The organism is Bradyrhizobium erythrophlei (assembly GCF_900142985.1).
In the GTDB taxonomy this organism is placed as follows: domain Bacteria; phylum Pseudomonadota; class Alphaproteobacteria; order Rhizobiales; family Xanthobacteraceae; genus Bradyrhizobium; species Bradyrhizobium erythrophlei_B.
The window spans coordinates 3,977,326-4,033,830 of record NZ_LT670849.1; the positions used below are offsets into that span (position 1 = coordinate 3,977,326).

Annotated in this window: 52 protein-coding genes and 1 tRNA gene (2 of these 53 cut by a window edge); 31 read left to right on the forward strand and 22 right to left on the reverse strand. The window is 62.5% G+C overall.

All coding sequences use genetic code 11. The features are described from left to right. The 3 genes in view from BUA38_RS18580 to BUA38_RS18590 are tightly spaced (at most 1 nt apart) and all read left to right on the forward strand, a layout consistent with a single transcriptional unit that may run on beyond the window. On the forward strand, positions 1 to 1,960 hold the 3' portion of the coding sequence (locus BUA38_RS18580) for a M3 family metallopeptidase (protein WP_072819991.1). The gene continues 128 nt to the left of window position 1, outside the view; the window shows 1,960 of its 2,088 coding nt (coding positions 129-2,088); its start codon lies beyond the left edge, outside the window; its stop codon occupies positions 1,958 to 1,960. Between the two features lies 1 nt (position 1,961). Continuing rightward, positions 1,962 to 2,603, forward strand: a complete 642-nt coding sequence (locus BUA38_RS18585; RefSeq protein WP_072819992.1) for a DUF1007 family protein — start codon at positions 1,962 to 1,964, stop codon at positions 2,601 to 2,603. Further along, positions 2,594 to 3,727 (forward strand): nickel/cobalt transporter, encoded by a 1,134-nt coding sequence (locus BUA38_RS18590; RefSeq protein WP_072819993.1) that lies wholly within the window; start codon positions 2,594 to 2,596, stop codon positions 3,725 to 3,727. The genes BUA38_RS18585 and BUA38_RS18590 overlap by 10 nt, the downstream gene beginning before the upstream one ends. On the opposite strand, the gene BUA38_RS18595 is transcribed toward BUA38_RS18590, so the two are convergent. Next, positions 3,722 to 4,120: an MAPEG family protein gene (locus BUA38_RS18595; RefSeq protein ID WP_072819994.1), complete on the reverse strand. Its 399-nt coding sequence runs from the start codon at positions 4,118 to 4,120 to the stop codon at positions 3,722 to 3,724. The two genes, BUA38_RS18590 and BUA38_RS18595, sit on opposite strands and share 6 nt — an antisense overlap. 277 nt (positions 4,121 to 4,397) lie before the next feature. Between BUA38_RS18595 and hemH the strand changes: the two genes are divergently transcribed. From hemH to BUA38_RS18610, 3 genes are all read left to right on the forward strand, one after another. Then, the gene (hemH, locus tag BUA38_RS18600; RefSeq protein WP_072826224.1) at positions 4,398 to 5,432 is read left to right on the forward strand and encodes a ferrochelatase; all 1,035 of its coding nucleotides are present in this window, start codon (positions 4,398 to 4,400) and stop codon (positions 5,430 to 5,432) included. Positions 5,433 to 5,737: 305 nt separating this feature from the next. Next, positions 5,738 to 6,733, forward strand: a complete 996-nt coding sequence (locus BUA38_RS18605) for an SPFH domain-containing protein (RefSeq protein ID WP_072819996.1) — start codon at positions 5,738 to 5,740, stop codon at positions 6,731 to 6,733. 15 nt (positions 6,734 to 6,748) lie between these two features. After that, positions 6,749 to 7,195, forward strand: a complete 447-nt coding sequence (locus tag BUA38_RS18610) for an NfeD family protein (protein WP_072819998.1) — start codon at positions 6,749 to 6,751, stop codon at positions 7,193 to 7,195. Between the two features lies 1 nt (position 7,196). On the opposite strand, the gene BUA38_RS18615 is transcribed toward BUA38_RS18610, so the two are convergent. Then, entirely contained in the window at positions 7,197 to 7,550 is a 354-nt protein-coding gene (locus tag BUA38_RS18615) for a winged helix-turn-helix transcriptional regulator (RefSeq protein ID WP_072820000.1), read from the reverse strand. Between the two features lie 79 nt (positions 7,551 to 7,629). Here BUA38_RS18615 and BUA38_RS18620 point away from each other — a divergent pair, with 79 nt between their 5' ends. After that, a complete protein-coding gene (locus tag BUA38_RS18620) occupies positions 7,630 to 8,169 on the forward strand; it encodes a carboxymuconolactone decarboxylase family protein (protein WP_072820002.1) in 540 nt (179 codons plus the stop codon). 9 nt (positions 8,170 to 8,178) lie between these two features. On the opposite strand, the gene BUA38_RS18625 is transcribed toward BUA38_RS18620, so the two are convergent. Then, positions 8,179 to 9,192, reverse strand: coding sequence for a KpsF/GutQ family sugar-phosphate isomerase (locus BUA38_RS18625; protein WP_072820004.1), 1,014 nt, complete (start codon positions 9,190 to 9,192; stop codon positions 8,179 to 8,181). Positions 9,193 to 9,381: 189 nt separating this feature from the next. On the opposite strand from BUA38_RS18625, the gene BUA38_RS18630 reads away from it, so the two are divergent. Continuing rightward, positions 9,382 to 11,121, forward strand: a complete 1,740-nt coding sequence (locus tag BUA38_RS18630; RefSeq protein WP_072820006.1) for an outer membrane beta-barrel protein — start codon at positions 9,382 to 9,384, stop codon at positions 11,119 to 11,121. A gap of 140 nt (positions 11,122 to 11,261) precedes the next feature. Here BUA38_RS18630 and BUA38_RS18635 read toward each other — a convergent pair whose 3' ends face one another. Continuing rightward, positions 11,262 to 12,710, reverse strand: coding sequence for a glutamate synthase subunit beta (locus tag BUA38_RS18635; protein ID WP_072820008.1), 1,449 nt, complete (start codon positions 12,708 to 12,710; stop codon positions 11,262 to 11,264). 147 nt (positions 12,711 to 12,857) lie between these two features. Continuing rightward, positions 12,858 to 17,597, reverse strand: coding sequence for a glutamate synthase large subunit (gltB, locus tag BUA38_RS18640; RefSeq protein WP_072820010.1), 4,740 nt, complete (start codon positions 17,595 to 17,597; stop codon positions 12,858 to 12,860). 396 nt (positions 17,598 to 17,993) lie between these two features. Here gltB and BUA38_RS18645 point away from each other — a divergent pair, with 396 nt between their 5' ends. Next, on the forward strand, positions 17,994 to 18,845 hold the full coding sequence (locus BUA38_RS18645) for a hypothetical protein (protein WP_072820021.1): 852 nt from the start codon (positions 17,994 to 17,996) through the stop codon (positions 18,843 to 18,845). 132 nt (positions 18,846 to 18,977) lie between these two features. Here BUA38_RS18645 and BUA38_RS18650 read toward each other — a convergent pair whose 3' ends face one another. After that, positions 18,978 to 19,454, reverse strand: coding sequence for an Hsp20 family protein (locus tag BUA38_RS18650; RefSeq protein WP_072820023.1), 477 nt, complete (start codon positions 19,452 to 19,454; stop codon positions 18,978 to 18,980). 213 nt (positions 19,455 to 19,667) lie between these two features. On the opposite strand from BUA38_RS18650, the gene BUA38_RS18655 reads away from it, so the two are divergent. Then, entirely contained in the window at positions 19,668 to 20,615 is a 948-nt protein-coding gene (locus BUA38_RS18655) for an alpha/beta fold hydrolase (protein ID WP_072820025.1), read from the forward strand. 7 nt (positions 20,616 to 20,622) lie between these two features. Here BUA38_RS18655 and BUA38_RS18660 read toward each other — a convergent pair whose 3' ends face one another. Continuing rightward, positions 20,623 to 21,378, reverse strand: coding sequence for a sulfite exporter TauE/SafE family protein (locus BUA38_RS18660; protein ID WP_072820027.1), 756 nt, complete (start codon positions 21,376 to 21,378; stop codon positions 20,623 to 20,625). Between the two features lie 95 nt (positions 21,379 to 21,473). Between BUA38_RS18660 and BUA38_RS18665 the strand changes: the two genes are divergently transcribed. Then, complete coding sequence (locus BUA38_RS18665; RefSeq protein ID WP_072826225.1) at positions 21,474 to 22,364, forward strand: LysR substrate-binding domain-containing protein; 891 nt, start codon at positions 21,474 to 21,476, stop codon at positions 22,362 to 22,364. Positions 22,365 to 22,465: 101 nt separating this feature from the next. On the opposite strand, the gene BUA38_RS18670 is transcribed toward BUA38_RS18665, so the two are convergent. The 3 genes from BUA38_RS18670 to BUA38_RS18680 all read right to left on the reverse strand — a co-directional run bounded on the left by BUA38_RS18670 (position 22,466) and on the right by BUA38_RS18680 (position 25,603). Then, positions 22,466 to 23,434: a Bug family tripartite tricarboxylate transporter substrate binding protein gene (locus tag BUA38_RS18670; protein ID WP_072820029.1), complete on the reverse strand. Its 969-nt coding sequence runs from the start codon at positions 23,432 to 23,434 to the stop codon at positions 22,466 to 22,468. A gap of 10 nt (positions 23,435 to 23,444) precedes the next feature. Then, positions 23,445 to 24,224 (reverse strand): histidinol-phosphatase, encoded by a 780-nt coding sequence (gene hisN, locus BUA38_RS18675; RefSeq protein WP_072820031.1) that lies wholly within the window; start codon positions 24,222 to 24,224, stop codon positions 23,445 to 23,447. Between the two features lie 491 nt (positions 24,225 to 24,715). Next, positions 24,716 to 25,603, reverse strand: coding sequence for an N-formylglutamate amidohydrolase (locus BUA38_RS18680; protein ID WP_072820033.1), 888 nt, complete (start codon positions 25,601 to 25,603; stop codon positions 24,716 to 24,718). A gap of 299 nt (positions 25,604 to 25,902) precedes the next feature. Between BUA38_RS18680 and cpdR the strand changes: the two genes are divergently transcribed. Next, positions 25,903 to 26,262: a cell cycle two-component system response regulator CpdR gene (gene cpdR, locus BUA38_RS18685; RefSeq protein ID WP_072826226.1), complete on the forward strand. Its 360-nt coding sequence runs from the start codon at positions 25,903 to 25,905 to the stop codon at positions 26,260 to 26,262. 92 nt (positions 26,263 to 26,354) lie between these two features. Then, positions 26,355 to 26,429 (forward strand) — tRNA-Val (locus tag BUA38_RS18690). Positions 26,430 to 26,449: 20 nt separating this feature from the next. Here BUA38_RS18690 and BUA38_RS18695 read toward each other — a convergent pair. The 4 genes from BUA38_RS18695 to BUA38_RS18710 are packed head-to-tail and all read right to left on the reverse strand — an operon-like array spanning position 26,450 to position 30,043. Further along, positions 26,450 to 27,205 carry a GntR family transcriptional regulator gene (locus BUA38_RS18695; protein ID WP_083587641.1) on the reverse strand — a complete coding sequence of 252 codons (756 nt, stop codon included), beginning with the start codon at positions 27,203 to 27,205 and terminating at the stop codon, positions 26,450 to 26,452. Beyond that, on the reverse strand, positions 27,195 to 28,169 hold the full coding sequence (locus BUA38_RS18700; RefSeq protein WP_072820035.1) for a Gfo/Idh/MocA family protein: 975 nt from the start codon (positions 28,167 to 28,169) through the stop codon (positions 27,195 to 27,197). The genes BUA38_RS18695 and BUA38_RS18700 overlap by 11 nt, the downstream gene beginning before the upstream one ends. Continuing rightward, positions 28,166 to 29,059, reverse strand: coding sequence for an NAD(P)-dependent oxidoreductase (locus tag BUA38_RS18705; protein WP_072820036.1), 894 nt, complete (start codon positions 29,057 to 29,059; stop codon positions 28,166 to 28,168). Before BUA38_RS18705 ends, BUA38_RS18700 begins: the two co-directional genes overlap by 4 nt. Positions 29,060 to 29,077: 18 nt before the next feature. Next, positions 29,078 to 30,043, reverse strand: coding sequence for a Bug family tripartite tricarboxylate transporter substrate binding protein (locus tag BUA38_RS18710; protein ID WP_244552988.1), 966 nt, complete (start codon positions 30,041 to 30,043; stop codon positions 29,078 to 29,080). A 142-nt stretch (positions 30,044 to 30,185) separates the two neighbouring features. On the opposite strand from BUA38_RS18710, the gene BUA38_RS18715 reads away from it, so the two are divergent. Continuing rightward, positions 30,186 to 30,569 carry a carboxymuconolactone decarboxylase family protein gene (locus tag BUA38_RS18715; protein WP_072820038.1) on the forward strand — a complete coding sequence of 128 codons (384 nt, stop codon included), beginning with the start codon at positions 30,186 to 30,188 and terminating at the stop codon, positions 30,567 to 30,569. Positions 30,570 to 30,579: 10 nt separating this feature from the next. Here the strand turns inward: BUA38_RS18715 and hydA are convergent, their stop codons facing one another. Beyond that, positions 30,580 to 32,034 (reverse strand): dihydropyrimidinase, encoded by a 1,455-nt coding sequence (gene hydA, locus BUA38_RS18720; RefSeq protein WP_072820039.1) that lies wholly within the window; start codon positions 32,032 to 32,034, stop codon positions 30,580 to 30,582. A gap of 231 nt (positions 32,035 to 32,265) precedes the next feature. Here hydA and BUA38_RS18725 point away from each other — a divergent pair, with 231 nt between their 5' ends. From BUA38_RS18725 to BUA38_RS18740, 4 genes are all read left to right on the forward strand, one after another. Further along, a complete protein-coding gene (locus BUA38_RS18725) occupies positions 32,266 to 33,327 on the forward strand; it encodes an amidohydrolase family protein (protein ID WP_072826230.1) in 1,062 nt (353 codons plus the stop codon). Positions 33,328 to 33,348: 21 nt separating this feature from the next. After that, positions 33,349 to 34,461 (forward strand): amidohydrolase family protein, encoded by a 1,113-nt coding sequence (locus BUA38_RS18730; RefSeq protein ID WP_083587643.1) that lies wholly within the window; start codon positions 33,349 to 33,351, stop codon positions 34,459 to 34,461. A gap of 22 nt (positions 34,462 to 34,483) precedes the next feature. Continuing rightward, positions 34,484 to 34,897, forward strand: a complete 414-nt coding sequence (locus BUA38_RS18735) for a Rieske (2Fe-2S) protein (protein WP_072820041.1) — start codon at positions 34,484 to 34,486, stop codon at positions 34,895 to 34,897. Positions 34,898 to 35,131: 234 nt separating this feature from the next. Beyond that, positions 35,132 to 35,338 carry a hypothetical protein gene (locus BUA38_RS18740; RefSeq protein ID WP_072820043.1) on the forward strand — a complete coding sequence of 69 codons (207 nt, stop codon included), beginning with the start codon at positions 35,132 to 35,134 and terminating at the stop codon, positions 35,336 to 35,338. A gap of 90 nt (positions 35,339 to 35,428) precedes the next feature. On the opposite strand, the gene BUA38_RS18745 is transcribed toward BUA38_RS18740, so the two are convergent. Continuing rightward, positions 35,429 to 36,280: an SDR family NAD(P)-dependent oxidoreductase gene (locus BUA38_RS18745; protein WP_072820045.1), complete on the reverse strand. Its 852-nt coding sequence runs from the start codon at positions 36,278 to 36,280 to the stop codon at positions 35,429 to 35,431. 162 nt (positions 36,281 to 36,442) lie between these two features. Between BUA38_RS18745 and BUA38_RS18750 the strand changes: the two genes are divergently transcribed. Next, entirely contained in the window at positions 36,443 to 37,573 is a 1,131-nt protein-coding gene (locus BUA38_RS18750; RefSeq protein ID WP_072820047.1) for an alkene reductase, read from the forward strand. Next, complete coding sequence (locus BUA38_RS18755) at positions 37,573 to 38,055, forward strand: GFA family protein (protein ID WP_072820049.1); 483 nt, start codon at positions 37,573 to 37,575, stop codon at positions 38,053 to 38,055. Before BUA38_RS18750 ends, BUA38_RS18755 begins: the two co-directional genes overlap by 1 nt. Here the strand turns inward: BUA38_RS18755 and BUA38_RS18760 are convergent, their stop codons facing one another. Together BUA38_RS18760 and BUA38_RS18765 are read right to left on the reverse strand one after the other, a co-directional pair. After that, positions 38,056 to 38,931, reverse strand: a complete 876-nt coding sequence (locus BUA38_RS18760; protein WP_072820051.1) for a c-type cytochrome — start codon at positions 38,929 to 38,931, stop codon at positions 38,056 to 38,058. A 14-nt stretch (positions 38,932 to 38,945) separates the two neighbouring features. Further along, positions 38,946 to 40,778 (reverse strand): pyrroloquinoline quinone-dependent dehydrogenase, encoded by a 1,833-nt coding sequence (locus tag BUA38_RS18765; protein ID WP_072820053.1) that lies wholly within the window; start codon positions 40,776 to 40,778, stop codon positions 38,946 to 38,948. Between the two features lie 208 nt (positions 40,779 to 40,986). Here BUA38_RS18765 and BUA38_RS18770 point away from each other — a divergent pair, with 208 nt between their 5' ends. After that, entirely contained in the window at positions 40,987 to 42,648 is a 1,662-nt protein-coding gene (locus BUA38_RS18770; protein ID WP_072820055.1) for a thiamine pyrophosphate-binding protein, read from the forward strand. 116 nt (positions 42,649 to 42,764) lie between these two features. Here the strand turns inward: BUA38_RS18770 and BUA38_RS18775 are convergent, their stop codons facing one another. Next, positions 42,765 to 44,132: an LLM class flavin-dependent oxidoreductase gene (locus BUA38_RS18775; RefSeq protein ID WP_072820057.1), complete on the reverse strand. Its 1,368-nt coding sequence runs from the start codon at positions 44,130 to 44,132 to the stop codon at positions 42,765 to 42,767. Positions 44,133 to 44,152: 20 nt separating this feature from the next. Next, complete coding sequence (locus BUA38_RS18780; RefSeq protein ID WP_083587644.1) at positions 44,153 to 44,779, reverse strand: carboxymuconolactone decarboxylase family protein; 627 nt, start codon at positions 44,777 to 44,779, stop codon at positions 44,153 to 44,155. A gap of 150 nt (positions 44,780 to 44,929) precedes the next feature. Between BUA38_RS18780 and BUA38_RS18785 the strand changes: the two genes are divergently transcribed. The 9 genes from BUA38_RS18785 to BUA38_RS18825 all read left to right on the forward strand — a co-directional run bounded on the left by BUA38_RS18785 (position 44,930) and on the right by BUA38_RS18825 (position 53,923). Continuing rightward, positions 44,930 to 46,312 carry a M20 family metallopeptidase gene (locus BUA38_RS18785; protein WP_072820059.1) on the forward strand — a complete coding sequence of 461 codons (1,383 nt, stop codon included), beginning with the start codon at positions 44,930 to 44,932 and terminating at the stop codon, positions 46,310 to 46,312. Between the two features lie 17 nt (positions 46,313 to 46,329). Then, entirely contained in the window at positions 46,330 to 47,631 is a 1,302-nt protein-coding gene (locus tag BUA38_RS18790; RefSeq protein WP_072820061.1) for an MFS transporter, read from the forward strand. Positions 47,632 to 47,752: 121 nt separating this feature from the next. Next, the gene (locus BUA38_RS18795; RefSeq protein ID WP_072820063.1) at positions 47,753 to 48,670 is read left to right on the forward strand and encodes an amino acid ABC transporter substrate-binding protein; all 918 of its coding nucleotides are present in this window, start codon (positions 47,753 to 47,755) and stop codon (positions 48,668 to 48,670) included. Positions 48,671 to 48,748: 78 nt separating this feature from the next. After that, positions 48,749 to 49,687, forward strand: a complete 939-nt coding sequence (locus BUA38_RS18800; protein ID WP_072820065.1) for an amino acid ABC transporter substrate-binding protein — start codon at positions 48,749 to 48,751, stop codon at positions 49,685 to 49,687. A 106-nt stretch (positions 49,688 to 49,793) separates the two neighbouring features. Next, positions 49,794 to 50,717: an amino acid ABC transporter substrate-binding protein gene (locus tag BUA38_RS18805; protein ID WP_072820067.1), complete on the forward strand. Its 924-nt coding sequence runs from the start codon at positions 49,794 to 49,796 to the stop codon at positions 50,715 to 50,717. Positions 50,718 to 50,727: 10 nt separating this feature from the next. Further along, positions 50,728 to 51,459 carry an amino acid ABC transporter permease gene (locus tag BUA38_RS18810; RefSeq protein WP_072820069.1) on the forward strand — a complete coding sequence of 244 codons (732 nt, stop codon included), beginning with the start codon at positions 50,728 to 50,730 and terminating at the stop codon, positions 51,457 to 51,459. A 3-nt stretch (positions 51,460 to 51,462) separates the two neighbouring features. Continuing rightward, complete coding sequence (locus BUA38_RS18815; RefSeq protein WP_072820071.1) at positions 51,463 to 52,155, forward strand: amino acid ABC transporter permease; 693 nt, start codon at positions 51,463 to 51,465, stop codon at positions 52,153 to 52,155. A 12-nt stretch (positions 52,156 to 52,167) separates the two neighbouring features. Continuing rightward, complete coding sequence (locus BUA38_RS18820; RefSeq protein ID WP_072820073.1) at positions 52,168 to 52,899, forward strand: amino acid ABC transporter ATP-binding protein; 732 nt, start codon at positions 52,168 to 52,170, stop codon at positions 52,897 to 52,899. A gap of 166 nt (positions 52,900 to 53,065) precedes the next feature. Next, entirely contained in the window at positions 53,066 to 53,923 is an 858-nt protein-coding gene (locus BUA38_RS18825; RefSeq protein WP_072820075.1) for a D-amino-acid transaminase, read from the forward strand. A 27-nt stretch (positions 53,924 to 53,950) separates the two neighbouring features. Here the strand turns inward: BUA38_RS18825 and BUA38_RS18830 are convergent, their stop codons facing one another. Together BUA38_RS18830 and BUA38_RS18835 are read right to left on the reverse strand one after the other, a co-directional pair. Next, positions 53,951 to 54,355, reverse strand: coding sequence for a cupin domain-containing protein (locus tag BUA38_RS18830; protein WP_083587645.1), 405 nt, complete (start codon positions 54,353 to 54,355; stop codon positions 53,951 to 53,953). Between the two features lie 30 nt (positions 54,356 to 54,385). Beyond that, positions 54,386 to 55,456, reverse strand: a complete 1,071-nt coding sequence (locus tag BUA38_RS18835) for a peptidyl-alpha-hydroxyglycine alpha-amidating lyase family protein (protein ID WP_072820077.1) — start codon at positions 55,454 to 55,456, stop codon at positions 54,386 to 54,388. Positions 55,457 to 55,637: 181 nt separating this feature from the next. Between BUA38_RS18835 and BUA38_RS18840 the strand changes: the two genes are divergently transcribed. Then, positions 55,638 to 56,505, forward strand: the 5' portion of a protein-coding gene (locus BUA38_RS18840) for a tripartite tricarboxylate transporter substrate binding protein (RefSeq protein WP_072820078.1). 125 nt of this gene lie beyond the right edge of the window; only the first 868 of its 993 coding nucleotides appear in the window; it begins with the start codon at positions 55,638 to 55,640; its stop codon lies beyond the right edge, outside the window.

Here is a 56,505-nt window from a genome sequence, read left to right on the forward strand (position 1 = left end):
GCAGGCCTTCGCCGACCACGCCGCCGAGGTCGCCGCGATCACCCACGATCCCGCGCAGGCCGACTTCGACAACACCATCACGGCGCTGGAGCGCTCGGGCAAGCTGCTCACCAGGGTCTCGTCGGTCTTCTACGCGCTGGTGTCGGCGCATTCCAATCCGGCGCTGCTCGAGGCCGACAAGGAAGTGTCGCTCCGGATGGCGCGGCACTGGAATCCGATCATGATGAACGCCGTGCTGTTCGGCCGGATCGCCCAGCTGCACGAGAAGCGGGCGACGCTTGGCCTCACGGCTGAACAGCTGCGGCTGCTCGAGCGCACCTATACGCGCTTCCACCGCGCCGGCGCCGGGCTCGACGAGGCGGCAAAAGTACGGATGGCCGAGATCAACGAGCGACTGGCCCATCTCGGGACGACCTTCAGCCATCACCTGCTTGCCGACGAGCAGGAATGGTTCATGGAGCTTGGCGAGGCCGACCGCGAGGGGCTTTCGGACAGCTTCGTCGCGGCCGCCCGGGCCGCCGCCGAGGAGCGGGGGCTCCCCGGCAAGGCGATCGTGACGCTGTCGCGCTCCTTCGTGGAGCCGTTCCTGAAGACCTCGCCGCGCCGCGACCTGCGCGAGAAGCTCTACAAGGCCTTCATCGCCCGCGGCGACAACGGCAACGCCAACGACAACACCGCCACCATTGTCGAGATTCTCGCGCTCCGCGAGGAGAGCGCTAGGTTGCTGGGCTACCCGACCTTCGCCGCCTACCGGCTGGAGGATTCCATGGCCAAGACGCCGCAGGCCGTACGTGGCCTGCTGGAGCGGGTCTGGAAGCCGGCGCGGGAGCGGACGCTGAGGGATCGCGACGGACTTCAGGAGATGATCGTGGCCGAGGGCGGCAATTTCGCCCTCGCCGCCTGGGACTGGCGCTACTATGCCGAGAAGCTGCGGCAGATGAAAGCCAATTTCGACGATGCCGCGATCAAGCCCTATCTCTCGCTCGACCACATGATCGAGGCCGCCTTCGACTGCGCCGCCCGCCTGTTCGGCCTCTCCTTCGAAGAGCGCAAGGACGTGCCGGTCTGGCATCCCGACGTGCGCGTCTGGGAGGTCAGGGATCGCGACGGCAAGCACACGGCGCTGTTCTATGGCGACTACTTCGCCCGGCCCTCCAAACGCTCCGGCGCCTGGATGACCTCGCTCCGCGACCAGCAGAAGCTCGATGGCGAAGTCGCGCCCGTGATCCTCAACGTCTGCAACTTCTCCAAGGGCGCCGATGGTGAGCCGTCCCTCCTGTCGCCGGACGATGCCCGCACGCTGTTCCACGAGTTCGGCCACGGCCTGCACGGCATGCTGTCGGACGTCGTCTACCCCTCGCTGTCCGGCACCAGTGTCTTTACGGACTTCGTCGAACTGCCCTCGCAGCTTTACGAACATTGGCAGGAGCAGCCGCAGGTGTTGCGGCAGTTCGCCCGGCACTACCAGACCGGCGAGCCGCTGCCGGACGACCTGCTCCGGCGTTTCATCGCCGCACGGAAATTCAACCAGGGCTTTGCCACGGTCGAGTTCGTGGCCTCAGCGCTGCTCGACCTCGAATTCCACACCCAGCCGGCATCGGCGAGTGCTGACGTGCATGCCTTTGAGAGCCGGGAACTGGAAAAGATCGGCATGCCGGCGGAAATCGCGATGCGCCACCGGCCGCAGCAATTCGGCCACATCTTCTCCGGCGATCACTATGCCTCCGGCTATTACAGCTATATGTGGTCGGAGGTGATGGACGCCGACGCCTTCGGCGCGTTCGAGGAGGCCGGCAATATTTTTGACCCTGCCGTCGCCAAACGGCTGCACGACGACATCTATTCCTCCGGCGGCTCGCGCGATCCGGAAGAGGCCTATGTGGCCTTCCGCGGCCGGGAGCCCGAGCCCGACGCGCTGTTGCGCCGCCGTGGCCTCCTGGAAACCTCAGAGGCTGCCTGAGATGAAGCCGTGGCGTCTCGTCGGCCTGCTATTCTTCGTCAGCTTCGGTCTGCTTGGCGCAACGGCAGCGCAGGCCCATCCGCATGTCTGGATCACCTCGATCAGCGAGTTGATGTACGCACCCGACGGCTCGGTCACGGGGGTGCGTCACGCCTGGACGTTTGACGACATGTTCTCGACCTATGCCTTGCAGGGGATCGAGACTAAGAAAAAGGGCGTCTACACCCACGAAGAACTGGCCCCGCTCGCCCAGACCAATGTCGAGTCGCTAAAGGAGTTCGGCTACTTCACCTTTGCCAAGGCCGACGGCAAGAAGGCGAAATTCGAGGAGCCGGTCGACTACTTCCTCGAATACAAGGGCGGCCTTCTGGTGCTGCATTTCACCTTGCCGCTGAAGACGCCGGTCAAGCCAAAGGTGCTTGCAGTCGAGGTGTTCGATCCGACTTTCTTTGTCGACTTCAAGCTCGCCGACAAGGATCCGGTGAAACTGGTCGGCGCGCCCGCGGCGTGCGGGTTCGACTTGCAGCGGCCGAATGACGGTGCGGCGAGCGCGCAGGCGCTTGGCGAGCAGAATTTTACCGACGGCGGCAATGCCAATTTCGGCGCGATGTTCGCCAACAAGATCACGGTAACGTGCCCGTGAAGCCGGGCGAGGGCACCTTGCGCCTCAGCCGCGCGCTCGCGGTTGGCGCGCTTGCGGTGGCCGCGGTGCTGGCGGCTGACGGCGTGGCTCACATCGTTGCGGCGCAGACGCCATTTGGCGGGGTGCGTCCGCCGGCGACCGAACAGTCCGGTGGCCTGATCGGATGGCTGCTGGCCAAACAATCCGAATTCTATCGCGAGATGTCCTCCACCATTCGCGCCGCCAAGTCCGACGGCAGCGCGGTTTGGGGGCTGCTGGCGATCTCGTTCGCCTACGGGATCTTTCACGCCGCGGGTCCCGGCCACGGCAAAGCGGTGATTTCGTCCTATCTCGTCGCCAACCAGGAAACCGCAAAGCGCGGCATCGTGCTCTCATTCGTCTCGGCGATGTTGCAGTCGCTGGTCGCGGTGCTGATTGTCGCCATCGGTGCCTGGCTGCTCAACATCACCGCAAAAACCATGTGCGGGGCGGAGAGGGTGATTGCGATCGCGAGCTATGGTCTGATCGCGGCATTTGGCGCGCGTCTGGTCTGGACCAAGGGCGCGGGCTTCATTCGGGCGTTGCAGGCTCACTCGCCAGGTCCTGAACTGGCGCTGGCCTCGGCCTCTCATGGTCACGTCCACCATCATGACCATGACCATTCGCACGATGGTCCGCATGATCACGCCCATCGCGATCATGCACACCACGATCATGGCCATGACCACGTGCACGTCCACGACGAGCATTGCGGCCATTCCCATGGCCCAATGCCGGGCGAATTGGCCGGGCCCGGCGGATGGTCGCGCGGCTTAAGCGCGATCTTTGCGGTGGGCCTGCGGCCGTGTTCCGGCGCCATCCTGGTCTTGGTGTTCGCGCTGGCACAGGGCCTGTTCTGGGCCGGCATTGCCGCCACGTTCGTGATGGGGCTCGGCACCGCCATTACAGTCGCGGCGATCGCGGTGCTGGCGGTAACGGCAAAAGGCATAGCACACCGCATCAGTGGCGCGAGCGACGGCCGCGGCGCGCTCGTCATGCGGGGCATCGAATTTGCCGCCGCGGGGCTCGTGCTGCTGTTCGGGATTGGTCTTCTGACCGGCTATCTCTTTGCCGAGCCGCTGACGTGTCTCCAGCCGATTTTATAGCGGCAGGAACTTGCGCAGCGCCGGCAGGAAGAAGATCGCGATATTGATCGCAAAGCCGATCGACCACAGGATCGAGCGCAACGTCGGCCGGTTGCCGATATAGGTGAAGACATAGGCGATCCGCACGATCACGAACAGCACGGCGAGTTCATTGATCAGGTTTTGCGGGCAGGCGCGAAATTCGGCGAGCAGCACCGCAACGGCAAAGAATGGGAACGACTCGATCCCGTTCTGGTGCGCGCCCAGTGCCCGTGCAGCAATCGGATCTTCGTAGAAGGTCGGGTCGCGCGGCTTGGAATTGTCGAAACGGCCAACCCTGAGCCATTTTACCGGGGCTATGCTCAGGAGGTAGAGCATCAGGCTCAAGAATACGCACCACTCGGCGATTGTCATACTTCCTCCCACGCAGTGTGGCGAAGCTGACGTTCCTTTCAGTTTCGCGGTGATAACTTCAAAGGAACGTCAGCGTCAAAGCCACACTAGAATCATATATTTGCTAGTGTCCTTTTGATTTTGACATTCGTAAAAGTGCTCGTTGCGACAGGATACGAATGTCAAAACCGGCACACTAGCGCCCGGCGATACCGAAATCGCCTCGCGACGTGACATTCAGAGTATCGAACCCGGTGCAATCTTGACAAGGATGGTCGGGCGCGCGAAGCCAGCTCCCATGAGCATGGCCCCGCCAACCGATCCTTCAAAGTCAGTTGCCGGCATCGGGCCGGAGCGCGTCGGCGTGCTGCTGGTCAATCTCGGCACGCCCGATACCGCCGACACGCGCGGCGTTCGCGTCTACCTCAAGGAATTTCTCTCCGACCCGCGCGTGATCGAGAATCAGGGCCTGGTGTGGAAGCTTGTCCTCAACGGCATCATTCTGCGCACGCGTCCCAGCCGCAAGGCCCGCGACTACCGCAAGATCTGGAACACCGAGAAAAATGAATCGCCACTCGCCACCATCACGCGGGCGCAGTCCGAAAAACTCGCCGCCGATATCGCGGGCGACCGCGTCGTGGTCGACTGGGCGATGCGCTACGGCAACCCCTCGATCTCTTCGCGGGTCAACGCACTGACCGCGCAGGGCTGCGATCGCCTGCTGGTCATGCCGCTCTATCCGCAATATTCGGCAGCGACCTCGGCAACGGTGTGTGACGAGGTCTTTCGCGTGCTCGCGTCCATGCGCGCGCAGCCGACCTTGCGGGTAACGCCGCCCTATTACGACGACGCTGCCTATGTCGAAGCGCTCGCCGTCTCGATCGAGGCGCACCTGAAAGGTCTCTCGTTTCAGCCTGACGTCATCGTCGCGTCATTTCACGGCATGCCGAAAAAATATGTCGAGAAGGGCGATCCCTATGAACGCCAGTGCATGGCGACGGTGGAAGCGCTGCGCAAACGCCTGAACCTCGAGCCAGCGAAACTGCTGCTCACCTTTCAGTCGCGTTTCGGCTTCGATGAATGGCTTCAGCCCTATACCGACAAGACCATGGAACGGCTGGCCAAGGATGGCGTGCGCCGTGTTGCCGTCGTCACGCCCGGCTTTGCCGCCGACTGCCTGGAAACGCTGGAAGAAATCGCGCAGGAAAATGCCGAGATTTTCCAGCATCATGGCGGCGAGCAATTTTCCTTCATTCCCTGCCTGAACGACAGCGAAGTCGGCATGGACATGATCCGCCAGCTGGTTTTGCGCGAGCTCCAGGGCTGGATCTAACCACTCGCTTTTCTATTTACCGAACCCTACATCTTGTAATGGCGACCAAGTAAAAGGGTTTGCCGTTGCTTGCGAACGATTGGCGTTTGCGAGACGCGGCGTTTTCGCGCTTTCAGCGCTATTTGCCGCTAGTGTCCCGGTTCTGACATTCGTATTTTTTTCGCAGCAGGCACTTTTACGAATGTCAGAACCAAAGGGACACTAGTAACGATATAATTCTAGTGTGGCTTTGACTCTGACCTTCCTTCGAGGAGTTCGGGGCCGCACTGAAAGGAACGTCAGTGTCGCCACACTAGGAGATTTGTATGACCGGTTTCGACATCTTCGCTATTGCGCTTGTCCTGTTGGTGATCTTCACCCTGTTCGCCGGCGTCAAGACCGTGGGGCAAGGCTATAACTGGACCGTCGAACGCTTCGGCAAATACACCCGCACGCTGTCGCCGGGGTTGAACATCATCGTTCCCTACTTCGACCGCGTCGGCCGCAAGATGAACATGATGGAGCAGGTGATCAACATTCCCGAGCAGGAAGTAATCACCAAGGACAATGCCACGGTGACGGCCGACGGCGTCGCGTTCTTCCAGGTGTTCGACGCCGCAAAGGCGAGCTACGAAGTCTCCAACCTCGAACAGGCGATCATCGTGCTGACCATGACCAACATCCGCTCGGTGATGGGCGCGATGGACCTCGACCAGGTGCTCTCGCACCGTGACGAGATCAACGAGCGCCTGCTGCGTGTGGTCGACGCCGCGGTGTCGCCCTGGGGCTTGAAGGTCAACCGGATCGAGATCAAGGACATCGTGCCGCCGGCCGACCTCGTCGAAGCGATGGGCCGGCAGATGAAGGCCGAGCGCGTCAAGCGCGCCGACATCCTGCAGGCCGAGGGTCAGCGCCAGTCGGAAATCCTGCGCGCGGAGGGCGCCAAGCAGGGCCAGATATTGCAGGCCGAGGGCCGGAAGGAGGCCGCGTTCCGTGACGCCGAGGCGCGCGAGCGCTCCGCCGAGGCCGAGGCCAAGGCGACGCAGATGGTGTCGGAAGCGATCGCCAAGGGCGACGTCGCCGCGCTGAACTATTTTATCGCCGACAAATACATCAAGGCGTTCGGCCAACTGGCGGATTCGCCGAACCAGAAGGTCATCATGCTGCCGATCGAGGCGGCGAGCCTGCTGGGCTCGCTCGCCGGTATCGGCGAGATCGCGAAAGCGACCTTCGGCGAGAGCGCGCTATCGGCGCAGGCCGCCGCGCGCCGCGCCTCGGTGCCGACATCAGGTAATCCTCCGCCGGTGCCGCCAGCGGTGTAAGACGAGGGCATATCCATGAACGGGATCTTCGTTACCCTGGGTACCTGGAACTGGCTGATCTTCGGCGTCATCATGATGGCGCTGGAATTGTTCGCGCCCGGCGTTTTCCTGTTCTGGCTCGGACTCGCAGCGCTGCTGACCGGGCTGATCTCATTCGCCTATGCGCCATCGTGGCAGGTCCAGATCCTGATGTTTGCGGTCTTCGCTGTTCTTGCCGTGCCGGTGTGGCGGCGCCTGGCGCGCAGCAACACGGCGGTCAGCGTCAGCAATCCCTTCCTCAACAAGCGCACGGACGCGCTGGTCGGGCGCGTCTTCACGCTGGAAAAGCCCATTGTCGACGGCGCCGGCACGGTGCGGATCGACGACACCGTTTGGCGGGTTTCCGGTCCCGACGCGCCGGCGGGCAGCCGGGTGCGGATCGTGCAGGCTGACGGCGCCAGCCTGACGGTCGCTGCGGCCTGATCTAGCCGCACTGCTCTTTCCTCCAGCGCTCGGCGAAGCGATGGAGCGGCAGGAGTGTCCCGAGCAATTCCCGGCCCATTTGCGTTAGGCCATAACCGGCATCCGGGACAAGCGCGATAAAGCCCGCCTCGCGTAATTCTTTCAACCGCTCGTTCAGCACCGTCGGCGACGCCTCGTCGCAAGCGGCGCGCAAGCTCCGCGAGGTCATCGGCGCCTCGCGCAGCTCCCACAGAATCCGCAAACACCAGCGCCGCCCGAACAGGTCGAGCAGCACCATGATCGGCCGTCCGCTCCGGGACCCGCGCACCCGGCCTTTGCCGACGGGTTTGCGGGAAGGTGGGGGCGGTTTCGGCATGGTCTCTCCATTTTCGTCTTGCGGCGCGCTACAAATAATGTAGCATTTCGCTACTGTTATTGTAGCACGGAGTCCAGCCATGTCGCGAATTGCCCCGCTTGAACCGCCCTATGCACCGGAAATTCAGGGCCAGTTCGACCGCATCATGCGCGGCGCGCCGCCGTTGATGCTGTTTCGGGTCATCGCCTCGAACCCGCGCGCCTGGGAAAAGTTTCGCAGCGGCAGCCTGCTGGATCGGGGTCCGCTGAGCCTGCGCGAACGCGAGATCGTCATCGACCGTACCTGTGCGCTCAATGGTTGCGAGTACGAATGGGGCGTTCACGTCGCGACGTTTGTGGAAGCCGCCCGGCTAAGCGAAGCCGAGATCCGTGCCACCGTGCGAGAAGGCGCCGATGCCGCCTGCTGGACGGATGCCGAGCGCGCATTGCTGGCCGCGGTCGACGCCCTGCATGCGCGCTCGACGCTCAGCGACGATGAATTTTCGAAGCTCGCCTCGCACTATAGCGGCGCAAAAATCCTCGAGATATTTCTGCTCTGCGGCTTTTATCGCACCGTCTCATATCTGGCGAACGGACTGCGCCTGCCGCTGGAAGAAAAGGCGGCCAGGTTTCCGGGATGATGGCGTGAGCTACGCCACGCCCGCCCGCAGCAGATCGTGCATGTGGATGATGCCGACCGGCTTGCTGGCTTCGGTCACGATCAGCGCCGTGATCTTCGAGGCGTTGAGAACTTCCAGCGCTTCGCCCGCCAGCAAGGTGCTGCGGATCGTCTTGGGATTTTTCGTCATGACGTCGTCGACCACGGCCGTCATCAGGCCGGGCCCCATGTGACGGCGCAGGTCGCCGTCGGTGACGATGCCGACCACGGCGCCGCGCGCATCGACAATGCCGACGCAGCCAAAGCCCTTCGACGTCATTTCGACGAGGGCGTCCGACATGCTTGTGCCGAGCGGCTTTAGCGGCACTGCCGCGCCGGTATGCATGATGTCACCGATATGTTTCAGCATGGCGCCGAGCTTGCCGCCGGGATGCAGCACGCTGAAATCGACCGACGTGAAGCCGCGGCCCTCCAGCAGCGCGATCGCCAGCGCATCGCCGAGCGCCAGCATCATCAGCGAGGAGGTGGTGGGCGCCAGGTTATGCGGGCAGGCCTCGCGCGCCCTCGGCAGCGCCAGCGCCACGTCGGCCGCCTGGCTCAGCGTCGAGTCGCGTTCCGCGGTCATCGCGATCAGCGGGATGCGGAACCGCTTGGCGTAGCTGATCAGCGCCTTCATCTCCGGCTGCTCGCCGGACCACGACAGCGCCAGGATGACGTCGTCGGTCGTGATCATGCCGAGATCGCCATGGCTTGCTTCCGCCGCATGCACGAAGAAGGCAGGCGTGCCGGTGGAGGCAAAGGTCGCGGCGATCTTGCGGCTGATATGGCCGGACTTGCCAAGGCCGGTGACGATCAACCGTCCCTTGGCGCCGCGAATGAGGTCGGTGGCGCGGGCGAACGGTTCGCCGAGATCGGAGCGCAGCGCGGCTTCGATGGCGGCGATGCCGCTGCCTTCGGCTTCCAGGGTGCGTAAGGCCGACTGGACGGCGGCGGTGGCGGAATCGGTGCCGGTTGAATTGGCCATCAGCGGTTTCGAAGGACGCATGCGTGGTTCCGAAGGGGGCTCTCAGAGTGGATCGTCTTCCTATCACGCGCGCCCCTGGAAGGCGACGCGAGCGGCCGTTCTCAACGGCTCATTAACCATAATTGTTTTAACTCCGTTAACGACGTTTCCGAGCCGGCCGCTGTGGTCGTTTAGGCAAGCGTTTGAAATTGCTGGGGTATTTCAATCGTGATGCCGAGGCCATTCAGCGGCCACAGCAAGCGCGTGACCTTGTTGCGCGCCGTGCTGCCGTGTCTTGCGGTGATCGCGGTGGCCTCGCCCGTCAAAGCCCAGACCCTGACGTCCGATCTCCTGCGTCCGATCCGCGACGGCTACCTGACGCCGCAGGATTCGTTTCTGCGCAAAACCAGCGACAAGACCGGCGACACCACCGCCGATACGACGGGCGATCCCGTGGCCGACGCGCAGCGCCGAAAGAAGACGCCGCCGGCGCCGTCGCGGATCGGCGAGATCCCCAAATATGGCCTGCCGGCCGCCAATGGCGCGGCGGAAGCCGGTTTCGATTCGCTCAATCGCAAGCGCAAGCAGCCGAAGTTTTATCCCGGACAGGCCAAGCCGAAATCGTCGCCGGGACCGGGCACCCCGGCGCCGGCCGAGACCAGGGGTTCGACCAATCCGAATGCGCGTGTGCGCATTTCGCCGCCGCCTTCGCTGAGCTCCAGCAAGCCGCCGATGCCGGCAGCGATGGCGGGCACCGCCGTGGGCCAGCCCGCGCGCAAGCCGTTGCCGGTCGATGTCGATCCCTTTGGGCCGGTCGGCGATTACGTCGGCAGCTTCCTAATCAAGTCCGCGGTCGAATTGCGCGGCGGGTACGACACCAACCCCGGCCGCCTAGTCGAACCGCATGGCGTGCCGTTCTGGGTGGTAGCGCCGGAATTTGTGGCGGTGTCCGACTGGGAGCGGCATGCGCTGGTCGCCGATCTGCGCGGCTCCTACACCGGTTACGGCAACAGCCTGCCGCCGATCGTCGACGGCGCGATTTCGTCGGCGCCGACCGACATCAACCGGCCGGATTTCATCGGCCATGTCGACGGCCGGCTCGACGTGACAGACTTCACCCACCTCACCTCCGAAGTGCGCCTGCGCGTCGGCACCGACAATCCCGGCAGCCCCAACGTCGCGGCGGGGCTAGCCAAATATCCGGTGTTTGCGACCTTCGGCTCCACGGTCGGGATCGACCAGCAATTCAACCGGCTGGATGTCGCGGCGGGCGCCACGTTCGATCGCACGGTCTATCAGAACTCCCTGCTCACCGACGGCTCGATCGCGAGCAACGCCGATCGCGCCTTCAACCAGTATGGCGGCGTCGGACGCGTCAGTTACGATCTCCTGCCGGGCGTGAGGCCGTTCGTCGAGGCCGAAGGCGACAGCCGCGTCCACGACCAGTATCTCGACAATTCTGGCTTTGCGCGCGATTCAACCGGCGGCTACGCCAAGGCCGGCACCTCGTTCGAATTCACCCGGCTGCTCACCGGCGAACTCGCGGTCGGCTGGGCCGAGCGCAGCTACGCCGATCCGCGCCTCAGCCGGCTCGACGGCCTGTTGACGTCATCGTCGCTGACTTGGACCGCGACGCCGCTGACCACGGCGAAGTTCAATTCCACCACCTCGATCGATGAGATCATCGTGCCCGGCGTCTCCGGCGTGTTGAGCCACACCTATACGTTCGAGGTCGATCACGATTTCCGCCGCTGGCTGACCGCGGTCGGCAAATTCACCTACGGCACCTACGACTATCAGGGCGACGGCCGCTTCGACAAAACCTACTCCTACGAAGGCGACATCATCTACAAGATGACCCGCAACCTCTGGATCAAGGGCACGCTGCGGCGGGATATCCTCAATTCCAACGTCCCGCTGGCGAGTTCAGCCTCGACGGTCGTGATGCTTGGCGTCCGGGTGCAGAACTGACGTATTGAGCGAGGCTCGTTCCCCGGACGCTGCGCAGCGCGCTAGCGGTGCGCTGCTGATCCGGGGTCCATCAAGATTGGTCCCGGCTCTGCGGAGCAGCGTGAGAGACACTGCTACCTCGTCCGGGATACGAGTTCGGATCACCGCGGCAAATTCGTCGAGCCCATCAGGAAGGTGTCGATGGACCGGGCGCAGAGCCGCCCCTCGCGGATCGCCCACACGACCAGCGATTGACCGCGGCGCATGTCGCCGGCGGAAAACACCTTCGACAGCGAAGTCTGATAGTCCGCGGTGTTGGCGCGCACATTGCCGCGCGGGTCGAGTTCGACGCCGAGCGACTTCAACAGCCCCTCGTGAACCGGATGCACAAAACCCATCGCGAGCAGCACGAGCTCTGCGTCGAGGTCGAATTCGGTGCCGGCGACCGGCTTGAACTTGTCGTCGACCTGCACGCAATGCAGTTTCGCGACCTTGCCGTCACCGCCGGTGAATTTCTGCGTCAACACAGCGTATTCGCGCTTGGCGCCCTCGGCCTGGCTCGAGGAAGTGCGCATCTTCAGCGGCCAGTTCGGCCAGGTCAGGCCCTTGTTCTCATGCTCGGGCGGCGCCGGCATGATCTCGAGCTGCGTCACCGACAGCGCGCCTTGCCGGAACGAAGTGCCGATGCAGTCCGATCCGGTGTCGCCGCCGCCGATCACGACGACATGTTTGCCGCCGGCGAGAATCTCGCGCACGCCATCGAGCGATTCATTGCCGACGCGGCGATTTTGCTGCGGCAGGAAGTCCATCGCAAAGTGAATGCCATCGAGCTCTCGGCCGGGAATCAGCAGGTCGCGCGGGGCTTCCGCGCCGCCCGTCAGCGCCACCGCGTCGTATTCCTCGACCAGCTTGTGCGGATCGGTGCCGCCGTTGCCGACGTGGCTGCCGTAGTGAAAGGTCACGCCTTCGGCTTCCATCTGCGTCACGCGGCGATCGATGACGCCCTTCTCCATCTTGAAGTCCGGAATGCCGTAGCGCAGAAGGCCGCCGGCCTTGGCGAACTTCTCGAACACATGCACGTCGTGGCCGGCGCGCGCGAGCTGCTGCGCACACGCGAGCCCGGCAGGCCCGGAGCCGACCACCGCGACCTTCTTGCCGGTCTTCTCTGTCGCGACTTCCGGTGTAATCCAGCCGTTTTCCCAGGCGCGGTCGACGATTGCACATTCGATGGTTTTGATCGTGACCGGATTGTCGTCGATGTTGAGCGTGCAGGACGCTTCACACGGCGCAGGGCAGATGCGCCCGGTGAATTCGGGGAAATTGTTGGTCGAGTGCAGGTTGCGCGAAGCTTCCTGCCAGTTGTTCTGATAGACGAGATCGTTGAAGTCGGGGATCTGGTTGTTGACGGGACAGCCGGGCGTGCCGGGCGCCACCGAGCCGGTGCCGTGGCAATATGGAATGCCGCAATTCATGCAGCGCGCGGCCTGGTCGCGCGTTTCTTTCTCCGTCAGGGGGATGACGAATTCCTGAAAATTCTTCAACCGATCGGCCACCGGCGCATACTTGCGGTCGTGCCGTTCGAATTCGAGAAAACCGGTTACCTTGCCCATCTAAAACCCGAAGCCCCTGCGTCTCTCTAGTTCAGACCCTCATCCTGAGGAGCGACGCTCGCGTCGCGTCTCGAAGGATGAAGGCCACTGTCTCGGCCTCATGGTTCGAGACGGCGCTTGGCGCCTCCTCACCATGAGGATCTTGGTTTACGCCCCGATCGCGATCTTCGGCTCGGCGTCGGCGTTGGCCTTCATTTCCTTCAGCGCGCGGCGGTATTCGACCGGCATCACCTTGCGGAATTTCGGCAGCCACGTTTTCCAGTCAGCCAGAATTTCAGCCGCACGCTTGCTGCCCGTCAGCTTGCCGTGACGGGTGATCAGGACGTGCAGCCGCTCGACGTCGGAGTCGAGCAGGTTCTGGAACACGTCGACGCGGCCGTGCGCCTCGAGATCGCCGGATGCGTGATAGGCGTCCTCGTTGATCATCTCTTCCGACAGCACAGGTTCGAGTTCGACCATCGCCATGTTGCACAGCTTGTCGAAGTCACCGGCTTCATCCAGCACATAGGCGATGCCGCCCGACATGCCGGCCGCGAAGTTGCGTCCGGTCTTGCCGAGCACCACGACGATGCCGCCGGTCATGTATTCGCAGCAGTGGTCGCCCGCACCCTCGACCACGGCGACCGCGCCGGAGTTGCGCACGGCGAAGCGTTCGCCGGCGATGCCGCGGAAATAGCATTCGCCCTCGATCGCGCCATACATCACGGTGTTGCCGACGATGATGGACTCTTCCGGCACGATGCCGGAATTGCGCGGCGGCTTGACGATGATCCGTCCACCGGAGAGCCCCTTGCCGACATAGTCGTTGGCGACGCCTTCGAGGTCGAAGGTGACGCCGGCAGCGAGCCAGGCGCCGAACGCCTGGCCAGCCGTGCCCTTGAGGTTCACCGAGATGGTGTCGAGCGGCAGGCCGGCATGGCCGTAGATCTTGGCGACCGCGCCCGACAGCATCGCGCCCGCCGAGCGGTCGGTGTTGTTGATCTCCGTCTCGATCTTGACCGGCGCACCGCGGTCGAGCGCGGCTTGCGCCTTCTCGATCAGCCTGCGGTCGAGCACGGCTTCCAGATGATGGTTCTGCGCTTCCGCGCGATAGATCTTCTGGCCCTTTTCTTCCTTCTGCCGCACGAACAGCTTGGAGAAGTCGAGGCCCTTGGCCTTCCAGTGCGCCACCAGCCTGGTCTGGTCGAGCATCTGGGTCTGGCCGATCATTTCGTTGAAGCTGCGATAGCCGAGGCTGGCCATGATCTCGCGAACTTCTTCGGCGACGAAGAAGAAGTAGTTGATCACGTGCTCGGGCTGGCCAGTGAAGCGCTTGCGCAGCACCGGGTCTTGCGTGGCGACACCCACCGGACACGTGTTGAGATGGCACTTGCGCATCATGATGCAGCCTGCCGCAATCAGCGGCGCGGTGGCAAAGCCGAATTCGTCGGCGCCCAGCAGCGCGCCGATCACGACGTCGCGTCCGGTACGGAAACCGCCGTCGACCTGCACGACGATCCGGCTGCGCAGCCGTTCGCGCACCAGCGTCTGGTGGGTTTCGGCGAGGCCGATTTCCCAGGGACTGCCGGCGTGCTTGATCGAGGTGAGGGGCGAGGCGCCCGTACCGCCCTCGAAGCCCGCGATGGTGACATGGTCGGCCCGCGCCTTCGCCACGCCCGCGGCCACGGTGCCGACGCCGATTTCGGAAACGAGCTTCACCGAGACCTGACCGTCCGGATTGACGTTCTTCAGGTCGTAGATGAGCTGCGCGAGGTCTTCGATCGAATAGATGTCGTGATGCGGCGGCGGCGAGATCAGGCCGACGCCGGGCGTCGAATGCCGCACCTTGGCGATAGTCGCATCGACCTTGTGGCCGGGCAACTGTCCGCCTTCGCCGGGCTTGGCGCCCTGCGCCATCTTGATCTGCATCATGTCGGAATTGACGAGATATTCCGTCGTGACGCCGAAGCGGCCCGAGGCCACCTGCTTGATCGCCGAGCGCATGGAATCGCCGTTCGGCAGCGGCTTGAAGCGGTCGGCTTCCTCGCCGCCCTCGCCGGTGTTCGACTTGCCGCCGATCCGGTTCATCGCGATTGCAAGCGTCGTATGCGCCTCGCGCGAGATCGAGCCGAACGACATCGCACCGGTGGCAAAGCGCTTGACGATCTCCTTGGCCGGCTCGACCTGGTCGAGCGGAATAGGTTTGCGCTTCTCGTCCTCGGCCGGCTTGATCTTGAACAGGCCGCGCAGCGTCAACAGCCGCTCGGATTGCTCGTTGAGGATTTTCGCGAAGGCCCGATAACGCTCCAGCGAATTGCCGCGCGCGGCGTGCTGCAGGATCGAGACCGATTCGGCCGTCCACGCATGGTCCTCGCCGCGGGTGCGGTAGGCGTATTCGCCGCCGACATCGAGCGCGGTCTTGTAGACGAGCGCATCGCCGAAAGCGTCCGTGTGCCGGCGCGCGGTCTCTTCCGCGATCTCGGCCAGCCCCACGCCCTCGATGCGGGTGTGGGTGCCGGCGAAATACTTGGCGACGAAATCGGCCTTCAGGCCCACGGCATCGAAGATCTGCGCGCCGCAATAGGACTGGTAGGTCGAGATGCCCATCTTGGACATCACCTTCAACAGGCCCTTGCCGATCGACTTGATGTAGCGCTTGACGATCTCGTAGTCGTCGAGCGCGCCGGGCAGGCGGTCCTTCATCGCGATGATGGTCTCGAACGCCAGATACGGGTTGATCGCTTCGGCGCCGTAGCCGGCCAGGCACGCAAAGTGATGCACCTCGCGCGGCTCGCCGGATTCGACGACGAGACCGACCGAGGTCCGCAAGCCGGTGCGGATCAGGTGGTGATGCACGGCGGCGCAGGCGAGCAGCGAGGGAATCGGAATCCGGTCCGTGCCCGCCATGCGGTCGGACAGGATGACGATGTTGATGCCCTCGCGGACCGCGGCTTCGGCGCGCGCGCAGAGTTCGTCGAGCACCTGCTCGAGGCCGGCCGCGCCGAGACCGGCGTGGAACGTGGTGTCGAGCGTGCGTGACTTGAAATGCGTATCCGCAATCTCGGAGATCGAGCGGATCTTCTCGAGGTCCGCATCGGTCAGGATCGGCTGGCGCACTTCGAGGCGCTTGCTGGCGGCGACGCCCTCGAGGTCGAACAGGTTCGGCCGCGGCCCGATGATCGAGACAAGGCTCATCACCAGCTCCTCACGGATCGGATCGATCGGCGGGTTCGTCACCTGCGCGAAGTTCTGCTTGAAGTAGGTGAACAGGGGCTTCGCCTTGTCCGACAGCGCCGAGATCGGCGTGTCGTTGCCCATCGAGCCGGCCGCCTCTTCGCCGGTGGAGGCCATCGGCGCCATCAGGATGGTGATGTCTTCCTGGCTGTAGCCGAACGCCTGCTGCCGATCCAAGAGCGGCAGGTTCGAGCGCATGCCCTTGGTGGGCGCTTCCGGCAATTCTTCAAGCACGATCTGCGAGCCGTTGAGCCACTCCTGATAGGGATGGCTCTTGGCAAGCGCCGCCTTGATTTCGTCGTCGGGGATCAAGCGGCCCTGTTCGAGGTCGACCAGCAGCATCTTGCCGGGCTGCAGACGCCACTTGGTGACGATCTCGTCCTCGGGGATCTTGAGCACGCCCATCTCGGAGGCCATGACAATGCGATCGTCAGAGGTCACGAGATAGCGCGCCGGCCGCAGGCCGTTGCGGTCGAGGGTGGCGCCGATTTGCTTTCCGTCGGTGAACGCGATCGCGGCGGGACCGTCCCAAGGCTCCATCATCGCGGCGTGATATTCATAGAAGGCGCGGCGCTTCTCATCCATCAGCGGATTGCCGGCCCACGCTTCCGGAATCATCATCATCACGGCGTGCGGCAGCGAGTAGCCGCCTTGCACCAGGAATTCGAGCGCGTTGTCGAAGCAGGCGGTGTCGGACTGGCCTTCATAGGAGATCGGCCACAGCCGGCTGATGTCCTTGCCGTAGAGTTCCGAATGCACGGAAGCCTGCCGCGCCGCCATCCAGTTGGTGTTGCCGCGCAGCGTGTTGATTTCACCGTTATGCGCGATCATCCGGTAAGGATGCGCCAGCGACCAGGTCGGGAAGGTATTGGTCGAGAAGCGCTGATGCACCAGCGCCAGTGCGCTCTCGAAATCCGCCTCGTGCAAATCGGGATAGTACTTGCCGAGCTGGTCGGCCAGGAACATGCCCTTGTAGATCACGGTACGGCACGACAGCGAGCACGGATAATAGCCGGCCATGCCGCGGTCGCGGCGCTGGTAGATCGCCTGCGAAATCGACTTGCGCAGGATGTAGAGGCGGCGTTCGAACTCGGTCTCGTCCTTGATCTGGACGCCGCGGCCGACGAACACCTGCATGTTGGCGGGCTCGGTCGGCTTGACGGTTTCGCCGAGCGAAGAATTGTCGGTCGGCACGTCGCGCCAGCCGAGCAGCGTCAGCCCCTCGGCCTTGATCTGGTCAGCGATGATGCTCTGGATCACCTTCCGCCAGGCCTTTTCCTTGGGCATGAACAGCGCGCCGACGGCGTAAGTGCCGGGTTCGGGCAGCGTGAAACCGAGTTCCTTGGCCTTGCGGCCAAAGAAGGCGTGCGGGATCTGCACCAGGATGCCGGCGCCGTCGCCGGCGCGCGGGTCGGCGCCGACCGCGCCACGGTGTTCGAGGTTGCAGAGGATCTGAAGCGCGTCAGAGACGATCTGATGCGACTTCTTGCCCTTGATGTTGGCGATGAAGCCGACGCCGCAGGAATCCTTTTCCAGCGAGGGGTCGTACAGGCCTTCGGCCGCGGGCCGGAACGTGTGTTTTTCGATGCTGTGCGTGGAATCGGCCGGTTTCGACGCCGCGACCGACAGCCCAGGGGCGTTGAGGTTTTCGCGTTCGAATTCGGACCGGCTCATGCTTTGCGTCCTCTCAATCAATAAGGCCTTCGGCCTCACCGTCGGCGGCGCAGCTTTGGCGTCGTGGCACCCACCGGGCCACTGGCCGTCCTCCGCGAGCCGCTATTTCTTAAATTTAGCCTGGGCGCTGCAAACCCTGTGCCGGGAGTGCGGCCTAAAATTGAGACAGTATTACTGTCCTAACTTCGACCATGCCAAATTTTTCTCTATCACACAAGCAGCTGAAAGTCGCTCGCGGTGTGCAAATGGCGAGGGCCGAAGCCATGCAGTCCTGCCGCGGTTTTGCGGCAAGCCCGCCGCGATTGAGCCTAAGGGCTGCCCGATTCCAAGAATGAAATCGGGCCTCGGGGTTGCAAAACAGAGACCCTTGGCAGGGTCATCACAGGAGCTCCAAAGATGAAGGCGTTCAGAGGGTGGGCCGTTACGGCCGGGCTCGTTTTCGCGGCGACGGCGGCGAATGCGCAAAGCACGCCCCAGCAGGCAGGTCCCGCCCGCTACCAGGCGGCATCCGATATCGAGGGGCCCTATGCCGATGTGCCGCCGCCACCTCCGGTCATAACTGCACCAGCCTACGGTCCGCGCGCCTATGGCCCGCCGCCGGCTTATGGCGCCGGTCCTGCGGACGGTCCTGGCTATGGCGCGCCGCTACTGCCGCCGACGGAGGTCTATGCGGTCCTGCGCGAGAACGGGTTCTCTCCGCTCGGCGTGCCACGGCTGCGCGGCCTGTTCTATTCGGTCTCGGCGATCGATCGCCGGGGCGACGATGGCCGTCTGGTGATCGATGCGCGTGACGGGCGGATCGTTCGCTTCGTGCCGGCCGAGCACTTTGGCGGCTATGGTGGCGGCTACGGAGATGGCTATTACGGCGGCGCACCCCGGCCCTCGTACGGGTACGGGCCGGTTGAGCCGATGACGCGCCTCGACAACGCGCCGAGGCCGCCGGCTTCCGTGCCCAAGATCGCAAGCCGGATGCCGCAGCAGGTTCCGATGCCGAAGGCTGCGCCGGCCAAATTGGCCGACCGGCTCGACGCCAAACCCTCGGGCGTGAAACCCTCGGACGTGAAGCCCTTGGCCGACAAGTTGACGACGACGCCCGCGCCGGCGCCCATGCAGCAATCGGCCGCCGTTCAGGCCAAGCCCGCCGACACGCCGCCGGCCGCGCCTCCTGCCGCAGTGGTGGAAGCCAAGCCGGCTGCGCCGGCCATCCAGCCGACCCAGCCGATGCCGAAGGTCCAGGGGCTGGAGTGACGTCAACACACCGCAATAAAAAACGCCCCGGTTTCCCGGGGCGTTTTCGTCTTCAGCCAATATCTGCTGAAGGGGTGACTTTAGAGCATGATCTTATTCGGAAAACCGCTACACACTTTTCCGGATCATGCTTCAGGCCGCGGCCTTCTCGGCCGAGCCTTCGATGACAGGCGCAGAGGGCGTCGCCGTGCCGATCGGAATGCTGCGGGGCTTCTTGGCCTCGGGGATCTCGCGGACGAGATCGACGTGCAGGAGACCGTTCTCCAGCGAGGCGTTCTTCACGACGACAAAGTCGGCAAGCTGGAACGCACGCTCGAAGGCCCGCGCGGCGATGCCGCGGTAAAGCACCTCGGATTTTTCTTTGCTATTCTCGTTGGCGACTTTCTCGCCCTTGATCGTCAAGGTGTTCTCCTTGGCGACGATCGAAAGCTCGCTCTGCGCGAAGCCGGAGACCGCAACGCTGATGCGATAGGCGTTCTCGCCGGTACGTTCGATGTTGTAGGGCGGATAGCCGGGGCTGCCGTCAGCAGTGGCCTGGTCGAGCAGGCTAAAGAAGCGGTCGAAGCCGACGGTCGAGCGATAAAACGGGGTAAGGTCGTAGCTACGCATAGGTAGTCCTCCATTGAGCGACTGTTTGAGTGAACCCGCCCGCCATGGGGCCGGGCTTATGTTGTGCAGCCTCCAGCACTCCCGGGTTCTTCGGAAATACTGGCCGTGGCCTGCACGAAGGTGATATGGGAGGGAATCGAATGCGTTCAAGGCGCTCTTTGATGCGCCAGCACCCTTGATTTTCAGCGCTTTTCGCCTAGCCCGGCAGCTTCCATGACGCTCGTCTCAATCCCCGCCAATCCCGTGCCCGACGACGTCGTTTCCGGGACCATCAAGACACCAGACGGTGCCGAACTGCGCTTTGCGCGCTGGGCTCCGCCGGCCAATCGCAAGGGCACGGTCTGCGTCTTCACCGGCCGCAGCGAGCACATCGAGAAATACTTCGAGACGGTGCGGGATTTGCGCGACCGCGGCTTTGCGGTGGCGATGATCGACTGGCGTGGCCAGGGACACTCCTCGCGACGGCTGCGCGATCCGCGCAAAGGCTATGTGCGCGACTTTTCCGACTACGAGATCGACGTCGAGGCCTTCGTGCAGCAGGTGGTGATGCCGGATTGTCCGCCGCCGTTCTTTGCGCTCGCCCATTCGATGGGCGGCGCGGTGATGCTGCGGATCGCGCATGCGGGAAAACGCTGGTTCGATCGCATGGTTTTGTCGGCGCCGATGATTGATCTGCCAGGCCATCTGACGGCGCTGCCGGCCCGCGTGTTGTTGCGAACCCTGCGGTTTGCCGGTCTCGGCGGTCGCTACGTTCCCGGTGGCGGGGATACGCTGACCGGCACCGAGTCCTTCGTGAACAATCCGCTGACCAGCGATCCCGTCCGTTACGCGCGCAATGCCGCGATCCTGGCCGAAGACCCGACGCTGGGCCTTGGCTCGCCAACGGTCGCCTGGGCCGATACGGCCTTCCGCGCGATGCACGGCTTTCGCGCCATGACCTACCCTTCCGAGATTCGCCAGCCAATCCTGATGCTGGCGGCGAGCAACGACACGGTCGTTTCCACGTCGGCGATCGAGGAGTTCGCCTATCACTTAAAGGCCGGTTCGCATCTCGTCATCGCCGGCGCCAGGCACGAAATCCTGCAAGAGCAGGATCGCTACCGCGCGCAGTTCTGGGCGGCGTTCGACGCCTTCGTGCCGGGTACGCCGCTGTTCGGGTGAAGAGCGATTAGGCGAAATAGATTTCGTAGGTCGCGGCGCAAGCGAGATAGATTCCGAGCAGCATCATCGAGATCAGGAACCAGCGGCGGAACGCTTCCGGCTCGAGCCGCGAGCGCACGCTTTGGCCGAGCGCCATGCCGGTGAAGGCGCAGGCGAGCGCGATCACGCCGGGCAATGCGGTCGACTCATCCAGCACACCTGCGGCTGAGAGATTGAAGGCCTGCGCCACGGTCGCGACCGTGAAGAATACGCCGAGCGCCTGGATCAGTTCGTCTTTCTTCATGCCGAGCGCCTGGAAGAACGGCATCGACGGAATCACCTGCACACCGGTGGCGCCCGAGATGAGCCCGGTGGTAAGGCCGATGACGCCGCCGATCGATTTCTCGCGAGCCGGAGGGACGGTGAGTGCAAATTTCCGCAGGCTGATGATCGCGTAGATCACCAGCAGGATGCCGATCAGGACGGTGCCATGCCGCGCATAGGGGCCGGTCATCATGTCGCGATTGAGCCAGATGCCGACCGCAAGGCTCAGCAACAGCGGCCAGAGCCGCTTCACGATGCCGGCGAAGTAGGGGCCGGCAAAGGTCTGCCAGATGTTGGTCAGGATGCCCGGCACGATGACGATCGCAAGCGCATGCGCCGGCGGCATCGCGACCGCGAGCAACCCCATCGACACGGTCGGCAGGCCAAGCCCGATCACACCCTTGACCACCCCGGCCAGGAAGAACACCACCGCGATGAAGGTCAGAAGGAGAATGCTCATGTCATCACATTGACCGATCGGCCGGACTGGCACAATCTGTGACTTATTGAATAAGCCTTCGGATTTGACGAAGGCACATGACCTGCGAGCATGCCATGCGGTTTGATCTGGTCGATCTTCAGCTTTTCGTCGCGATAGCCGACTCCGGCAGCATCACCCACGGTGCGGCGCGCGCGAATCTCGCGCTTGCCTCGGCAAGCGCCCGGATCAAGGGGCTAGAGGCCGATCTCGGCGTGGCGCTGGTCCGCCGCCGGCGCCGCGGCGTTGAGCTTACGGCCGCCGGCGAAAGCCTGCGCGATCACGCGCGGACGATCATGCATCAGGTCGTGATGATGCAGGGCGACATTTCGGCTTTCTCCAGCGGCGTCAAGGCGAGCGTGCACCTGCTCGCCAACACGTCCGGCCTGTCGGAGCATTTGCCGAAAGCGCTCGGCGTTTTCTTGCGCGAATATCCCGAGATCAGCCTCGATGTCGAGGAACGCGAGAGCGCCGATATCGTCGGCGCCATTGCCGGCGGCGCGGCCGATCTCGGTTTTGCCGCCGAACATGCAGTCCCTGCGCATTTCGAGCGGTTTTCCTTTAGCGAAGATCGCTTGATGCTGGTGGTGCCGAAGCGCAGCGAATTCTCGAACCGCCGGCATATCGATTTTGTCGAGGTCGGGAATCGCGATTTCGTCGGGCTGACGAATACGACCGCGCTCGCCATTCACATCGGCAGGCATGCCGCACGGCTCGGGGTACGGTTGCAGGTTCGGGCGCGGTTGCGGGATTTCGACGCGATCTGCCGCATGGTGGCCGCGGGCGTCGGCGTTGCCGTGGTGCCGGAAGCCGCCGCCAGGCGCTGTGCGCAATCGATGCCGATTGCGCCGCTTGCGATCCGCGACGATTGGGCCAACCGCAGGCTCGTGATCTGCGCCCGCAGCTTCAAGGACCTGCCGAAGCCGGCCAAGCTTCTCGTCGATCACCTGCGCAAGGCGGCTCGCTAAAGGTCTGTCATTGCGAGGAGCGTAGCGACGAAGCAATCCAGCGTCTTGCAGTTCTGGATTGCTTCGCTGGCGCTCGCAACGACGGAGGAGAAGCGGGCGGCTTACTTCTCCGTCGCGACGCCGGCGTCCTTGATCACCTTCGCCCACCGCGTGATTTCGCTATCGAGGAAGGCGTGGAAATGTTCCGGGCTGTCGCCGACGACCGTGGCGCCTTGAATGGCAAGCTTTTCCTTCACGGTCGGATCCTGCAACGCCTCGGTCGTGATCCGGTTCAGCACTGCTACGATCGCCGCCGGCGTGCCGGCTGGCGCGACCATGCCATGCCAGTTTTCAGCCAGAAGATCGGGCATGCCGACCTCGGCGGTGGTCGGCACGTCCGGCAAGGTCGACGCACGTTCCGGCGCGCCGATCGCGATCGCACGCAAGCCGCCGGCCTTGATCTGCGGCAGCAGGACGGGCTGATCAAGAAATGCCATCTGCACCTGTTGCCCGAGCAGATCGTTCACCGCCGGCGCCGCGCCGCGATAGGGCACATGCACGATGTCGACCTTGGCGATGAGCTTGAGCAATTCGCCGGCGAGATGCGGCATGCTGCCCGGACCTGTCGAAGCAAAGTTGAGTTTTCCGGGCTTGGCCTTTGCGAGCGCGACCAACTCCGCCATGTTCTTCGCCGGAACGTCGGGTGTCACGACGAGCATCTCCGGCGCTTTGGCCACCAGCGTGATGGTTTGAAGGTCTTTCAACGGATCGTAGGTAACCCGTTCCATCGTCGGACTGATGGCGAGCGCACCGGCGCTGGAAAGCGCAATCGTGTAGCCATCGGGCGTTGCCTTGGCGAGCACCTCGGTGCCGAGCACGCCGCCCTGGCCGCCGCGGTTGTCGATGATCACCGGCTGCTTGGTGATCTCCGACATGCGCTGTCCGAGCACGCGCGCGATGATGTCGCTGGGGCCGCCGGCCGGGAACGGAACGATCAGGCGGATCTGGTGCGATGGAAAGTCCTGAGCCCCCGCTGGCGCGGCCGACAACAGCAGCACCAATGCTGCAAACAGCCCGTACGATGGTTTCATGAACGTCCTCTCAACCGTTGAGCAGCTTGAGCGCCGCTTCGTGGACGCGCGGATCGCCGGCCGCGACAATGCGGCCGCCGCCTTGCGCGGGCTTGCCTTCCCAGGTCGTCACCACGCCGCCGGCGCCGGTGATGATCGGGATCAACGCCGCAATGTCGTAAGGTTTCAGTTCGGTCTCGATGACGAGATCGAGATGGCCGGCCGCCAGCATGCAGTAAGAGTAGCAATCGCCGCCATAGCGCGTCAGCCGCACGACATCGGCGAAGCGGCTGAAGGTGGCGCGATCGGCCTCGTTCATCAGCAGCGGACTGGTGGTAAACAGCGTCGCGTCCTTGAGCGAGGCGCAGCGGCGCACGGCCAGACGTCGTTGGCCGGCCGATCCGGAATAATTCGCCGAGCCGTTGTCGCCGTAAAATCGTTCGCCGATATAGGGCTGATGCATCATGCCGAATACCGGCATTTTCTTGTGCATCAGCGCGATCAACGTGCCCCAGGTGGGAAAGCCCGAAATAAACGACTTGGTGCCGTCGATCGGGTCGAGCACCCAGACATAGTCGGCATCCTCGCGTTCGTTGCCGAACTCTTCGCCGACAATGCCATGTTGGGGAAAGTTGGCCTGGATCAGCCGGCGCATCACCGCCTCGGCCGCCCTGTCCGCTTCCGTCACCGGATCGAAATCGTGCGAACCCTTGTTGTCGACGCCGAGCGAGGTCCTGAAGAACGGCAGGATGGTTTCGCCGGAGGCGGTCGCCAGACGGCCAATGAACGCGGTGAAATCGATGACCGTCACGGTGTCTCCAGGGCTGCCGCAGAACAGAATCGAACCACTAGCGCAATCCGGCGAATTCCGCACCGTCGGTGCGGGCCGTCCGCCGGGGCCCAGGCTTGATTTCGCTCAGTGATTCGAGGTCCCAAAAAGGGTAAATTTCCAACGAGCACCTCCGATCACGAATTCGAGAGCAAATTGGACGGTCGAAACACAGTGGTGTAGAAGGCCACCTGTGTCATATTTAAGTATATGATTTTAAAAGTAAAATATGAAGACTTGTCGCGCTAGCCCCGGCCGGTCTTCAACAGGCTATGCACCAGAAATATTTCGAAAGGTCTTGCACTTTGTGCAGCGCGGTCGCATATTGTTGCGGTGCGGTAGCGCCTCGCGCTATCGCTGCCCTCCTTGGGCGTTTCCTCCCTAGACTTGGGCCGCTTGTTCATTCAGGCGGCCCTTTTTTCTTGGGAGCGGCCCTTTTCTTGGAATTGTCATCGGGTCGACGATGACCGCGATCATTCCGCGGCGGAGGCGAAGGGCTCAAGACCATCCAGCGGGAGTGCGGCGAGCACGTCGGCCAGCACTGCGAAGTCGCGCGCGACCTGCGCGAACCGTTCACCGCGGGCGCGGCTCCGCTCATCCATATAGACGGCGCGGTTGAGTTCGAGCTGCACGGTGTGCAGCCCGGAAGCCGGGTTGCCGTAATGCTCGGTGATGAAGCCGCCCGCATAGGGCTTGTTGCGGCCGACCGTGTAACCGAGCCGGCTCATGGTTTCCTCGACCGTGTCGGCCAGGACCGGGGCGCAACTGGTGCCATAGCGGTCGCCGATCACGACGTCCGGCCGCCGCGGCTCCTCACGCGATACGCCGACCGACGGCATCGAATGACAGTCGACGACGATCACGGTGCCGAAGGCGCGGTGGGCCTTGTTGATCAGACGCCGCAACGCGCGGTGATAGGGCTTGTAGAGCTGTTCGATCCGGGTGAGTGCGTCATCGACCGCGATGCGCTCGCCGTAGATTTCCTGGCCGTCGCCGACCACGCGCGGGATGGTGCCGAGGCCGCCGGCGACCCGCATCGAGCGCGTATTGGCAAAGCTCGGCAGCCGGCCCGAAAACATCCGTGGATCGAGTTCATAGGGTTCGCGGTTGACGTCGACATAGGAGCGCGGAAAGTTGACGCTCACGGTCGGAAAACCGCGGCCGCTCAGGTCCGCGATCAACTCGTCCATGAACGAGTCTTCCGAGCGGCGCAGGCCGGCGAGATCGATCCGCGAAGCTTTCAGGAATTCGTCCGGATAGACCGAGCCGGAATGCGGCGAATTGAAGATGATGGGCGCGCGCCAGGCTGCCGGTTCGACGATTTCGAACGGCGGCGGCTGTTCTTCGGCAGAATGAGTCATCGTCGGGCGCCGTTCCTCGAATCCACCCTTCTGACCAAGCTTGTTTTCGCCAGAAGAGGCGGCTTTTCAGGCGCCATTGTCGATAATCGCGGCGGCTCTGCCAAGCGGAAAAACTCTAAAATGATCGAAACGAATGGCTTGCGGCGGGAATTGATCGCTCTCGATTGATTCGTGCCCTAATCGGGTCCAGAAATGCTGTCATCAGATCTCCGACGCGCTGCTGCTTTCACCCGAAATTTACTCTCTGTCGGGCTTAGTAGGGCGGGGTGATCTTCAAACCGGATTCAACGATTCCAGCCATGCACAAGATCCTGCTTGCCGAAGACGACAACGACATGCGCCGCTTTCTGGTCAAGGCGCTGGAAAACGCCGGTTTTCAGGTCTCGCCGCATGATAACGGCATGTCGGCCTATCAGCGGCTGCGCGAGGAGCCGTTCGAGATGCTGCTCACCGACATCGTGATGCCGGAAATGGACGGCATTGAGCTGGCGCGCCGCGCCTCGGAACTCGATCCCGACATCAAGATCATGTTCATCACCGGCTTTGCGGCGGTGGCGCTGAATGCGGACTCGGAAGCGCCCAAAAACGCCAAGGTATTGTCGAAGCCGGTCCACCTTCGCGAGCTTGTCAGCGAAGTGAACAAGATGCTGGCGGCCTGATCGACCCTCGGAATGGCCGAAAACGTAGGCTTGTAACCTTGCCTGCCCGCGTCGGAGCCGATATAGGGACCGTCACCCGATCTAGGACTTTAGGGCACGTAGCTCAGCGGGAGAGCACTACCTTGACATGGTAGGGGTCACAGGTTCGATCCCTGTCGTGCCCACCATCCGCTTCCCGGATCTTGCTTTAGACGCGTGGGCGGAGCGAGCGCTGCATGTCCATCGAATAGGTATAGCGGCCTTCGGGATGTGTGGTGACGGTCACCTCGAACAGCTCTTCCTTGACGCCATAATACCGGCGCACGACGGTTAGGGCAGGGGAACCAGGTTTGACCTGCAACGCCTTCGCCAGCGCGGCCGGCATCTCGCGTGCGAAGATTTCCATTTGGGCATATTCGGTGATCTGGCCGAACATCCTGGCGATCTGTTCATGTACGGGCGTGCGGCCGTGATCGCTGCGCTTCACGACGCCTGCGAATTTCCGCAACACGTAGATCTCGGTCCAACCAAGGGGGGCGGCGAATTGGTCGGCGCGGCGGACTGACTCGATCAGAAACCAGTGTTTGCCGGGCTCGCATTTCAGCAATGCGGCCAGATTTCGATCTGCGACGATCTCGCGGCTCCTGACGACCTCACGATAGGTCTCATTGGAATATCTGAGCCACTCGCCGAGCGATTTGACACTGTGGGTGAACAGCACCGGAGGCTCGGTTGCGATGATCACCGAGCCGAGCCCGGCGCGCCGCACGATCAGGCCCTGGTCCATCAGGATCCGAAGCGCCTCGCGAACGGTCTGGCGGCTCGCCGAATATTGCGCCATCAATTCGGTTTCGGTCGGCAATAGATCGCCGATCGGGTATTTGCCGAGCCGGATGTTCTTTTGCAGCCTGGCGGCGATGTCGCGATAGCGTGAGGGCTTTTGTCCCGCAGATCTATCCGCCATCGCAGACCACCGGATGCCCCGATTCCATCGATTCCAGCGCAGCCTCGAAGGCCGATAGCGTGGCGAGCACTTCTGTTTCCCGCGCAGGAAAAGGAAGCTTGCGCTCGACCGTATCCGCAAAGGCGTTCAATTCGGCGGACAGCACGTCGATGCGCGGATAGTTGATCGTCTTCGCCGCGCAGCCGGACTTTCGCAGTACCAATGTAGCCTCATCGAGCACTTCCGCCGACCCTTTGGTGGCGAACACGTGAACCCGCCAATAGAAAGGGGTCGCCCTCACCGTTGCCAGCGTGCCGGTAACACCGTTGACAAAATCGAGCGCGAGCACGGAAGAATCCCGCGGTGGCGGACCGCCGTCGCGCGAGTTGAAGCGCGCGTAGACCTGGCGGACCGGACCCAGCAGGCTGACAAAGGCATCGAGCACATGCAGCCCGGCGCCGGTTAATCCGCCGCCGGGGGATTCCGCAGGCGACAGCCGCCATCCCGCGGTGATTTTTTCGGAGTTTTCGTTGCTGTTGTGGCCCTCGATGTGAAGGATCGTGCCGAGTTCGCCGCTGGCGGTTATCTCTCGCAGCGCCTGCATCGACGGCCAGAACCGGCGGTTATGTCCGACCGCGAGAACCACGCCCGCATCACGACAGGCGCCGAACATGCGCTCGGCATGGTCGCGACGCAACGCGAGCGGCTTTTCGCAGAATATCTGCTTGCCGGCCGCGGCGGAGACGATCACCTGATTCAGGTGCTGGGAATGCGGCGTCGCCAGCAGGACTGCGTCGATTGCGCGATCGCCAAGGACGTTGTTGAGATTGTCGGTCAGCTCGAGTTGATGTTCGGCACAAAACGCTTGGGCGTTGTCGATGTCGGTCTCGACGGCCCGGGTTATCTTCAGGTGAGCCTGGCCGCGCGCAGCCTCAGCGAGATGACGGCCCCAGCGGCCCAGCCCGACGATTGCGCAATTGATCATGTGGGATCCTCGATCAGGGCTTTTGGCTGTCGAACGGCTTCGATGACGGCGGCGCTGTCGCTATCCGGCCCTTCCAGCGCAATCGCGGTGCGGAGTAACGCCGCCTGGGTTGATGTCAGGGGAAGCGAAAAATTTCGGCGCTGGGCCTCTGCGAGAATGAGCTCGGCGTCCTTCAGGGTCTGCGAAATATGCGATTGGGGCGTGAAATCGCGCGTCAGCATCTTGTCTCCCTTGGTGTCCATGACCCGGGAGTAGGCGGCGGACTTGCGGGCAGTAGCAAGAAAGACCGCCGGGTCCAGCCCCAGGCCTTCCGCGAAGACAATCCCCTCCGCCAACGCCGCCCTGTTGTTTTGCAGAATCAGATTGATCGCCAGTTTGGTCCGGCTGGCGTCGCCGATCTTGCCGACGTTCACCCTTTGCGGACAGAGAATATCAAGGGTGGCGGAGGCGGTCTTGATGCTCTCTTGCGGGCCGGCCACCAGCGCCAGGCCTGAGCCGTTCCGCACCTCCGCGCTGGTACCGGATATCGGCGCCTCGATGAAGCCGAGACCGGCGTCATCGGCCTGTCTTGCGATTCGCGTGATCTCGTCCGGCGTACATGTGGTGGTGCAGATGATCATGCTCCGCGCCGGCTCTTCGCTTGGCGCCAGTTCGGCGAGCAGGGATTCAACCTGATCGGCGTTATAGACAGCGACAATGATCGTCCGGCAATGGCCTGCGAGTTCTCCAACGGAGGCGGCCACCTCGCCGCCTTTGGCCTTTAGTTCCTTGCATCGTTCGGGGTCGATATCGAATCCGATCACGGCACACCCGGCATCGATCAGTCGCGCCGAAAGTGCTGCTCCCATGAGGCCGAGCCCGATCATTCCAATGGATGCATGAACTGACATGGGCTTAAGCATTCCGCGCTATTGAGGCTCGATGCCGGCAGCCTTGGCATCGGCGCTCCAACGGACGATCTCGCTTTGAATGAACGTACCGAATTCCTTCGGTGGCATCGTCGAAACGACGACGCCGACACTGGCAAGCTTTTCCCGTGTTGCCGGCGCCGACAGGAATTTTTCACTCGCCGTGTACAACCTGTCGACGATCGCAGCGGGGGTGTTCGCGGGCGCGAGCAGTCCGTACCAGATTGTCGCCTCAAAGCCGGGCATGGCCTCGGCTAATGCGGGCAGGTCCGGGGTCAGTTCGTTTCGCTTCGGCGAAGTCACGCCGATGCCACGAAGCGTGCCGCCCCGCATCTGCGGCAGAGATACCGACAGATCCGCAAATGTGAGATTGGTTGCACCGGTCATCACGTCGGTGACCGCCTGCGGCACGCCGCGGTAGGACGCCGCGATCACCGACAGGCCGCCGCGCGATTGCAATTGCGCGATCGATATCTGCGCCGCGCCCGAGCCGTAGCCGGCAGTCAGATTCGGATGGGTCTTCGTATAATTGAGGAACCCGGCGAGGTCCTTGGCAGGGAAGTCCGGCTTGACCAGCAACACCATCGCGGTGGTGATGGTCCTGATCACAGGAACGAAATCCTTCACTGGATCATAGGGAAGGTTCTTGAGCATCGCGACGTTGCCCGCATGGGTCGTGTTCGTGCCCATCAGCAGCGTGTAGCCGTCGGGGGCGCTGCGCGCGACCTCTGCCGCCCCGATGCTGCCGAGCGCTCCTGCCCGGTTCTCGATCAGCACGGTCTGGCCAAAGGCCTCCTGGAGATGTTGACCCAGCATGCGCGCGACGTGATCCGGGCCGGCGCCGGCGGGAAACGGCACCACGATCCTGATCTGCCGGGAGGGGTAGTCGGCACCTGCCGCACCGCTTTGCGGAATCGAGCAGCCGAACAGCAGCAGGCCAGCGAGAATGCGCAATTTCAGCGACACTTCCATCCCCCGGATGCGTTTTTAGTTTATACGGACAAATACGGAAGAAATGCAAGATACGGCTAAAAATGCCGATATCCTGTGATTGAGCCGCGGTCTATTTATCCGTATAAATCGACCATCTCAGTGGAACGAGGCGCCCATGGCGGATACCAGTGATTTATACGCGCGCGGTCTGCGGCGGCGCAAAAAAATGTTTGGCGAAGCCGACGTCGAGAAGCGGATGGCTGCGTCCGGCGAATTCGGGGCGCCGCTTCAAAACATCATCAACGCGTATGTTTACGGTGATGTCTGGGAGAGAACGGGACTTTCCGACAGTGTTCGCAGTCTCGTCATGCTCGGGATAACGGCGGCCAGCGGCAAACCCGCCGAATTCGCGGTGCATGCCAAGGGCGCCCTGGCCAACGGATGCACGAGGGCGCAGGTGCAGGACGTCCTGCTGTTGGTTGCGATGTATTGCGGCATTCCGGCCGCCATCGAGACCAACCGGATTGCTGCGGAGGTTTTCGGTCCGAAAGCGCCGTGACCCTCTCAACTCACGGCGTGATACCTGCGCGCGACACGGCCTTCGGCGCGGTTGCCTGTTTCCAGGTCGAATTGGCGACGTGAATCGGCGAGAAGGGCGGCCGCTCGACATATTTGCCGTCGCCTTGTTCGGCGCGAAGCTCGCCTTTCGCAAAAGCAATTCTGCCGCCCGACAAGGTGACGACGGGTGCGCCGACGCAGGCAAAGCCCTCGAATACGTTGTAATCGATCCGGCTGATCTGGTTTTTCGCATGGATCGTCTTATTCGCAGACGGATCCCACACCACGATGTCGGCGTCTGAGCCGATCGCAAGCCGGCCCTTGCGCGGATAGATATTGAGGATGCGCGCGATATTGGCCGACGTCACCGCGACAAACTCTTCTTTCGTCAGCCGGCCGCTGTTGACGCCAGCGGTCCAGAGTAGCGGCATGCGGTCTTCGAGCCCGCCGGTGCCGTTCGGGATTTTGCGAAAGTCTTCCAGCCCTAAGCGCTTCTGTTCCGTTGTAAAGGCGCAGTGATCGGTCGCGACCACCTGCAACGAACCTGATTGCAGCCCGGCCCATAAGCTCTCCTGGTGACGCTTGTCGCGGAACGGCGGCGACATCACGCGCCGCGCCGCATGGTCCCAGCTCTTGTTCTGATATTCATCGGCATCGAGCAAGAGATGCTGGATCAACGGCTCGCCGAACACGCGCTGTCCGTTGGCGCGCGCCCGCGCAATCGCCTCGTGGGCCTCGCGGCAGCTCGTGTGAACGATATAGACCGGCGAGCCCGTCATATCCGCGATCATGATGGCGCGGTTGGTCGCCTCGCCCTCGACCAGCGGCGGCCTTGAATGCGCGTGGCCTTCGGGTCCGGTCATCCCGCTTTCCAACAGGGACTCTTGCATCCGCGCGACCACGTCGCCGTTTTCGGCGTGTACCAGCGGCAAGGCGCCGAGATGGGCGCAGCGCGCGAACGAGTTGTAGAGCTCGTCGTCGTTGACCATCAGCGCGCCCTTGTAGGCCATGAAGTGCTTGAAGGTATTGATGCCGTAGGTTTTGACGACGATCTCCATCTCGTCGAACACCTGTTTCGACCATGACGTCACCGCCATGTGGAAGCCGTAGTCGCACGCCGCCTTCTCGGATTTGCGACGCCAGTCCTGATAGGCGGCGAGCATGGATTGGCCGGGATCGGGAATGCAGAAGTCGACGACCATGGTGGTGCCGCCGGCGAGCGCGCCCTTGGTGCCCCATTCGAAATCGTCGGCGGAGACGCTGCCCATGAAGGCGAGTTCGAGATGGGTGTGCGGATCGATGCCGCCGGGCATCACATAGCAGCCGCCTGCGTCGATCACTTCAGTGCCAGCGGGCGCATCGAGGGCAGGCCCGAATGCGACGGTCTTGCCGCCATCCACCAGCACGTCCGCACGCCAGGAATGATCGTGGTTTACCACCGTGCCGCCGCGGATCAGGATCATGATGAGGTCTCCGAAAGAGCGATGCGCCGACCAGCCGAGTGTTTCTCACGCAAACATGGCGTGCAACGGGCGTGCCAGCGCCAAAATTATAAGTCTACAGTGCGTCCGCCATGCCTTTGACGCCGGTCTAGCTTCTCAGGCAGCGCTTGCCTTCGCAACCGGACGGCGTCAGATTTGATCGCAAAAGAGCTGGTCCACAAAGCGGCCCGGAATAACGAGATCAAGGGACGGAACATGGCGGCGACGCGGATCGACTGCGACATCCATCCGGCCATTGGCGGGACGCGCACCACGCTGTTGCCCTATCTCGATGACCACTGGAAGGAGCAGGTCGTAAGCCGGGCGATCGACGGCCTCGACCTCAACAGCTATCCGCCGCACATGCCGCTCTCGGGCCGCAGCGACTGGCGGCCCAAAAACGGCAAGCCTGGCAGCGATCTTTCGATGGTCCAGCGCGGCGCGTTCGATCAGCTCGGCGCAAGTCACGCGATCTGCAACGTGCTCTACGGCGCGCAGGCCGTCTACGATCCCTACATGGCGGCGGCGTTCTGCAAGGCGATCAACGACTGGATCGTGGCGGAATGGCTGGATCGCGATTCGCGCTTGCGTGCCTCGATCGTACTGCCGTTGCAGGCGCCTGATTTGGCGATCGAGGAGATCGAACGCCGCGCCGGCGACAACCGCTTCGTTTCCGTTCTGGTGCTGGCGCAAGGCGAGAGCCTGCTCGGGCGTCGGCACTACTGGCCGGTCTGGCAGGCAGCCGAGAAACACGGATTGCCGATCGCCATTCACGCCGGCAGCGCCTACCGGCAGGCGCCGAGTTCGGTCGGCTGGCCGTCCTATCGCTATGAATATTATCTCGCCGAGGCGCAGGCGTTCCAGTCCCAGGTGCTGAGCCTGATCTATGAAGGCGTTTTCTTGAAATTTCCGAAGCTCAAGGTGGTGCTGATGGAATCCGGCGTGACCTGGCTGCCGGCCTTCATGTGGCGCGCCAACAAGACCTGGCGCGGCGTCCGCGTCGAGGTGCCGTGGGTTGAGCGTGAGCCGGCCGCCATCATCCGCGACCATGTTCGCGTGACCATGCAGCCCTTCGATGCACCGCCGGATGCGGGCAGCGTCGCCGACATCATCGAGATGATCGGTTCGGACAAGATGTTCCTGTTTGCGTCAGATTATCCGCACTGGCAGTTCGACGGCGACGACGCGGTGCCGCCGAACCTGCCGCCGTCCATTGTTTCGCGCATGTGCGCCGACAATCCGCTTGAAACCTTTCCGCGGCTGTCGCTTGCCGCTTGAATTCCTTCCGAGGAGGATCGCATGAGTGAAGTCATCGACCGCCCGCTGCTCGATCAGGAAAAGTCCGCCAAGGCGCGTTTCCGGATCATCGATTGCGACGTTCATCCGAGCCTGCATGCGAAAAGCGACCTTAATCCGTTTTTGCCGAAGCGCTGGCAGGAGCATTTAAGGACCTACGGCGATCACCTGCGCACGCCCTACATGGGGACCACGCCGTATCCGCGTTCCTCGCCGCTGATTTCGCGCCGCGACGCCTGGCCGCCGACCGGCGGCCCGCCCGGCTCGGACCTCGATTTCATGCGCAAGCAATATCTCGATCCGCTCGACGTCGAGTTCGGCGTGTTGCAGGTGCTCGACATGTTCATCTTCTCGCAACAGGACCTCGAATGCGGCGCCGCGATCCAGCGCGCTGTCAACGAATGGCAGCTCTCACACTGGACCAGTCGTGACCCGCGGTTGAAACCTTCCATTCTGGTCGGGCAAGACGGCACCGATCTGGCGGTCAGCGAGATCGAGCGTTGCGCCAAGGTCGGCCAATACGTGCAGATCAATATCTCACCCCGCGCCAACGAGCCGATCGGCCGCCGCCGCTATTGGCCGATCTATGCGCGTGCGGAAGAACTGGGCTTGCCGATTGGCATTCACACCGGTGGCTACGGCGGTCATCCGCCGACCGCGGGAGGCTGGCCCTCCTACTATGCGGAGGAGCACCAGTCGAACGCGCACACCATGGCGGCGGCGCTGACGAGCCTCGTGCTCGAAGGCGTGTTTGAGCGCTTCCCGCGCCTGAAGATCGTGTTCATCGAGGGCGGGTTCGGCTGGATCTCGTCGACCATGTGGCGGATGGATCAGCATTTCGAGCGCTTCCGCAGCGAGGTGCCGCATCTCAAGCGCAAGCCGTCCGAATATGTGCGCGAGCATTTCTGGTTCACGACACAACCGGTCGATGAGCCGGATGAAGCCAGGCATCTCCGCTCCCTGATCGAATGGGTCGGCATCGATCGCCTGTTGTTTTCATCGGATTATCCACACTGGGATTTCGACGATCCGCGCTACGCGTTCAAGGCGCCGCTGTCGGAGACCGAACGCGTCAAGCTGTTCCAGACCAACGCGCGTGCGGTCTACAAGCTCTGATTGCGAAACCTGATTAGTCACCATGCCCCGTCATATCGTCGCTCGAACCACTGACATCCCGCCCGGCGGTAACAAGGTGGTTACGCTCGAGGGCCGCGACGTGGTGGTGTTCCACGCCAATGGCGAGTTCTTCGCGCTCCTTAATCGCTGTCCGCATGCCGGCGCACCGCTCGACCAGGCGGCTTGTGTGGCGCGGCTGACTTCGCCGGAGCCGGGCGTGTATCAGCGCTCGCGCGTCGGCGAATTGCTCCGCTGCGCCTGGCACGGCTGGGAGTTCGATATGCGCAATGGCCAGTCCTGGTTCGATCCCAAGCGCGTCAAGGTCAGGACCTATCCTGTCGTGATCGAGGATGGTGAAACACTCGCCAAGGGACCGTACGTTGCCGAGACTTTTCAGGTTCTCGTCGAAGACAATTACGTAATCGTGGAGACTTAGTGGTCCGATTCTAACATTCGCATTCCGTCTCAGCAGGTACCTTTGCGAATGTTAGAATCTGGGGACCACTAAGCAATTATATGTTTATAGTGGAGTTTTGGATTTGATATTCGCATCGCGAACTCGCGGCGAACTGGGTTGCGAATGTCAAATCCACTCCACTAGACTCTTTTGCACCTGCATCGCGGATGTCGTGCTATAAGCCGGCATCTTGGATGATGACAGGTGTGGACGATGTCGAAGCAGACAATGCGCGAAGAAGCCGAGCGGCTGATCCGCGAGGCCATGGCGCGCAAGCCGCTGGTCGTTAAGGAGGGCAACACCCGTATCGAGGCGGTTTGCGGAAAGTGCGGCGCGCCGAACCGCGTTTCCGCCGAGCGCGGGGTGACGCGGGCGAAATTCACGTGCAAGCAGTGCGGGCACAAGCAGGAGACACTTTAAAAAGCATTTTCAAGCGAAGCATGCCCTCGGACTTGATCCGTGGGTGGGTTCCGGTTCGCGTGAAGAAAACGCGTCAAACTTGGCGCCCCGTCAGCCTTCCTTCACGAAGCTCGCAAAGGCGTCCGCGTAGTCCGGATGCCAGCGCGACAGCGCCGGACGATTTTCGACGATGTCCCCCGCCGCCCACAGGATTCGCCGCTCGTCGAGCGGTCGCTTCACGTCGTTGTCCGGACACAGGATGTAGAAATCGTTTGATTCGAGCCGCTCGATCATGAAGTCGACGGTTTGCTCGGCCGTCCAGGCAGCGGCCGGCTTTTCGGTGCGGCCTTTCGCGGTCAGCCCCGTGAACACGAAACCGGGAATCAAGAGATGCGCGCTGATGTGGTTGCCTTTGGTGTTGCGCAGTTCGTGTTCGAGGGCTTCGGTGAAAGCCTTCACGCCGGCCTTCGATACATTATAGGCGGGATCGCCGGGCGGCGTCGTGATGCCTTGCTTGGAGCCGGTGTTGATGATGAGCCCACGTTTGCCGCGCTCGATCATGCGAGGCGCGAAAGCCTGCGAGCCGTGGATTACGCCCCAGAGATTGACGCCGAGAATCCGTTGCCAGTTTGCTTCCGGCTCGAACATCGCACTTCCGGGCTGAATGCCGGCATTGTTCATCAACAGGTCCGTTCCGCCGAAGCGCTCGCGCACGGCGGCTTCGAGCGTTGAGACCTCTTCGACGCGGCTGACGTCTGTTGCCATCGCCATCACGTTGGTGGCTCCGCCGGGCGCGATCGCGGCTAGTTCTCTTTCTGTCGAAACAAGGCGATCCGCGCCGAGGTCGGCGATGCACACTTTCATGCCCAGCCGCGCAAACTTCTTTGCGGCAGCCAGGCCTATGCCGCTCGCACCTCCGGTGACGACGGCGACGTTATCGGGCGAGATGACCGGATGGGGCATGAGCTTTTCTCAGCTTTCGATGAGGTTCTTTGTAGTTCGGTCCGGTGGCGCATGGGAGATATTTTTGTAGGGCCGTCGCACCGGCCGGCCTGTTGCGGTTACAAACTTTTGATCGCAAATTGCGGCCAAGATAATTCCAGAGGTATTTTTCGGGGGCAGTCCATGAACTTTCCGCATCTGTTTTCGCCGCTTCAGGTCGGCCCGTACCGGCTCGCACACCGCGTCGTGATGGCGCCGTTGACAAGAATGCGGGCGGAACGGTCGAGTTTCGTACCGCGCCCGCTGAATGCCGAATATTATGCGCAGCGCGCCACGCCGGGCGGTCTTCTGATCGCGGAAGCCACGCCTGTCACAATGGCGGGCCGCGGCAATCCCGGTGTTCCCGGCATCTATTCGCGGGCGCAGATCGAGGGATGGCGCGGCGTGGTCGACGCCGTACACGCCAAAGGCGGCTTGATCTTTCTCCAGCTCTGGCATGTCGGCCGCGTCTCGCATTCGTCACATCAGCCCGGCGGCGCGCTGCCGGTGGCGCCTTCGGCGGTGCCGATCACCAACGAGGGCATGCTGGCGATGACATCAGACGGCAAGATGGTGCCGTACGAGACGCCGCGGGCGCTTGAGACCGGCGAAATCAAGGACGTGATCGAGGCATTCCGTCAGGCGGCTGTTAACGCCAAAGAGGCCGGCTTCGACGGCGTCGAAGTCCATGGCGCCAATGGCTATCTGCTCGAGCAGTTCCTGCAATCGCATACCAATTTGCGCACCGATCAATATGGTGGCGGAATCGAGAACCGAGCGCGCCTGTTGCTCGAGATCATGCAGGCTGCCATCGAAGTGTGGGGCGCCGACCGCGTCGGCGTGCGGCTGTCGCCTTACGGGATTGCGAACGGCAGCGGCGAGGCGGACCCGATGCCGCTCTATGCGCATGTGGTCAAGGCGCTCGATCCGTTGGGGTTGGCTTACCTGCATTTCATCGAGCCTCGATCAAGCGGGGCAGGCCGCGCCGAGGTGAACTGGCAGAACGTGCCGTCGGCGATGGTGCTGTTCCGGCCGCTCTGGCGCGGGGTCTTGATCGCGGCCGGCGGCTTCACCGGCGAGACGGCTGAAGCCGCGATCGCGCAAGGACATGCGGATGCGATCGCATTCGGCCGCATCTTCATTTCCAATCCGGATTTGCCGCGTCGCCTGCAACACGGTTTCCCGCTCACGCCGTATAATCGCGCGACGTTCTATGGCGGCGACGAAGCCGGTTACACGGATTATCCAGTGCACGAGCAGGGTGCGATTGCTTAATGGCAAAGCCAACTAAAGCCGCAGGGATTGCGAGAGGCCGGTGCCTCTGTGGCAATGTCGCTTTCGAGATCGACGTGCCGGCGCGCTGGGCCTGGCACGATCACTCTGCCGCCAGCCGCAGAGCCCATGGCGCGGCCTATGCGACCTATGTCGGAAGCTGGCGCAAGCGTTTTCGCATCACCGCGGGCGAGGACGAGATCGCTCGCTTCGACGATGCGGCGACCAAGGCCAGGCGCTCGTTCTGCAAGCGTTGCGGCACGCCGCTGATTTACGAGCGTCCGCGTTCGCCGCACATGGTCAACATTCCCCGCGCGTTGTTCTCAGATCGCACCGGACGTCAGCCGCTCTATCACATCGCGATCGAAGAGTTGCAGGAATGGACCTATGCCGGCGAACCCCTGGTACCACTGAAGGGTTTTCCGGGCGTGGTCTGGCATCGCGGGAAGAAAAAGGCACGACAGGATCGCGAGGGGATGTTCTGATCAGTTGCGCTTCAAAGTCAGTTTCTGTTGCGAGGCCGTATCTGACGGCAGTTCCTTGTCGCCCTTGGGATAGTCGTTGGAGTCGAGCAGGAAAGCGGCGAGATCGGCGTAGTTTTGGTCGGTGAGGCTGCCCGGACGGTCCGGCGGCATCTTCGCCTTCATGTAAGTGGTGAGCGCCGCGACCGATCCACCGCCCCAGTGTTTCTTGAAATACGAGCCGTTCAGCGCCGCGCCGCCGAACTCGCCGTTATCGAGTTTGTCGCCGTGGCACTGAACGCAACGTTCTGAATAGATATCGGAGCCGGTCGTCACCTGGTCCGCGGTGAAGCTGACCGGTGCTGTCCCGCCGGCGCCGCCTGCGGTTGCCGTCGCGGGGGCCCCGCCGGTTGCACCGGAGCGCAGGGCATAGACCTGCGCCGAGGAAAGCTCGGGCGCGCGCAACACCTTGATCTCGTCGGATGTGAAAGGTTTGAAGTCCGCTGGCAGCGATTTGCCGTTGTCCCAGGCGTTGCTGACATAGTTGAGCACGGCGGCGATATCGTCGTCGCTTAAAGCGTTCCAGGGCGGCATCGCGCCGGCAAAATTGTTGCCGTTGACATTGATCTCGCCTTCGAGGCCGAACAGCAGCACCTTGCCCACGTAAGTGCGTCCGTCCGCCCGCTTCAGCAATTCGGGAACGTGACCGGCGAGTGGCGGAAAGGCGCCGGCCATGCCTGTGCCGCCGGCCTGATGGCAGGCGACACAGTTGGTTGTGTAGACACGTGATCCTGCATCGGCGCTTCCGCCGCTTTGCGCCTGCGCCGGCACTACCGCAGCCAACAGGGCTGCGGCAGCAACGGAGGCGGGAAATGAGAAGCGGAAGAAGCGTCGTTGCATGATCTATCTTTGCATCACTTGTTGTCAGGCAGGGCGAATACGAACAACGCCGAGCCGGATTCGGGGATCGCGATCTCCGGCGTCAGCGTCGCCAGTGAACGTGCATGGCTGGATCCATTGCCAACGGCGACGGCGACATACTGTTTCCCCTTCACCGAATAAGTGATCGGGTAGGAGTTGACGATGTTCGAGGTCCGCATCTGCCACAGCACCTTGCCGGTCTTGTCGTCGTAGGCCCGGAAGTAGCGGTCGAGCGCGCCGGCGAACACCAGGCCGCCGCCGGTGGCGATCGCGGCCCCCGTCTGCGCCGCGCGGGTGCGGTCGGACCAAGCTGCCTTCTGCGCGAACAGATCGACGCCGTCGACGCGGCCGATCTTGCCGTCGCTGCCGGGGATCTGTCCGCGCGCGAAGATCGCGCGGCTGCCGCCGGTGTAGGTCTTGCCCTCCTCGATCGGAATCGGCGTCGTGTCCGAGCAGTACTCGTTCAGCGGTAGATACAGCATGTGCGTACGCGGGCTGTAGGCGGTGGCCGGCCAGCCGCGGCTGCCGGGGTCAGCCGGACAGTTGGTGGTGGTCTTGCCGATATGCGGGACCGCTTCCTCGTTGATGGTCTTGGCGCCGGTCTTGGGATCGATCGCCTTGATGACGTTTTGGTACACGGTCTGCTTCGACCACAGCCACTGGCCGTTGGTGCGGTCGAGCACCTCGATGATGCCGAGCTTGCCCACCGTGACCAGCGCCTTGCGGGTCTTGCCGTCGACGGGAAGATCGATCAGCACGCGCTCATAGGCGTAGTCGAGGTCCCAGGTGTCGTTCGGCAGATGCTGGTAAAACCACTTCAGCTTGCCGGTATGCGGGTCCAGCGCCAGCGTGGCGCCGGTGTAGAGGGCGTCGTTGTTGGCGCCTTCCTTCTTCGGCAGCAAGCCGCCGATTTCGGCGATGTGCGGATAGGGTTGGCCGACGCCCAGGAACACCGTGTCGGTGTCGGGATCATAGCTGCCCGAGTTCCAGGTCGAGGCGCCGAAGCGCTTTTCCAGCGGCAGGCCGTTCCAGCTATCGCCGCCGGGCTCGCCGGGCTGCGCGATGGTGTGGAAGCGCCAGAGCTCTTTTCCGTCGTTGATGTCGTGGCCGGTGATGAAGCAGCCGCCGGGCATCGCGTTGCCGCAGCCGGTCATGCCCTGCACGATGACGTCCTTGGCGACAAGCGGGCCGCCCGAATAACGCCAGCCCTTCTTGTAGTCCTCGGTCTGATGGTCCCAGACCACTTTTCCGGTCTTCATGTCCAGCGCGATGATATGGACGTCGGAGGTGGCGACGATCAGCTTGTCGTCGACCATCGCGATATTGCGCTTGGCGGCGAAGTTGCCGTTCTGGCGCGGGATTTCAGCGGGGATGTCGCGCTTGTATTCCCACAGCAGGTCGCCATTGGTGGCGTCGAGCGCCTGCACCTTGTCGAGCCAGTTGTAGAGGAAGAGCACGCCGTCATGGACCAGCGGCGTGGTCTCGGTGGCGCCCGATGTCATCGCCCAACTCCAGGCCACCGTCAGGTTCTTCACGTTGTCGGTATTGATCTGCTTCAGCGGGCTATAGCCCCAGGTGTCGTAGGTGCGACGCCACATCAGCCAGTCGTTATCTGGCGGATTGAGCAGCAGCTTCGCCGGCACCGGTGTCAGCGCCTTCAGTGCTGCGTCGTTCTTCGGCGGGGTGACTTGCGGCTTGTCGGATACGACGGGTGCAAGCGGCGCCTGCGCCACGGCCAGAGATATACCCAGCGTACTGGCAGCGAGTGCGCCGTACAGAAATCGCTCAATCGATTTTTTTAACGGCTTGTGCGTGCGCATGCTCATTCTTTTCTCCCTGAGATTGATTTGTTTGATGGATGCGGCGGGGCGGGGCGGGTTAGTTCAATATATTCATACGAATATGACGCGGCCTGAACAAGTCTACCTGCTCTAAGGCGTGCAAGGCAGCCATGAAGCCGCTTTCTTGCCTTGGACAAGCAAAGTTGATCATGATGCGAACCGCGACGGCAACAGCCGCTAGCGCGGAGGAAATATGAAAAATCGCATTACCGGGCGTTCGGCGTTCCTGGCCTTGCTCAAGGACGAAGGCATCACGCATTTGTTCGGCAATCCCGGCACCACCGAATTGCCGATCATGCATGCGCTGAAGGATCACCCCGATCTCACCTATGTAATGGCGATGCAGGAGAGCCTCGTGGTTGCGATCGCCGACGGTTACAGCCGCGCGTCGGGCCGCCTCGTCGCCTGCAACGTCCATGTTGCCCCCGGATTGGGCAATGCGATGGGCTCGCTCTACAACGCGCAATTCACCGGTACGCCGATGATCCTGACCGCCGGCCAGCAGGAGCAGGGCCACGGGTTGATGGAGCCGCTGTTGTACGGTCCGCTGGTGCGAATGGCCGAGCCGCTGGTGAAATGGGCGGTCGAGGTGACACGTCTGGAAGACTTGCCGCGGATCGTGCGCCGCGCCGCCAAGATCGCGACCACCCCGCCGACCGGTCCTGTGTTCATTTCGCTACCCGGAGATATTCTCAACTCTGAAGCCGGTATCGACCTCGGCCGTTCGACCCGCGTCGATGCGCGCGTCAAGCCGTCCGACGAGGCGTTGCAGGCGCTGGCGTCGCGCATTCTCAAAGCCGAACGTCCGGTCATCATTGCCGGTGACGAAATCGTGAAGAGCGACGCGTTGCAGGAGGCGGCTCGATTGGCCGAGGCGCTCGGCTGTCCGGCGTTTCAGCAATCGGTGCCGTATGGTGCGCATTTCCTCTCCGAAAGCCCCTGTTTCATCGGCGCACTCTCGCGCTCGCAACCTCAGGTGCGCGACGTGCTCGCGCCCTACGATCTCCTGATCGCGCTTGGCGCTGATCCCCTACGAATGTCGGTGCACAGTGAGACCGATCCGCTGCCGGAGGGTCTGTCGATCGTGCAGATTGGTCTCGTCGATTGGGATCTCGCCAAGAATTATGGCGCGGAGGTTGTGCTCAAGGCTGATGTGAAGGAAACGTTGCGGGCGCTCATTCCGGCGCTGAAGGCCAAGGGTGGCGCAACGCTGGAAGCCAAGGCCAAAAAAGGTGTCGCCGCGCTCGCGACGAACAACTGGACCGCGCGCCGCGCTACGCTGGTCGAACAGCTTTCCAAACGTGGTGACCGCACGCCGATCGATCCGGATTATCTGACCTTACAGGTGGTCGAGGCGTTGCCGGAGAATGCGATCGTGGTCGATGAAGGCCTGACCTCCTCGCGGCAGATGTTGTCGTTGCGGCCGCACCGCGATCGCTTCGGTTATCATGCGCTGGCCTCCGGCGGCATCGGCTGGGGATTGCCGGCCTCGGTCGGCGTCAGCCTCGCCAACCCCGATCGTCCGGTCGTCTGCTTCTCCGGCGACGGCAGCGCGATGTATTCGATCCAGGCGCTGTGGACGGCGGCGCATCACAAGCTGCAGCTGAATATCGTGATCGCCAACAACGGCGGCTATCGCATCATCAAGCAGCGGTTGCTCGCCTTTCATGGCGACGATCATTACGTCGGCATGGATTTCGCCGATCCGCCGGTAGATTTTTCAGGAATCGCCAAGTCGCTCGGCTGTGAAGCAATCCGGATATCTGATCCCAAGGAGCTGAAGTCGACGCTGGCTTCGGCGTTCAAACGGCCCGGCGCGAAGTTGATCGAGGTGATGGTCGACGGGACGGTGTGAGGCGAAGGTCACTCTTTTCGTCATCGCGAGCGATAGCGAAGCGATCCAGTCCTTTTAAGTCTGGATTGCTTCGTCGCTAGGGCTCCTCGCAATGACGGTAATGAGCAGCTAACTCGTCACTTCGGCCTGACCCTCACCGCCGGATGCGGCGCACCGAGCCGTGCGCGGCCGGCGCCGAACAGCTTTTCCCGCAAGGTACCGGGGCGATATTCGGTCTTGTAGCGCCCGCGCCGGGTCAATTCCGGGACCAGCATTTCCGTGATGTCTTCGAAATCGCCGGGCGAAACCGCAAACGGCATGTTGAGTCCGTCCACGTCGGTTTGATCGAACCAGGCTTCGATCGCGTCGGCCGCCTTTTCCGGTGTGCCGATGACCACGGGTCCGATGCCGCCGATACCGACATGTTGCGCAACTTCGCGAACGGTCCAGACGCGATCGGGATCGGCGCGGGTGATGTTGTCCATCGCCGAGCGCCCGGCATCGTTCTCGACATGACGCACCTGCTGGTCGAGGTCGTAGGCCGAAAAATCGACCCCGGTCCAGCCCGACATCAGCACCAGCGCGCCCTCGGGACTGACATGGCTGCGATAGTCTTCATATTTTGCCTTCGCCTCGGCCTCGGTGCGGCCGAGGATCACGGTGAACATCGAGAACATCAGGATCTCGGCCGGATTGCGTCCGGCTTTCGCGGCGAGTTCGCGGATGCCGGCCACGCGCGGCGCGATGACTTTCGCTGAAGGCCCCGACATGAAGACGCATTCGGCATGCTCCGCGGCAAACTGACGCCCGCGCGCCGAGGTCCCGGCCTGATAGAGCACGGGCGTGCGTTGCGGCGAGGGCTCGCAGAGATGAATGGCATCAAGGCGAAAATTCTTTCCCTCGTGCTGGACGCGATGAACTTTCGCAGGGTCGGCAAAAATGCCGCGCACGCGGTCGCGCAACGCCGCGTCATGTTCCCAGCTTCCTTCCCAGAGCTTGTAGACGACATCCATATATTCGTCTGCGATGTCGTAGCGGTCGTCGTGCCCGGTCTGCTTGTCCTTGCCGGCGCCTTTCGCCGCACTGTCGAGATAACCGGTGACGACGTTCCAGCCCACGCGTCCCTCGGTGAGATGATCGAGCGTCGACATGCGCCGGGCAAACGTATACGGCGGTTCGTAGGAGAGATTGGACGTGACGCCGAAGCCGAGATTTTGGGTCACCGCCGCCATCGCCGGGATGACCAGCATGGGATCGTTGACCGGCGTCTGCGCGGCCGTGCGCACGGCAGCGTCGTGACTGTTGCCGAACACGTCGTAGACGCCGAGCACGTCGGCGAGAAACAGGCCGTCGAACCGTCCGCGTTCCAGCGTCCTGGCGAGATCGAGCCAGTAGGGCAGGCGGTTATAGTCGGCGGTACGGTCGCGCGGATGGGTCCACAGTCCCGGCGATTGATGCGCGACGCAATTCATCGCGAACGCGTTGAGCCGGATTTCCTTCTTCATGCGAAGTGACTCTTGAGAGGTTACTGGCCGGCCTGCTTGAACGGCATCTCGGTCTCCGCCGGTGCTTTCACATGCGCGACGTTGAGCGTCATCGAGACCACGTCGTAATAGCCGTTGACGGCGATCAGGTCGATGATGCCCTGCTCGCCGAATTTTTCGAGCGCCTTGGAATAAATGGCATCATTGACACTGTGGTCGCGGCGCAATTGCGTGGTGAACTCCCAGACGATCGCCTCGTCGTCTTTCATGTTGGCAGGCCTCTCACCGGCGCCGATCGCCTTCAGGACTGCAGGATCGAGGCCCGCCTTCAGCGCGAGCGGCGCATGCGCATACCATTCATATTGCGCGCCCCAGGCCTGTGCGGTCATCAGGATCGCCATTTCGTTGATGCGTTTGTCGAGCGAGATGTTGAAACGGACATATTCGCCGACCTTTTGCAGGCGGTCCGCCAAGATCGGGCTGCGCAGCCAGGCATTGAAAGGGCCGCTCATCCGGCCCCTCGGGCCGCTCATGATGGCTTCGGCGATGGTCCGCTGCGCCGGCGTCATCTGTTCGAGCGTCATTCCAGGCATCCGTTCGCCGGTCAGGGCGAAGGCGGAACCTGCGAACAGAAGGCTGATCGCGGTCAGTCGCAAAATGGCTTTCATGGAGCGCTCCCTTGTCAATCGGGCATTTCATATGCCAGCCCGTTCGTTCGAATTGTCGCATTCCCAATCCGATAAGCAAAGACCTTCCCGCCCATGAGCTATCCCGCTAACGTGACCCGATCCAACGCTGCAACCCACGAATAAAATGCCATGACCAGAGCCGATGCCGTCACCCGCGCCCACGCCATGCTGCGATCGGGAGAATTCCTGTCCCAACTCGATCGGAGGGTGGCCTATCAAACCGAAAGCCAGAATCCGGACCAGCGCGACGCGCTGCGAGCCTATCTGATCGATGACCTTCAGCCGGCTTTCGACAAGATGGATTTTGCGACGCGGCTGATCGAATCCCCAGGCCAGAAAGGCCCGTATCTGTTGGCCGAATACCATGAGAGCGCCTCCGCGCCGACCGTGCTGGTCTATGGCCATGGCGACGTGGTCGACGGCATGGTCGGCGAGTGGCGGGACAATCTCGATCCCTGGCGCACCACCCAGATCGGTAACCGTGTCTATGGCCGCGGCACTGCCGACAATAAGGGCCAGCACAGCATCAACATGGCGGCACTTCAGGCGGTGCGTGAAACGCGCGGCGGCAAGCTCGGGTTCAATGTGAAATTCATCATCGAGACCGGCGAAGAAATCGGTTCGCCGGATTTGCCTCAGGTCTGCGAAAGCCTGCGCGACGAGTTGAAGGCCGACCTGCTGCTCGCCTCCGACGGCCCGCGGCTCTCGGCGGAACGTCCGACCCTGTTCCTCGGCTGCCGCGGTGGCATCCGCGTTCATCTCGACGTCAACTTGCGCGAAGGCGGTCATCACTCCGGCAACTGGGGTGGCGTGCTCGCCAACCCCGCGACCATTCTGGCGAATGCCATCGCATCGCTGGTCGACAGTCACGGCCGCTTGCAGCTCGAGCCATTGAAGCCGCCGCGGCTATCAAACCAGATCAGGGCCGCGCTCGCCGACGTCGAGGTCAAGCCGACGGCGGATGAGCCGGCAGTGTCGGAGAATTGGGGCGAGGACGGCTTGTCGGCAGCCGAGCGGCTTTATGCGTGGAATACGCTCGAGGTGCTGGCGATGTCGTCGGGCAATATCGAAAAGCCTGCCAACGCCATTCCGGGCCGCGCCTCCGCCATCCTGCAATTGCGCTTCGTGGTCGGCACCAAGGTCGACAACATCGCCGAGGTGATCCGCGCGCATCTGCAGGCACGCGGTTTCTCGATGGTCGAGGTTTCCGCAACCCAACGCTTTGCCGCCTCGCGCACGGATTTCGACAGCCCCTGGATCAACTGGACGGCGGAATCGATCCGCAAGACCACCGGCAAGGCGCCGGCCGTGCTGCCGAACTTCGGCGGCTCGCTGCCGAATGACGTCTTCACCGATATCCTGAAACTGCCGACGATGTGGGTGCCGCATTCCTATCCCGGCTGTTCGCAGCACGCGCCCGATGAGCACATCCTGCTGTCGGTGACCGAAGAAGCGCTCGGCATCATGGCCGGCCTGTTCTGGGATCTGGGTGAGCTGAAGCGGCCGCTCTGAAGCGAAAGGGAAATGCGATGAGCGTCTCAGTACCGGCCGATTTGTCCGAGGCAACAGCAGCCGGAAGCGAGAAGAGCATCACGAAGCTCATTGTGGCGACCTCGGTCGGCAACGCGCTCGAATGGTACGACATTACGATCTATGGCTATTTCGCCGTCTATATCTCGAAAGCGTTTTTTCCGAACAACGACCAGACCACATCGCTGCTCCTGACGTTCGGAACGTTCGGGCTCGCTTATCTGGCAAGGCCCATCGGCGGCATCGTGCTCGGCGCCTATGCCGACCGGCACGGCCGAAAATCGTCGCTGTTGATCTCCATCGTCCTGATGACATTCGGCACGTTGGCCGTCGCGGTGATGCCAACCTATGCGACGATCGGCATTCTGGCGCCGGTCGCGGTTCTTGCGGCGCGGCTGGTGCAGGGATTTTCCGCCGGCGGCGAGTTCGGCAGCTCGACGGCATTTCTGGTGGAGCATCGACCGGACCGGCGCGGCTTCATCGCGAGCTGGCAATTTGCCAGCCAGGGCCTCAGCAATTTGCTCGCTTCCACCTTCGGCGTCGTCCTCACCGGCTGGATGGCGCCGGCGGACCTGGACTCGTGGGGTTGGCGGATTCCATTTCTGTTTGGCGTGCTGATCGGCCCGATCGGCATCTACATCCGCAATCATCTGGAAGACGCCACGGCGCCGCCGGCGTCGGCGGAGAGCTCGCCGGTCAAGGAGATTTTCCTGAAGCAGAAATCGCGCGTGCTGATGGGCATCGGCGCACTCGCGATCTCGACCGCGGTCAATTACCTGATCATCTACATGCCGACCTATGTGGTGAAGAACTTCAATCTGCCGCCGGTCACCGGTTTCACCGCGACCTTCGTCGGCGGCATCATGGTCACGCTGCTGACGCCGTTTGCCGGAATGGTTTCCGACCGGATCGGTCGGACCCGGCACATGATCGCGGCCAATATCCTGCTGCTGTTGTCGGTCTTTCCGATGTTTCTCCTGGTCACGAAAGATCCGGTGCCGGCTGTCATCATCTTTGTCGTGTTCGTGCTGTCGACGCTCAAGGCGCTCTATTACGGCCCGCTTGCGGCCCTGATGGCGGAGCTGTTGCCGCCGGCGACACGGGCCACCGGGCTTGGACTCGGCTATAATATCGGCGTCACATTGTTCGGCGGGATGGGGCCGGCCACGATGACCTGGCTTGGCGGTTTTGCCCTGATCGGGGATCTGGCGCCGGGCTATTACCTGACGGCGGTTGCGATCCTGAGCCTGGGCACGCTGTTAACCATCCATGCCACGCGGGCCGCTTCTCGTGAGACGTAGTGGCGCACGGCCGTTTTCCCGTCAAAGGTCGGCTTGCGACCGCCTGCCGTTCAGACCATAAGATGGGGGAAAGGCTCCGGTCTTTGAGCAGGTTCACGTCGGACAACAGGGAGTATTTTCCATGAAACGAACGCTTATTGCAGGCGCGGCATTCGCTGTTGCGCTCTCGGCAAGCCCGGCGATGGCGCAGGAATTGACGGGGACGTTGAAGAACATCAAGGACACCGGCGCGATCACGCTCGGCTTTCGCGACTCCTCGATTCCCTTCTCCTATCTCGACGACAATCAAAAGCCCGTCGGCTATGCCATGGACATCTGTAACAAGATCGTCGATGCCGTGAAGAAGGAACTCAAGCTCGACAAGCTCGAGGTCAAGCTCAACCCGGTCACGTCGGCGACCCGCATTCCTCTGATGGCCAACGGCACCGTCGATCTCGAATGCGGTTCGACCACCAACAACGCCGAGCGACAGAAGCAGGTCTGGTTCACCAACACCCACTTCCTCACCGCGAGCCGCTTCGTCTCGAAGAAGGCGAACAACATCAAGTCGATCGATGATCTGAAGGGCAAGTCGGTGGTTTCGACCTCCGGCACCACCAACATCAAGCAGCTCAACGAAGCCAATGCTGCGCGCAGCCTCGGCATCAACATCATCCCGGCAAAGGATCACGCGGAAGCGTTCCTGATGGTCGAAAGCGACCGCGCGGTGGCGTTCGTGATGGACGACATTCTGCTCGCAAGCTTCGTTGCGAGCTCGAAGGATCCGGACGCTTACGTCATTTCGACGGACGCCTTCTCCAAGCCCGAGCCCTACGGCATCATGGTCCGCAAGGACGACGCGCCGTTCAAGAAGGTGGTCGATGCGGCGACCGCCGCGGTCTATCAAAGCGGTGAAGGTGCAAAGATCTACGCCAAGTGGTTCATGGAAAAGATTCCGCCGAAGGGCCTCAATCTCAAGGTGCCGCTCGGTCCGGAACTCAGGAACGAATTTGCTCACCCGTCGGACTCGCCCGATCCGGATTCCTACAAGGCGATGTGAGGCGTTCACCGCTTGCATATGACTCCAAGGAAAAGCCGCGAGGCTTTTCCTGATCAAGCGTCTGAAGGGGGACAGACCATGCGGCGCATGCGTAGCGCAGGATTCGTTTTCGCGGCGGCATTGTTCGCCGCGCAAGCGATTCCGGGAGGGGCGCCGCTGCGGGCCGAAGAGCTCTCGGGCACGCTCAAGAAGATCAAGGATACCGGCGGAATAACGCTCGGCTTCCGCGATTCCTCGATTCCCTTTTCCTATCTCGACGACGACCAGAAGCCCATCGGTTACGCCATGGACATCTGTTACGCGATCGTCGAAGCCGTGAGGAAGGAGTTGAAGCTCGACAACCTCGCCGTCGAGCTGGTTCCGGTGTCGTCTTCGACCCGCATTCCGCTGCTTGCCAACGGCACCATCGACCTCGAATGCGGATCGACCACCAACAATCCGGAGCGGCAGCGGCAGGTTGCCTTCAGCTATACCCACTTCCTGACGGCGACACGTTTTATCTCGAAGAAGGCCAGCAAGCTCGAAAAGATCGAGGACTTGCGCGGCAAGGCGGTAGTGGCGACTTCCGGCACCAGCAATATCAAGCAGCTGATCGAGGCCAATGCCGCGCGCAACCTCGGCATCAATATCATTCACGCCAAGGATCACGCCGAAGCGTTCCTGATGGTCGAGAACGAGCGCGCGGTCGCCTTCGTGATGGACGATATTTTGCTGGCGGCTTTTGCGGTTGGCTCGAAGGATCCGCAAGCCTACGCGATTTCGTCCGAGGCATTTTCCAAGCCGGAGCCCTGCGGCATCATGTTGCGCAGGGACGATCCGGCATTCAAGAAGATCGTCGATGAGGCAACCGCAGCGCTTTACGAGAGCGCCGAGGGACCGAAGCTGTACGAAAAGTGGTTCATGCAGAAGATCCCGCCAAAGGGATTGAATCTCAATGTGCCGATGGGGGCGGAGCTGCGGCACGAATTTGCCAAACCGTCGGACTCCGCGGACCCCGAGGCCTATAAAGTCATGTAACGTCGCATCCGGTCCATGCGGCCCGGTCCTTGCATGAGCCGGGCCTGATAAGCCGCAAGCGGTTATTGATGGGAATATCGTGTCTGATGTTGTTGGAGTAAGAGAGATGCGAACTAAATGCCTGCGTGTGGCGGGGCTTGCGCTGGCCGTCGTGTTCGGTGCGGGCGCAGCGGGTGCTGAAGAACTCAACGGTACGCTGAAAAAGATCAAGGACACCGGCGTCATCAATATCGGCTATCGCGATTCCTCGATTCCCTTTTCCTATCTCGACGACAACCAGAAGCCGGTCGGTTTTGCGATCGACATCTGCATGAAGATCGTGGATGCGGTGAAAAAAGAGCTGAAGCTCGACAGACTGAATGTTGAATTCAATCCCGTGACGTCCTCGGGACGAATTCCCTTGCTCGCCAACGGCACCATCGACGTCGAATGCGGCTCGACCACCAATAATCCCGACCGGCTGAAGCAGGTCGCCTTCACCAACACGCATTTCCTCACGGCGACGCGATTCATCTCGAAGAAATCGAGCAAGCTGAATTCGATCGAGGACCTTAAGGGCAAGACGGTTGCGTCCACCTCCGGCACCACCAACATCAGGCAGCTCACCGAGACCAATGCCGCGCGCAATCTCGGCATCAATATCGTGCCGGCCAAGGAGCATGCGGAATCCTTCCTGATGGTGGAGACCGACCGGGCGGTGGCGGCCGTGCTCGATGATATCCTTTTGGCGAGCTTCGCTGCCGGCGCGAAAGATCCGGACGCCTACGTGATCTCGACCGACGCTTTCTCCAAGCCCGAGCCTTATGGCATCATGCTGCGCAAGGACGATCCGGCGTTCAAGAAGGTGGCGGACGAAGCCACCGCGGCGCTCTATCAGAGTGCTGAAGGCGAGAGGCTTTACGCAAAATGGTTCCTCGAGAGGATCCCGCCCAAGGGGCTGAACCTCAACGTGCCGATGGGGCCGGAGTTGAAGAAGGCGTTTGCCAAGCCGACCGACTCGCCGGATCCGGATTCCTACAAGGCCATGTGAGGGTGCGGGCTTGAACTATCACTGGAACTGGCACGTGTTCTTCGAGCCGTCGCCGAACGGCACCGGCACCTACCTCGACATGCTGTTGTCCGGGCTTGAGGTGACGATCGTCACTGCGCTTGCGGCCTGGGTGATTGCACTTGCGACCGGCACCATCGTCGGCGTGATGCGCACGCTGCCGTCGAAGGTCGCCAATCTGTTCGGCTTCTGCTACGTCGAATTCTTCCGCAACATGCCGCTGCTGGTTCAGCTCTTCCTCTGGTTCTTCGTGCTGCCGGAACTCTTGCCCGCCTCCTGGGGGCTATGGCTGAAGCAATTGCCGAACGCGCCGTTCTACACGGCTGCGATCGGCACGGGCCTGTTCATGTCGGCGCGCGTCGCCGAACAGACCCGCGCCGGCATCAACTCGCTGCCGCGCGGACAGAAAAACGCTGCCACGGCGCTCGGCCTGACGACATCGCAAGTCTATCGCTACGTGCTGTTGCCGATCTCGTTTCGCATCATCCTGCCGCCACTGACGTCGGAATTTCTCTCGACGATCAAGAACACGTCGGTCGCGCTCACCATCGGGTTGATCGAACTGACAGCCGAAGCGCGCGCGATGCAGGAATTCTCGTTTCAGGTGTTCGAGGCCTTCACCGCCGCAACCGTACTTTACCTGCTCATCAATATCGTTGTCGTCATCGTCATGCATCTCGTCGAACGCGGCGTGGCGATCCCCGGCTACATCACCGGGAAATAGCGCATGCTGGGCAATTTCGATTTCGACGTCATCCGCCGCTCGCTGAGTTATCTGTTCCTCGACGGCATGACCTTTACACTGACGCTGACGGCGCTGGCGACCTGCGGCGGCATCATCTTCGGCACATTGATTGCGATGATGCGCCTGTCCGGCCTGTGGTTTCTGTCGCGCTTCGCCCAGCTTTACGTCGACCTGATGCGCTCGCTGCCGCTGGTGCTGGTGATCTTCTGGTTCTACTTCCTCGTGCCCTATATCGGGCAGTGGCTGACCGGATCTTCACGGCCGGTGCGCGTCGGTGCGTTCGCTTCCTCGCTCATCACCTTCACACTGTTCGAGGCGGCGTATTTCGCAGAGATCATGCGCGCCGGCATCCAGTCGATCTCGAAGGGCCAGCCGGCGGCGGCCTCCGCGCTTGGCCTGACTTACGGACAGACCATGCGTTACGTCGTGCTGCCGCAGGCGTTCCGCAACATGTTGCCGGTTCTGCTGACCCAGACCATCGTGCTGTTTCAGGACACCTCGCTGGTCTATGTGTTGTCGATCCCGGATTTCCTCGGCGCCGCCAGCAAGGTCGCGCAGCGCGACGGCCGGCTGGTCGAGATGTATCTGTTCGCGGCCGTCGTCTATTTCCTTGTTTCGAGCGTTGCATCGTTTGGCGTCCGCCGTCTCCAGGCGCGCATCGCTATCGTCCGATAACTGAGGCCAAAAATGATCGAGATCAGTCACGTCGACAAATGGTATGGCACGGCCTTTCAGGCGCTGAAAGACTGCACCACCAGCGTCGCCAAGGGCGAGGTGGTCGTGGTCTGCGGCCCGTCGGGGTCGGGTAAATCGACGCTGATCAAGTGCGTCAACGCGCTCGAGCCGTTCCAGGGCGGCAAGATCACGGTTGACGGCATCTCGGTCGGCGATCCCAAAACCGATTTGCCGAAACTGCGCGCGCGGGTTGGCATGGTGTTTCAGCACTTCGAGCTGTTTCCGCACTTGCGCATCATCGACAATCTCTGTCTCGCGCAGGAAAAGGTGTTGGGCCGGCCGCATGCCGAAGCCGTGGCCAAAGCCTCGAAGCTTCTCGATCGCGTCGGCCTCAAGATTCAGGCGCAGAAATATCCGGCCGAATTGTCCGGAGGCCAGCAACAGCGCGTGGCGATCGCACGTGCGCTCGCCATGGACCCGATCGCGATGCTGTTCGACGAGCCGACGTCGGCGCTCGACCCCGAAATGATCAGCGAGGTGCTCGACGTCATGGTCGATCTGGCGCGCGACGGCATGACCATGATGGTCGTGACCCACGAAATGGGTTTTGCCCGCAAGGTAGCCAACCGCGTCATCTTCATGGACCAGGGCGAAATCGTCGAAGACGCGCTCAAGGACGATTTCTTCGGCAAGCCTCGCAGCGATCGTGCACAGAAGTTTTTATCGAAGATCCTGTCGCACTAAGGCGTCGTCGCCGGCGAAGCAATCAGAAGAAGGCCGGATTGTCTTGTCGCAGGCGACGACGGAATAACACCAGGTTATACCGATATGCTTTCCGGAAGGGTTTATCCGCGGCCGCATTTTGCGTATATGTCGCTGGGCTGATTTCCCGCACCTCAGGAGAACTGGTTTGACCCCGATCGCTTACGTCAACGGTGACTTCGTGCCGCTCAGCGAAGCCAAGGTTTCGGTTCTGGATCGCGGCTTTTTGTTCGCCGACGGCATCTACGAGGTCTCGGCGGTGCTCGACGGCAAGCTGGTCGACAACGACTCGCACCTTGCCCGTCTGGAGCGCTCGGTCGGCGAGATCAAGCTGCCGCTGCCGGAGACGATCGCGCGCATCAAGGAAATCCAGCGCGAGCTGATTACCCGCAATGGGCTCAAGGACGGCCTCGTCTATATCCAGGTCACCCGCGGCGCCGACGTCGGGCGCGACTTCGCGTTTCCGAAAGGCGTCAAGCCGACCCTGATGATGTTCACGTCGGTGAAGGACATCGTGAATGCGGCTTCCGCCAAGACCGGCATCGGCGTCATTACCGTGCCGGATATCCGTTGGGCGCGGCGCGATATCAAGAGCGTGGCGTTGCTCGCGCAGGTGCTCGCCAAGCAGGCCGCGGCCGAAGCCGGCGCCGGTGAGGCCTGGATGATCGAAGACGGCAAGGTGACCGAGGGCGGTTCGTCCTCGGCGTTCATCCTGACCAAGGACGACGTGCTGGTGACCCGCGAGAATTCGTCGGCGATCCTGCCGGGCTGTACCCGCAAGGCGGTGGTCAAGCTCGCCGAAGAGCGTCAACTCCGCGTCGAGGAACGCGCCTTCACGATCGAGGAGGCGCTGAAGGCCAAGGAAGCCTTCATCACCAGCGCCTCGTCCTTTGTGCAGCCGGTGGTGAAGATCGACGGCAAGACCGTTGCCGATGGCAAGCCCGGCCCGACGGCGCAGCGCCTGCGCGAAATCTATATCGACTTCGCGCGCTCAACCGGCGAGTAGCGGCCGATCATCATTGGTCGCCAATCGCTAGTGATCGATGGTCGTAAGCGTCGCGCCATCGTCCGCGATGAACACCGCAAGGATGGTCGCGGGCTCCGTGGCGCTGACATTCTCGCTGACGAGGTGGGCGCTGCCGGCCGGCTCGAAGAAGGTCTCGCCTGCCTTGTAGACCTTGGCCGGACCCGTGGCAGAATTCTCCGAGCGAACTTCGCCCGACAGCACATAGACCAGCACGCTGCCGGCATGGTGATGGGGAGGCGATTTGGCCCCCGGCGGAAACGTGACGACGACCGCCGTCACGCTCTTGCCCGGCACGTTGGGCAATTTCTCGCTGCGGGCGACTTTCGCCTGGCTTTGGGCATGCGCTTGCGAGCACACGCCACCGAACAAGGTCAACGCCAGGATAGCGGCGCATGCGGCTCTGATGTTCATGCTTCCTCCACAATTCCGGTCATCGCCGGCTTACGGTTTGAGGATCAGCTTCTGAACGCGCCAGTTCAGGAGCTCGGCGACATAGAGCACGTTTTCCGACGGGCACGCCATCGCGTGAATCCAGCCGAACTGCTTGAGCTGCTTGCCGGACTGGCCGAGCACGCCGAGTACCTTGCCGTCGAGGCTCAGCTTGTAGACACGGCCGGGCCAGGCGTCGGAGCTATAGAGCACCTGGTGCGGCGGCGGCGTGATGCAGAGCGACCAGGGCGAGCCCGGCGCGAAGGTGCCCTTGGCCATCGTCGCTTCGTCGGGAATTTTTCCGATCGCGGGTTTCGCATCCGGTGGCACCGGCACGTCGATCACGATCTGGCGCTGGAATTTGCCGTCCTTGTCGAACACCTGGATGCGGTGATTGCCGCGGTCGGCGACATACACATTGTCGTTCGCATCGGTTGCGATCGAATGCGGCGTGTTGAGCTGGCCCGGTCCGTTGCCCGGCTCGCCCCATGACTTCAGCCAGTTGCCGTCCTTGTCCACCTTGGCGACGCGCGAATTGATGTAGCCGTCGCTGATGAAGGTATCGCCGGCCTTGTCCCAGGCGACATCCGTCACCTGGCGGAAACGGCCGTCATCCGGCGGCAGCGGCGGCTTCGGATGCTTCAATGGCTCGGTGCCGTCGTCGGAGGCTTCCTGCTTGCGGCCGAACACCATCAGCACGCGGCCCTCGGTGTCGAACTTGATCACCATGTCCGAGCCCTTGTCGGTCACCCAGATATTGTCCTGGGGATCGACCTTCACGGTGTGGGCAAACGACCAGGCGTAGAGGTTCTTGCCGATCTCGCGGATGAATTTTCCGTCCTTGTCGAATTCCAGAAGCTGCGTGGCCGCGGCGGCGTAGGCCGGCCCCGTCGTGTTGCCGCGCGACAGCGCGAACACGTGCCCCTTGGAGTTGACCGCGACGCCTGACACCTCGCCGAAATACATATTGGTCGGCAGCTTCAACGGATTGGACACAGACTCGAAATTGATCGTCGGCACCGCCTGCTGGGCGAAAGTCTGTGATCCGATCAATAGCGGCAAGACGAACAGCCAACGCTTCATGAATTCCTCCCAAGAACTTTTCGCGCGTTTTTCGTTGCGGCGGAGACTATTTCATGGAGGCTTCCGCCGTCCACATTCGTGCGTGGTTTCTCTCGTCATAACGGGACGCCGCCCGATGCATGGCACGCCGAATGGTTAGATCTGTTAAGCTGCACAAAAGCTCCGACGGAGGCAAATACCCATGGGCTCTGCGCTGACCCGCTCGTCGCCATTTTGGCGGCTCGTGCTCGCAGTTGCGTTGCTGCTGGCGGCCCTTTCAGGGCGGCCCGCGCTGGCGATCTACCCGGAACGAATGGTCAGGATCGTGGTGCCGTTCGCACCCGGAGGCGGCACCGACGCGGTTTCGCGCACGCTTGCGCACGAAATGGAGAAGGACCTCGGCAAGTCCATCCTGATCGAGAACAAGCCGGGGGCAGGGACCATCGTCGGGACGCAGGCCGTGGCCACGAGCAAGCCGGATGGCTACACGCTGTTGATGGGAACCTTCGCGAATGCGGTCAACCCCAGCCTGAACGCGAAACTACCTTACGATCCGCACAAGGATTTTGCCGCCGTGGCGCTGGTGGCGCGCTCCTTCAATATCGTCGTGGTCAACCCGAAGTCCCCCGTTCGGTCGATCGAGGATCTGATCGCTGCCGCCAAGGCCAATCCCGGCAAGCTGACGTTCGGCACGTTCGGTCCCGGCACGTCGGCGCATCTGGCCGGCGAGCTGTTCAAGGACATGGCCAAGGTCAATCTGACCGCCGTGCCTTACAAGGGGGCAGCGCCTGGGATCACCGACCTGATCGGCGGCCAGATCGACGTCATGTTTACGACAGTGGCAAGCGCCGCGCCGCTGGTCGAAAGCGGACAGTTGCGCGCGATCGCCGTCACCTCAGTGGAGCGCTCGCCGGCCTTCCCGCAATTGCCGACGGTCGCCGAGGCCGGGGTGCCCGGTTACGCGGCTGAAAGCTGGTACGGGCTGTTTGCGCCGGCGGGCACGCCCAGGGACGTGATCGATCGGCTCAATATGTCGGCAGCCTCGGCCGCACAGTCAGAGGCTTTCAGGA

Coding starts and splice junctions, on each gene's coding strand:
- BUA38_RS18780 (WP_083587644.1), bottom strand. CDS start 44,779: ATGAAAGCCATTTTGCGACTGACCGCGATCAGCCTTCTGTTCGCAGGT.
- BUA38_RS18795 (WP_072820063.1), top strand. CDS start 47,753: ATGAAACGAACGCTTATTGCAGGCGCGGCATTCGCTGTTGCGCTCTCG.
- BUA38_RS18660 (WP_072820027.1), bottom strand. CDS start 21,378: ATGAGCATTCTCCTTCTGACCTTCATCGCGGTGGTGTTCTTCCTGGCC.
- BUA38_RS18650 (WP_072820023.1), bottom strand. CDS start 19,454: ATGCGTAGCTACGACCTTACCCCGTTTTATCGCTCGACCGTCGGCTTC.
- BUA38_RS18755 (WP_072820049.1), top strand. CDS start 37,573: ATGGCAAAGCCAACTAAAGCCGCAGGGATTGCGAGAGGCCGGTGCCTC.
- BUA38_RS18745 (WP_072820045.1), bottom strand. CDS start 36,280: ATGCCCCATCCGGTCATCTCGCCCGATAACGTCGCCGTCGTCACCGGA.
- BUA38_RS18615 (WP_072820000.1), bottom strand. CDS start 7,550: ATGCCGAAACCGCCCCCACCTTCCCGCAAACCCGTCGGCAAAGGCCGG.
- BUA38_RS18770 (WP_072820055.1), top strand. CDS start 40,987: ATGAAAAATCGCATTACCGGGCGTTCGGCGTTCCTGGCCTTGCTCAAG.
- BUA38_RS18645 (WP_072820021.1), top strand. CDS start 17,994: ATGAAGGCGTTCAGAGGGTGGGCCGTTACGGCCGGGCTCGTTTTCGCG.
- BUA38_RS18750 (WP_072820047.1), top strand. CDS start 36,443: ATGAACTTTCCGCATCTGTTTTCGCCGCTTCAGGTCGGCCCGTACCGG.
- BUA38_RS18715 (WP_072820038.1), top strand. CDS start 30,186: ATGGCGGATACCAGTGATTTATACGCGCGCGGTCTGCGGCGGCGCAAA.
- BUA38_RS18815 (WP_072820071.1), top strand. CDS start 51,463: ATGCTGGGCAATTTCGATTTCGACGTCATCCGCCGCTCGCTGAGTTAT.
- BUA38_RS18805 (WP_072820067.1), top strand. CDS start 49,794: ATGCGAACTAAATGCCTGCGTGTGGCGGGGCTTGCGCTGGCCGTCGTG.
- cpdR (WP_072826226.1), top strand. CDS start 25,903: ATGCACAAGATCCTGCTTGCCGAAGACGACAACGACATGCGCCGCTTT.
- BUA38_RS18620 (WP_072820002.1), top strand. CDS start 7,630: ATGTCGCGAATTGCCCCGCTTGAACCGCCCTATGCACCGGAAATTCAG.
- BUA38_RS18760 (WP_072820051.1), bottom strand. CDS start 38,931: ATGCAACGACGCTTCTTCCGCTTCTCATTTCCCGCCTCCGTTGCTGCC.
- BUA38_RS18635 (WP_072820008.1), bottom strand. CDS start 12,710: ATGGGCAAGGTAACCGGTTTTCTCGAATTCGAACGGCACGACCGCAAG.
- BUA38_RS18735 (WP_072820041.1), top strand. CDS start 34,484: ATGCCCCGTCATATCGTCGCTCGAACCACTGACATCCCGCCCGGCGGT.
- BUA38_RS18820 (WP_072820073.1), top strand. CDS start 52,168: ATGATCGAGATCAGTCACGTCGACAAATGGTATGGCACGGCCTTTCAG.
- BUA38_RS18765 (WP_072820053.1), bottom strand. CDS start 40,778: ATGAGCATGCGCACGCACAAGCCGTTAAAAAAATCGATTGAGCGATTT.
- BUA38_RS18800 (WP_072820065.1), top strand. CDS start 48,749: ATGCGGCGCATGCGTAGCGCAGGATTCGTTTTCGCGGCGGCATTGTTC.
- BUA38_RS18695 (WP_083587641.1), bottom strand. CDS start 27,205: ATGGCGGATAGATCTGCGGGACAAAAGCCCTCACGCTATCGCGACATC.
- BUA38_RS18830 (WP_083587645.1), bottom strand. CDS start 54,355: ATGAACATCAGAGCCGCATGCGCCGCTATCCTGGCGTTGACCTTGTTC.
- hemH (WP_072826224.1), top strand. CDS start 4,398: ATGAGCATGGCCCCGCCAACCGATCCTTCAAAGTCAGTTGCCGGCATC.
- BUA38_RS18670 (WP_072820029.1), bottom strand. CDS start 23,434: ATGAAACCATCGTACGGGCTGTTTGCAGCATTGGTGCTGCTGTTGTCG.
- BUA38_RS18595 (WP_072819994.1), bottom strand. CDS start 4,120: ATGACAATCGCCGAGTGGTGCGTATTCTTGAGCCTGATGCTCTACCTC.
- BUA38_RS18630 (WP_072820006.1), top strand. CDS start 9,382: ATGCCGAGGCCATTCAGCGGCCACAGCAAGCGCGTGACCTTGTTGCGC.
- BUA38_RS18790 (WP_072820061.1), top strand. CDS start 46,330: ATGAGCGTCTCAGTACCGGCCGATTTGTCCGAGGCAACAGCAGCCGGA.
- BUA38_RS18705 (WP_072820036.1), bottom strand. CDS start 29,059: ATGTCAGTTCATGCATCCATTGGAATGATCGGGCTCGGCCTCATGGGA.
- BUA38_RS18665 (WP_072826225.1), top strand. CDS start 21,474: ATGCGGTTTGATCTGGTCGATCTTCAGCTTTTCGTCGCGATAGCCGAC.
- BUA38_RS18740 (WP_072820043.1), top strand. CDS start 35,132: ATGTCGAAGCAGACAATGCGCGAAGAAGCCGAGCGGCTGATCCGCGAG.
- BUA38_RS18655 (WP_072820025.1), top strand. CDS start 19,668: ATGACGCTCGTCTCAATCCCCGCCAATCCCGTGCCCGACGACGTCGTT.
- gltB (WP_072820010.1), bottom strand. CDS start 17,597: ATGAGCCGGTCCGAATTCGAACGCGAAAACCTCAACGCCCCTGGGCTG.
- BUA38_RS18835 (WP_072820077.1), bottom strand. CDS start 55,456: ATGAAGCGTTGGCTGTTCGTCTTGCCGCTATTGATCGGATCACAGACT.
- BUA38_RS18730 (WP_083587643.1), top strand. CDS start 33,349: ATGAGTGAAGTCATCGACCGCCCGCTGCTCGATCAGGAAAAGTCCGCC.
- BUA38_RS18585 (WP_072819992.1), top strand. CDS start 1,962: ATGAAGCCGTGGCGTCTCGTCGGCCTGCTATTCTTCGTCAGCTTCGGT.
- BUA38_RS18775 (WP_072820057.1), bottom strand. CDS start 44,132: ATGAAGAAGGAAATCCGGCTCAACGCGTTCGCGATGAATTGCGTCGCG.
- BUA38_RS18700 (WP_072820035.1), bottom strand. CDS start 28,169: ATGATCAATTGCGCAATCGTCGGGCTGGGCCGCTGGGGCCGTCATCTC.
- BUA38_RS18605 (WP_072819996.1), top strand. CDS start 5,738: ATGACCGGTTTCGACATCTTCGCTATTGCGCTTGTCCTGTTGGTGATC.
- BUA38_RS18785 (WP_072820059.1), top strand. CDS start 44,930: ATGACCAGAGCCGATGCCGTCACCCGCGCCCACGCCATGCTGCGATCG.
- BUA38_RS18725 (WP_072826230.1), top strand. CDS start 32,266: ATGGCGGCGACGCGGATCGACTGCGACATCCATCCGGCCATTGGCGGG.
- BUA38_RS18625 (WP_072820004.1), bottom strand. CDS start 9,192: ATGCGTCCTTCGAAACCGCTGATGGCCAATTCAACCGGCACCGATTCC.
- BUA38_RS18680 (WP_072820033.1), bottom strand. CDS start 25,603: ATGACTCATTCTGCCGAAGAACAGCCGCCGCCGTTCGAAATCGTCGAA.
- BUA38_RS18610 (WP_072819998.1), top strand. CDS start 6,749: ATGAACGGGATCTTCGTTACCCTGGGTACCTGGAACTGGCTGATCTTC.